At 58.5% G+C, this 57,671-nt stretch carries 50 protein-coding genes, 1 tRNA gene and 1 other RNA gene (1 of these 52 running past the window's edge); 23 read left to right on the forward strand and 29 right to left on the reverse strand.

The window, feature by feature from the left end; translation table 11 throughout:
* Positions 1 to 472: 472 nt before the first annotated feature.
* Both EKD05_RS13400 and EKD05_RS25765 read left to right on the forward strand, forming a co-directional pair.
* Complete coding sequence (locus EKD05_RS13400) at positions 473 to 796, forward strand: hypothetical protein (protein ID WP_129673527.1); 324 nt, start codon at positions 473 to 475, stop codon at positions 794 to 796.
* A 60-nt stretch (positions 797 to 856) separates the two neighbouring features.
* Positions 857 to 1,012: a hypothetical protein gene (locus EKD05_RS25765; RefSeq protein ID WP_165360730.1), complete on the forward strand. Its 156-nt coding sequence runs from the start codon at positions 857 to 859 to the stop codon at positions 1,010 to 1,012.
* 214 nt (positions 1,013 to 1,226) lie between these two features.
* Here EKD05_RS25765 and murJ read toward each other — a convergent pair whose 3' ends face one another.
* Positions 1,227 to 2,864: a murein biosynthesis integral membrane protein MurJ gene (gene murJ / locus EKD05_RS13405; RefSeq protein ID WP_129673529.1), complete on the reverse strand. Its 1,638-nt coding sequence runs from the start codon at positions 2,862 to 2,864 to the stop codon at positions 1,227 to 1,229.
* 87 nt (positions 2,865 to 2,951) lie between these two features.
* Here murJ and rpsT point away from each other — a divergent pair, with 87 nt between their 5' ends.
* Positions 2,952 to 3,212, forward strand: a complete 261-nt coding sequence (gene rpsT / locus EKD05_RS13410) for a 30S ribosomal protein S20 (RefSeq protein WP_129673531.1) — start codon at positions 2,952 to 2,954, stop codon at positions 3,210 to 3,212.
* 997 nt (positions 3,213 to 4,209) lie between these two features.
* Here rpsT and holA read toward each other — a convergent pair.
* The 4 genes from holA to EKD05_RS13435 all read right to left on the reverse strand — a co-directional run bounded on the left by holA (position 4,210) and on the right by EKD05_RS13435 (position 8,153).
* Positions 4,210 to 5,172: a DNA polymerase III subunit delta gene (holA, locus tag EKD05_RS13420; protein WP_129673533.1), complete on the reverse strand. Its 963-nt coding sequence runs from the start codon at positions 5,170 to 5,172 to the stop codon at positions 4,210 to 4,212.
* 20 nt (positions 5,173 to 5,192) lie between these two features.
* A non-coding RNA gene (gene ssrS / locus EKD05_RS13425) (6S RNA) lies at positions 5,193 to 5,363 on the reverse strand.
* Positions 5,364 to 5,499: 136 nt separating this feature from the next.
* Positions 5,500 to 6,645, reverse strand: a complete 1,146-nt coding sequence (locus tag EKD05_RS13430) for a hypothetical protein (RefSeq protein WP_129673535.1) — start codon at positions 6,643 to 6,645, stop codon at positions 5,500 to 5,502.
* A gap of 17 nt (positions 6,646 to 6,662) precedes the next feature.
* Entirely contained in the window at positions 6,663 to 8,153 is a 1,491-nt protein-coding gene (locus EKD05_RS13435) for a PPC domain-containing protein (RefSeq protein WP_129673537.1), read from the reverse strand.
* Between the two features lie 136 nt (positions 8,154 to 8,289).
* Here EKD05_RS13435 and EKD05_RS13440 point away from each other — a divergent pair, with 136 nt between their 5' ends.
* The 3 genes from EKD05_RS13440 (at position 8,290) to EKD05_RS13450 (ending at position 12,921) form a co-directional block, all read left to right on the forward strand.
* Positions 8,290 to 9,369, forward strand: a complete 1,080-nt coding sequence (locus EKD05_RS13440) for an NAD(P)-binding domain-containing protein (protein ID WP_129673539.1) — start codon at positions 8,290 to 8,292, stop codon at positions 9,367 to 9,369.
* Positions 9,370 to 9,659: 290 nt separating this feature from the next.
* Positions 9,660 to 11,435 carry a CocE/NonD family hydrolase gene (locus tag EKD05_RS13445; RefSeq protein ID WP_129673541.1) on the forward strand — a complete coding sequence of 592 codons (1,776 nt, stop codon included), beginning with the start codon at positions 9,660 to 9,662 and terminating at the stop codon, positions 11,433 to 11,435.
* 316 nt (positions 11,436 to 11,751) lie between these two features.
* On the forward strand, positions 11,752 to 12,921 hold the full coding sequence (locus EKD05_RS13450; protein ID WP_129673543.1) for an acyl-CoA dehydrogenase family protein: 1,170 nt from the start codon (positions 11,752 to 11,754) through the stop codon (positions 12,919 to 12,921).
* A 127-nt stretch (positions 12,922 to 13,048) separates the two neighbouring features.
* Here the strand turns inward: EKD05_RS13450 and EKD05_RS13455 are convergent, their stop codons facing one another.
* From EKD05_RS13455 to EKD05_RS13470, 4 genes are read right to left on the reverse strand one after another with little or no spacing between them, the layout of a single operon-like run.
* Positions 13,049 to 14,302: a cytochrome c3 family protein gene (locus EKD05_RS13455; protein WP_129673545.1), complete on the reverse strand. Its 1,254-nt coding sequence runs from the start codon at positions 14,300 to 14,302 to the stop codon at positions 13,049 to 13,051.
* 8 nt (positions 14,303 to 14,310) lie between these two features.
* Entirely contained in the window at positions 14,311 to 15,171 is an 861-nt protein-coding gene (locus tag EKD05_RS13460) for a hypothetical protein (RefSeq protein WP_129673547.1), read from the reverse strand.
* Complete coding sequence (locus EKD05_RS13465; RefSeq protein WP_165360731.1) at positions 15,155 to 16,477, reverse strand: NAD(P)/FAD-dependent oxidoreductase; 1,323 nt, start codon at positions 16,475 to 16,477, stop codon at positions 15,155 to 15,157. Before EKD05_RS13465 ends, EKD05_RS13460 begins: the two co-directional genes overlap by 17 nt.
* A 17-nt stretch (positions 16,478 to 16,494) precedes the next feature.
* Entirely contained in the window at positions 16,495 to 16,755 is a 261-nt protein-coding gene (locus EKD05_RS13470; RefSeq protein ID WP_129673551.1) for a 4Fe-4S dicluster domain-containing protein, read from the reverse strand.
* A gap of 299 nt (positions 16,756 to 17,054) precedes the next feature.
* On the opposite strand from EKD05_RS13470, the gene EKD05_RS13475 reads away from it, so the two are divergent.
* From EKD05_RS13475 to EKD05_RS13495, 5 genes are all read left to right on the forward strand, one after another.
* Positions 17,055 to 17,519, forward strand: a complete 465-nt coding sequence (locus EKD05_RS13475; protein WP_129673553.1) for a hypothetical protein — start codon at positions 17,055 to 17,057, stop codon at positions 17,517 to 17,519.
* A gap of 135 nt (positions 17,520 to 17,654) precedes the next feature.
* Entirely contained in the window at positions 17,655 to 20,405 is a 2,751-nt protein-coding gene (locus tag EKD05_RS13480) for a hypothetical protein (RefSeq protein ID WP_129673555.1), read from the forward strand.
* Between the two features lie 489 nt (positions 20,406 to 20,894).
* Positions 20,895 to 22,004 (forward strand): ferrochelatase, encoded by a 1,110-nt coding sequence (gene hemH / locus EKD05_RS13485; protein WP_205703942.1) that lies wholly within the window; start codon positions 20,895 to 20,897, stop codon positions 22,002 to 22,004.
* 173 nt (positions 22,005 to 22,177) lie between these two features.
* On the forward strand, positions 22,178 to 24,685 hold the full coding sequence (locus EKD05_RS13490; protein ID WP_129673557.1) for an endonuclease MutS2: 2,508 nt from the start codon (positions 22,178 to 22,180) through the stop codon (positions 24,683 to 24,685).
* Between the two features lie 165 nt (positions 24,686 to 24,850).
* A complete protein-coding gene (locus EKD05_RS13495) occupies positions 24,851 to 27,013 on the forward strand; it encodes a cyclic nucleotide-binding domain-containing protein (RefSeq protein WP_129673559.1) in 2,163 nt (720 codons plus the stop codon).
* Positions 27,014 to 27,067: 54 nt separating this feature from the next.
* Here EKD05_RS13495 and EKD05_RS13500 read toward each other — a convergent pair whose 3' ends face one another.
* A complete protein-coding gene (locus EKD05_RS13500; RefSeq protein ID WP_129673561.1) occupies positions 27,068 to 27,565 on the reverse strand; it encodes a hypothetical protein in 498 nt (165 codons plus the stop codon).
* Positions 27,566 to 28,139: 574 nt separating this feature from the next.
* Here EKD05_RS13500 and EKD05_RS13505 point away from each other — a divergent pair.
* Entirely contained in the window at positions 28,140 to 29,804 is a 1,665-nt protein-coding gene (locus tag EKD05_RS13505; protein ID WP_129673563.1) for an NAD(P)/FAD-dependent oxidoreductase, read from the forward strand.
* Between the two features lie 127 nt (positions 29,805 to 29,931).
* Here the strand turns inward: EKD05_RS13505 and EKD05_RS13510 are convergent, their stop codons facing one another.
* Positions 29,932 to 30,492, reverse strand: coding sequence for a hypothetical protein (locus tag EKD05_RS13510; protein WP_129673565.1), 561 nt, complete (start codon positions 30,490 to 30,492; stop codon positions 29,932 to 29,934).
* 187 nt (positions 30,493 to 30,679) lie between these two features.
* On the opposite strand from EKD05_RS13510, the gene cysK reads away from it, so the two are divergent.
* Entirely contained in the window at positions 30,680 to 31,609 is a 930-nt protein-coding gene (gene cysK, locus EKD05_RS13515) for a cysteine synthase A (protein WP_129673567.1), read from the forward strand.
* 193 nt (positions 31,610 to 31,802) lie between these two features.
* On the opposite strand, the gene EKD05_RS13520 is transcribed toward cysK, so the two are convergent.
* The 3 genes from EKD05_RS13520 to EKD05_RS13530 all read right to left on the reverse strand — a co-directional run bounded on the left by EKD05_RS13520 (position 31,803) and on the right by EKD05_RS13530 (position 37,245).
* Positions 31,803 to 32,705, reverse strand: a complete 903-nt coding sequence (locus EKD05_RS13520) for an MBL fold metallo-hydrolase (RefSeq protein ID WP_129673569.1) — start codon at positions 32,703 to 32,705, stop codon at positions 31,803 to 31,805.
* Between the two features lie 39 nt (positions 32,706 to 32,744).
* The gene (gene dnaE / locus EKD05_RS13525) at positions 32,745 to 36,551 is read right to left on the reverse strand and encodes a DNA polymerase III subunit alpha (protein WP_129673571.1); all 3,807 of its coding nucleotides are present in this window, start codon (positions 36,549 to 36,551) and stop codon (positions 32,745 to 32,747) included.
* A 268-nt stretch (positions 36,552 to 36,819) separates the two neighbouring features.
* A complete protein-coding gene (locus EKD05_RS13530) occupies positions 36,820 to 37,245 on the reverse strand; it encodes a single-stranded DNA-binding protein (RefSeq protein WP_129673573.1) in 426 nt (141 codons plus the stop codon).
* A gap of 532 nt (positions 37,246 to 37,777) precedes the next feature.
* Here EKD05_RS13530 and EKD05_RS13535 point away from each other — a divergent pair.
* The 6 genes from EKD05_RS13535 (at position 37,778) to rpmE (ending at position 40,384) form a co-directional block, all read left to right on the forward strand.
* Complete coding sequence (locus EKD05_RS13535; protein ID WP_129673575.1) at positions 37,778 to 38,437, forward strand: hybrid sensor histidine kinase/response regulator; 660 nt, start codon at positions 37,778 to 37,780, stop codon at positions 38,435 to 38,437.
* A complete protein-coding gene (locus tag EKD05_RS25770) occupies positions 38,419 to 38,574 on the forward strand; it encodes a hypothetical protein (RefSeq protein ID WP_165360732.1) in 156 nt (51 codons plus the stop codon). Before EKD05_RS13535 ends, EKD05_RS25770 begins: the two co-directional genes overlap by 19 nt.
* Positions 38,575 to 38,585: 11 nt before the next feature.
* On the forward strand, positions 38,586 to 39,164 hold the full coding sequence (locus EKD05_RS13540; protein ID WP_129673577.1) for a hypothetical protein: 579 nt from the start codon (positions 38,586 to 38,588) through the stop codon (positions 39,162 to 39,164).
* A gap of 201 nt (positions 39,165 to 39,365) precedes the next feature.
* Positions 39,366 to 39,680: a 50S ribosomal protein L21 gene (gene rplU, locus EKD05_RS13545; protein ID WP_129673671.1), complete on the forward strand. Its 315-nt coding sequence runs from the start codon at positions 39,366 to 39,368 to the stop codon at positions 39,678 to 39,680.
* 14 nt (positions 39,681 to 39,694) lie between these two features.
* Positions 39,695 to 39,970: a 50S ribosomal protein L27 gene (rpmA, locus tag EKD05_RS13550; RefSeq protein ID WP_129673579.1), complete on the forward strand. Its 276-nt coding sequence runs from the start codon at positions 39,695 to 39,697 to the stop codon at positions 39,968 to 39,970.
* A gap of 114 nt (positions 39,971 to 40,084) precedes the next feature.
* Positions 40,085 to 40,384: a 50S ribosomal protein L31 gene (rpmE, locus tag EKD05_RS13555; protein ID WP_129673581.1), complete on the forward strand. Its 300-nt coding sequence runs from the start codon at positions 40,085 to 40,087 to the stop codon at positions 40,382 to 40,384.
* Between the two features lie 72 nt (positions 40,385 to 40,456).
* On the opposite strand, the gene EKD05_RS13560 is transcribed toward rpmE, so the two are convergent.
* From EKD05_RS13560 to EKD05_RS13580, 5 genes are all read right to left on the reverse strand, one after another.
* Positions 40,457 to 41,470, reverse strand: a complete 1,014-nt coding sequence (locus tag EKD05_RS13560) for a YafY family protein (RefSeq protein WP_240695770.1) — start codon at positions 41,468 to 41,470, stop codon at positions 40,457 to 40,459.
* A gap of 3 nt (positions 41,471 to 41,473) precedes the next feature.
* Positions 41,474 to 41,686 carry a hypothetical protein gene (locus EKD05_RS13565; protein WP_129673583.1) on the reverse strand — a complete coding sequence of 71 codons (213 nt, stop codon included), beginning with the start codon at positions 41,684 to 41,686 and terminating at the stop codon, positions 41,474 to 41,476.
* Between the two features lie 113 nt (positions 41,687 to 41,799).
* Entirely contained in the window at positions 41,800 to 43,851 is a 2,052-nt protein-coding gene (locus tag EKD05_RS13570; RefSeq protein WP_129673586.1) for an NHL repeat-containing protein, read from the reverse strand.
* A gap of 23 nt (positions 43,852 to 43,874) precedes the next feature.
* Entirely contained in the window at positions 43,875 to 45,044 is a 1,170-nt protein-coding gene (locus tag EKD05_RS13575; protein ID WP_205703943.1) for a mechanosensitive ion channel family protein, read from the reverse strand.
* Complete coding sequence (locus tag EKD05_RS13580; RefSeq protein ID WP_129673588.1) at positions 45,032 to 45,805, reverse strand: alpha/beta fold hydrolase; 774 nt, start codon at positions 45,803 to 45,805, stop codon at positions 45,032 to 45,034. The genes EKD05_RS13575 and EKD05_RS13580 overlap by 13 nt, the downstream gene beginning before the upstream one ends.
* A 54-nt stretch (positions 45,806 to 45,859) precedes the next feature.
* On the opposite strand from EKD05_RS13580, the gene EKD05_RS13585 reads away from it, so the two are divergent.
* Both EKD05_RS13585 and EKD05_RS13590 read left to right on the forward strand, forming a co-directional pair.
* Positions 45,860 to 46,516, forward strand: coding sequence for a Crp/Fnr family transcriptional regulator (locus EKD05_RS13585; RefSeq protein ID WP_240695771.1), 657 nt, complete (start codon positions 45,860 to 45,862; stop codon positions 46,514 to 46,516).
* A 122-nt stretch (positions 46,517 to 46,638) separates the two neighbouring features.
* Positions 46,639 to 46,875 carry a ferredoxin gene (locus EKD05_RS13590; RefSeq protein ID WP_097654693.1) on the forward strand — a complete coding sequence of 79 codons (237 nt, stop codon included), beginning with the start codon at positions 46,639 to 46,641 and terminating at the stop codon, positions 46,873 to 46,875.
* Positions 46,876 to 46,985: 110 nt separating this feature from the next.
* Here the strand turns inward: EKD05_RS13590 and EKD05_RS13595 are convergent, their stop codons facing one another.
* From EKD05_RS13595 to EKD05_RS13605, 3 genes are all read right to left on the reverse strand, one after another.
* A complete protein-coding gene (locus EKD05_RS13595; RefSeq protein WP_129673590.1) occupies positions 46,986 to 47,576 on the reverse strand; it encodes an NTP transferase domain-containing protein in 591 nt (196 codons plus the stop codon).
* The gene (gene phoU, locus EKD05_RS13600; RefSeq protein WP_129673592.1) at positions 47,573 to 48,229 is read right to left on the reverse strand and encodes a phosphate signaling complex protein PhoU; all 657 of its coding nucleotides are present in this window, start codon (positions 48,227 to 48,229) and stop codon (positions 47,573 to 47,575) included. Before phoU ends, EKD05_RS13595 begins: the two co-directional genes overlap by 4 nt.
* A gap of 177 nt (positions 48,230 to 48,406) precedes the next feature.
* Positions 48,407 to 49,426, reverse strand: coding sequence for a UbiA family prenyltransferase (locus tag EKD05_RS13605; protein WP_129673594.1), 1,020 nt, complete (start codon positions 49,424 to 49,426; stop codon positions 48,407 to 48,409).
* A gap of 117 nt (positions 49,427 to 49,543) precedes the next feature.
* Here EKD05_RS13605 and EKD05_RS13610 point away from each other — a divergent pair, with 117 nt between their 5' ends.
* Positions 49,544 to 50,077, forward strand: coding sequence for a single-stranded DNA-binding protein (locus EKD05_RS13610; RefSeq protein WP_129673596.1), 534 nt, complete (start codon positions 49,544 to 49,546; stop codon positions 50,075 to 50,077).
* A gap of 221 nt (positions 50,078 to 50,298) precedes the next feature.
* Here EKD05_RS13610 and EKD05_RS13615 read toward each other — a convergent pair whose 3' ends face one another.
* The 4 genes from EKD05_RS13615 to EKD05_RS13630 form a co-directional block, all read right to left on the reverse strand.
* Positions 50,299 to 51,219 carry a branched-chain amino acid transaminase gene (locus EKD05_RS13615; protein WP_129673598.1) on the reverse strand — a complete coding sequence of 307 codons (921 nt, stop codon included), beginning with the start codon at positions 51,217 to 51,219 and terminating at the stop codon, positions 50,299 to 50,301.
* A 20-nt stretch (positions 51,220 to 51,239) separates the two neighbouring features.
* On the reverse strand, positions 51,240 to 52,442 hold the full coding sequence (locus EKD05_RS13620) for a class I SAM-dependent methyltransferase (RefSeq protein ID WP_129673600.1): 1,203 nt from the start codon (positions 52,440 to 52,442) through the stop codon (positions 51,240 to 51,242).
* A gap of 2 nt (positions 52,443 to 52,444) precedes the next feature.
* Positions 52,445 to 53,548: an ABC transporter ATP-binding protein gene (locus EKD05_RS13625; protein ID WP_129673602.1), complete on the reverse strand. Its 1,104-nt coding sequence runs from the start codon at positions 53,546 to 53,548 to the stop codon at positions 52,445 to 52,447.
* Positions 53,549 to 53,614: 66 nt separating this feature from the next.
* Positions 53,615 to 54,631 (reverse strand): ABC transporter ATP-binding protein, encoded by a 1,017-nt coding sequence (locus EKD05_RS13630; protein ID WP_129673604.1) that lies wholly within the window; start codon positions 54,629 to 54,631, stop codon positions 53,615 to 53,617.
* A 232-nt stretch (positions 54,632 to 54,863) separates the two neighbouring features.
* Here EKD05_RS13630 and EKD05_RS13635 point away from each other — a divergent pair.
* A tRNA-Arg gene (locus tag EKD05_RS13635) sits at positions 54,864 to 54,940 on the forward strand.
* Positions 54,941 to 55,034: 94 nt separating this feature from the next.
* Here the strand turns inward: EKD05_RS13635 and EKD05_RS13640 are convergent.
* The 3 genes from EKD05_RS13640 to EKD05_RS13650 form a co-directional block, all read right to left on the reverse strand.
* Positions 55,035 to 55,514 (reverse strand): lasso peptide biosynthesis B2 protein, encoded by a 480-nt coding sequence (locus EKD05_RS13640; protein ID WP_165360733.1) that lies wholly within the window; start codon positions 55,512 to 55,514, stop codon positions 55,035 to 55,037.
* 449 nt (positions 55,515 to 55,963) lie between these two features.
* Complete coding sequence (locus tag EKD05_RS13645; RefSeq protein WP_129673608.1) at positions 55,964 to 56,941, reverse strand: electron transfer flavoprotein subunit alpha/FixB family protein; 978 nt, start codon at positions 56,939 to 56,941, stop codon at positions 55,964 to 55,966.
* A gap of 13 nt (positions 56,942 to 56,954) precedes the next feature.
* Positions 56,955 to 57,671: the 3' portion of an electron transfer flavoprotein subunit beta/FixA family protein gene (locus tag EKD05_RS13650; RefSeq protein WP_129673610.1), read on the reverse strand. The gene runs 60 nt beyond the window's last position; only the last 717 of its 777 coding nucleotides appear in the window; its start codon lies beyond the right edge, outside the window; it ends in the stop codon at positions 56,955 to 56,957.

The following is a 57,671-nucleotide window of genomic DNA, read 5'->3' on the forward strand; positions in this document are numbered from 1 at the left end:
GCGGCACTGATCGCGAAGCTATCCGCGTCGCGCTGGAAGCCGCAAACATCGAAGCGCGGCCCGTCTGGAAACCAATGCCTCGAAGACCTCGCACGCGTCGTCGCGGTAGTGCGGCGAACATTTTAACGCAGAGGCGCAAAGGCGCAGAGATACAAGAGGAGACTCTGCGCTTCCGCGCCTCCGCGCCTCTGCGTTAAAACCTCCGGAACGCCGTGGTGCCATGGCCTCGCCTGGGTGCTGCGGCGTTTCTGGTATGGGGCGAACATTTTAACGCAGAGGCGCAAAGGCGCAGAGATACAAGAGGAAACGCTGCGCCTCCGCGCCTCCGCGCCTCTGCGTTAAAACCTCCGGAACGCCTGTCATTTTGACGCAACGGCGCCAAGGTTCAAAACGCATCCCTGGTATGGTTCACAAAGATATGATATCCTGGAAGGCATAGATGGTACGAAGCCGTGACCCAAGGAGGGCGTCTATGACCTCCGCCCAACAGACGTTACGCAAGATCCAATCGTTGGAACAACTCTATCGTCGTGGATACCACAGTGACATGATTGATACCACGATTGAGCAACTCATCGCTCGAGAACAGACGCAAGCCAAACAAGCCTTAGCGCGGTTGGCAGTGACTCTTCATGAATTTGAGGAGCGGTATCAGTTCTCTTCTGAGGATTTCTATCGCCAGTTTCAAGCAGGGGAACTGGGTGATGAAGCCGATTTCTTTGAATGGAGTGCGTTCTACCAGATGTGGTTAGCGACCCAGGAGCAGATCAACCTCCTGAACGCAGCGGGTGGCTAGGTGGACACACAAGACTACCTGGCTGACTTGAAAGCCAAGCTTGCGAGCAGTGCCCTCGTTATGACCATTGATATCATACAGGAATATGCCACCCCCACCCAGGGCTTCTTCCGAGCAAGACTGAGGCTCTGCAACCATGACTTTCTCGAAGTTGCCGAATTCTTCCAGAGCAGGCAAGCACGGATCCAAACGACGGAATACCGCTATCAGTTTTGATTGAGCCATCAGGCGCAATGGTCGTTTCTACACGATAAGCTTGCTTCGGCGGCCTCTTGTTCATTGACTTGTGTGGTTGAAGGTATTATACAAGAGCATCGTGCGATCTGGCGAGATCCTTCTCTCCCGAAGCGGCGCGCATTTTGACGCAAAGGGGCAAAGGCGCAAAGGTACAAAAAGAACCTCAGCGCCTCCCCGCCTCCCCGCCTCTGCGTTAAAACCTCCGCGCCTCCCCGCCTCCGCGAACCCTCACCCTCAGCGCCTCTGCCGGCGCGGCGCGCCCGATGAGGCTCAGCCCAAGGTACGCTGCCCCCGCCAGCGCCAGCGCTCCGATCAACCAGGCGCTCAACGCGATCATATCCTCGGTCCAGACGTACGGGTGCGTCGCGGTCAGCGCTGGAATCGCGCCCTGTGAAAGAAGCGTCAGCAGCAGCAAGCCCCCCCCGATGACCCCCGAGGCGATCACCGCCACGCCGACACTTCGCCAGAGCGCTGGCTGCGCCCAGATGCCTGGGATGGCGTTGCCAAGCACCAGCAGCAGCAGCAACGCTTCGATATTGTTGGCAATGCTGAAGGCAAAGGCGAGACTGGTGACGTCGTTGCCCGCACGGAGAAAGAAGATGCCAAGACTCATGTTCAACCCAACCTGGCCTATCCCGATCAGCACAGGTGTCCAGGTGCGCTGCATCGCATAGAAGGCGCGGATCAGGATCTCCGAGGCGGCAAAGGCCGGCAAGGCGAGCGCGTAGCCCATCAGGGCGTTGGTGGTGTGTTGCAGTGAGGCGGTATCAAAGGCCCCCCGTTGAAAGAGCACGCGGCTGATCGGGACCCCCAGGGTGAGCAGGATGGCCGTCGCGGGTAGGGTGAGCCAGAGAATGGTGCCCAGCGTGCGCCGAATGTCGTTGCTAAAGTCGTCGTAGCGCTCTTCGGCAACGAGCCGCGCAAGCCGCGGAAAGGCGACCTGGCTCAGGCTCAGCGAGAAGATGCCGTACGGCAGCAGCATAAGCTGGTAGGCATAGCCAAGTCCGGCGACTTTGGCGGTGCCGTCGCTGAGCCGCGCCGCGAGCACGAGCGTGACGACCAGGCTGATATGCGCAGCGGCCTGCCCCAACACCCGTGGCCCCATCTGCCGGGCAATGCGCTTGACCTGTTCGATCCCGCGCCCCAGGTGCAGTCGCAGGCGCATCTCGAGCGCATTCAGCCCTGGGATCTGGACGAGCAAGTAGAGCAGCGCACCAATCACGACGCCCCACGCCATCCCCCAGATGCCGAGGCCGAGCGCTTGCCCAAGCAGTGCGCCCCCGATGATGCCAAGGTTGTAGATTGAAGGCGCCATAGCGGGCAGCGTAAAACGATCCCGTGCATTCAGCGCCGCCATCGCCAACCCACCGAGCCCGAGCAAGAGCGGCGAAAGCAGAAAGAGCCGTGTCAACTGCGTGCTCAATTCCAGTGTGGCCTGATCAAAGTCTTGCCCACCATAAAGCGTGGTAATTAGCCACGGCGCAGCCAGGAAAATAACGATGCTGGCGATACTCAAGACCAGCAGTGACCACGTCACTACCGCACTCGCCACCTGCCAGGCTCGCTCTTTGCCGTCACGCTCCCACGTCTCAATAAAAACCGGAATAAAACTGCTCCCCAAGGCCCCGCCAATAATCACCAGATACAGCAGATCCACCACCGAAAAAGCCGTCCGATAGGCCGCCGCCTCCGCCGAGGTGCCAAAAAGATAGGTTGCCACCATATCGCGCAGCAACCCCGTCACCCGACTCAGCACAAAGCCGGCCATCACAATCAGACTATTGCCCAAAGCCCCGCCGCGTACGCGGCGCAACAGCATCCCAAGTTGCACGGACGGAACCCTTCTGCTATACTTAACCGTTAGCGGGAAGAAGACAAAAACGAAGCGTAACCTGGATTATACCGGAGGTACCCATCCTTGGCGAACACACAGTCGGCAAAGAAGCGCATTCGAAGCAATGCACGCAAACACGAGCGCAATACAGTCTATCGCTCGCGCGTCAAAACAATGGTGAAAAAGGCCGAAATGTCGATCTTCAGCGGCACACCCGACGAAGAGGCCGTACGTGACGCAATTAGCACGCTCGATAAAGCAGCCGTTAAAGGCATTATTCACAAAAACAATGCTGCCCGCCGCAAATCACGTCTGATGAAGAAACTCAACGCCGTCGGCGCCTAACCGCAATTTGACGCAAAGGCGCAAAGGCGCAAAGGGTCTCAATACCCCCGCGAGACGGGTGAGACCTGTGAGGTCTCACCCGTCTCGCGGGGCTTAGGAGACCTCACCGGTCTCACCCGTCTCGCCGGGCTAAGCAGACCTGTGAGGTCTCACCCGTCTCGCCGGGCTAAGCAGACCTGTGAGGTCTCACAGGTCTCGCGGGGCTTAGGAGACCTCACCGGTCTCACATGTCCCACAGGCTGCGCAGACCTGTGAGGTCTCACATGTCTCGCCGGGCTCAGGAGACCTCACAGGTCTCACAGGTCTCACAGGCTCAGGAGACCTCACAGGTCTCACATGTCCCACAGGCTCAGCAGACCTCACAGGTCTCACATGTCCCACAGGCTCAGCAGACCTGTGAGGTCTCACATGTCTCGCCGGGCTCAGGAGACCTCACAGGTCTCACAGGTCTCACAGGCTCAGGAGACCTCACAGGTCTCACATGTCCCACAGGCTCAGCAGACCTCACAGGTCTCACATGTCCCACAGGCTCAGCAGACCTGTGAGGTCTCACATGTCCCACAGGCTCAGCAGACCTCACAGGTCTCACATGTCCCACAGGCTGCGCAGACCTGTGAGGTCTCACATGTCTCGCGGGGCTTAGGAGACCTCACAGGTCTCACATGTCCCACAGGCTCAGGAGACCTCACAGGTCTCACATGTCCCACAGGCTCAGCAGACCTCACAGGTCTCACATGTCCCACAGGCTGCGCAGACCTGTGAGGTCTCACATGTCTCGCGGGGCTTAGGAGACCTCACAGGTCTCACATGTCCCACAGGCTCCGCAGACCTGTGAGGTCTCACATGTCTCACAGGCTGCGCAGACCTGTGAGGTCTCACATGTCTCGCGGGGCTCCGCAGCCCTCACCGGTCTCACCCGTCCCACAGGCTCAGCAGCCCTCACCGGTCTCGCAGCGTTAACCCTATACCCTATACCCTATACCCTATACCCTATACCCTATCCCCTAGCTCCCCCCACGCACGTTTCCGCCACAAAAAGCTCAAGCGCGGTCTCAGGCTGAATGCGCCCAGTTTTGGTAGCAAGGTCGAGTTCGAGCAGGCGGGCATGCAATTCGCTCAGTTCACCATGCCCAAAGGCCCGCGCCTGTTCAATTGCCTTGCGCACAACAAAGGGCTTTTGCCCTAATTCGGCGGCAATCGCCTCAGGCCGCATCCGCTGGGCGACAAGTTCCTGAACCCCCAGGAGAATGCGGATCTGACGGGCGAGCATAAAGAGAATGTAGGTCGGGGCCTGACCATCTTCCAGCAGGGCGTGGGCCCCGCGCAGCGCCGCGCCGATGCGCCGCATACTAAGATCATCGAGGAACGCAAAGAGATTCTGCTCTTGACTGTCTTGCACGAGCAGATCAACCGTTGCCACGGTGATCGTCCCCTTGCGCCCGACATAGGTCGCCAGCTTCTCCAGTTCCGTCTGGAGCATCCGCGGATCACCGCCTGCGAGCTCGATCATGTGCTGGGCCACCGGCGGATCGAGGCGCACCCCAAAGCGACGGGCGCGTTCGGTCATCCAACGCACCAGTTCGCCGCCCTGAGGGGGCTGAAACTCGTGCAACTCCCCGCTCTTCTTCAACTGCGTAAAGAGCACACTCCGGCGGTCAACATCTTCGCCCTCAACAAAGACCAGTAGACAAGCCGGGGGCACCTGATCGAGGTACGCCCGTAACTCATCGCGCTCTTTGCCCGCCTTCGTATGCTTCAGCGCATCGCTGACAATGACCAGGCGCTGATCGGCGAGGAAGGGCATCGCCTCACACGCCGCCGCCAGTGTCTCAAGCTTCAGCCGCCGCCCATCGAGCCGACTAATATTCAACTCTGCCACGTCCGCCGGCACACGCGCACACAACTCGGCAACCGCCTCACTGCGCGCCAGTTCATCAGGGCCGTAGAAGAGATAGAGCATACGAGTCCCGCCCAGAAAAAAATCTACCTCGGCATGCCGTGAATGGGTCAGTTTCGAACCTGCAAGCGCAGGTGGGTGCCCGCCTGTGAGTATCTGCGGCCCGCCGCATAACTCAACTCGTTAGAGCAAAGCTCCCATCGAAACCGTGTTGGCTCAAAACAGATACCCACCCACGTGCAGCCGAGGATACCCTGATCCTACCATGACCCCGAAGGTTACGCAAGTAGGGCCGAAGCACCCTCAGACCTGGCAGGTGGGCGGCAGGCAACCCTTCCGCTATCCCCAGGAGCCTGGTGCCACCCACCTGCCAGGTCTCCCCGGATCGCTTCATCCCTTTGTCTCCAACCCCCGCACGATGCCCACAATCAATCGTGTTGTGCGTTCCACGAGCCGTGGCATCGCGGCAGGATCACTGTTCTGCGCCAGCGCCCCCGGCGCAGGTCGTGCCAGAATAGTCATGGTTCGATAGCCGTGACGCCGCAGAATGCTTGCCAGTCGTCCCCGTTGCGCCAGGATCTGTGGTTCAGCATCAATCTGGGGATCGGCCGTGTCGGCTTCGAGCGCCAGTTCCAGCAAGAGCGGATCGGCCACACCCCCTGCCCGTTCGCGGCTCGCAATGACCACCTGGTTGCCCACCAGCGGCTCGAGCGCAATGCAGAGCGTCCGGGTACGGTCAAAGGGGAACCGCCTGAGCAGATTGGTGACACCACGCTGGTCGCTGGCAACGGCACCAACCGCGATTGCCCACACCTCGACATTGGTCAACGTGCCAAGGCGTTGCACAGCGGCCAACATCGTCGCCAGGGTTGCCAGGCCGCCATCGGGGTTGGCAGGCGTTGGCGGGCGCAAGGCGGCCACCAGCAACAGCAGATAGCCCAGCACACCAGGCAGGCTGATCAGCCATGGAAGACCGGGGAGCAAGAGACTCATCCCGGAAGCCAGGATCGTCACGGTGGCAATGGCGACTCGTGCAAGCGCGGCGATCGGCCCTGTCCCGCAGAGCGCCGCAAGCCCACGGTGCGCCAGCGCCATATCGAGGGGGGCCAGCAGCAAGATATGCCAGCGTGGCACGGCCGGTTCAAGCCCCATGGCACCGGCAATCGCCCGGGTACCCACAATATTCTGGCTCGCATAGCGCCGCCCTGGCGAGGGCAACGGCATGCCCAGACTATCGAGCAGAAACCACCCAAAGATCACCAGCGCCAGCAACAGCGATGGCGACGGCAGCAGCGGCGTCAGCAATGCCGCGACCAGCCCCAGCAGGGCCGGCCAGCGATACCAGTGCCCTCGGTGCGGAACGACGCGTATTTCGTAGGTGCCAACGCCCATCCCTGCATGGCGGAGCCGCCCATTGACAAACGCCGCCACCGTTGCCTCACCCTGCGACGTCGCCAACCGAGAACCAGTCTGGTCAGCCAATTGGCTGACCAGCACTTCGAGTTCTCGCGTATCGTCACGAATAGGTGTATACATAACCTGGGCAACTGGGCTTATGGCACAGGTGTAGCTGTATTGGTTGGGGTCGCCGTTGGCTGATCAAGCACAAACTCACGATCAGGCGTGCCGGTGGGCACAGGCGTAAGCGGGTTAATCGGCAACCCGGTGATCGCCGTCCGGCCACAATCGGTTTGCCCAGGCAAGCAGAGCAACAGGACAAGATCGTAGCGAATAAACTGGTTGCCAATATCGCCAACATTCTTGATCTGCATAAAATAGAACCCATCAACCTGAGGGATAAACTCGATCTGTGAGTCGAGCGAATTGCCGCCTGGGATATCGTCATTGATGTCAATCACCGAAACCCCATCGCGATCAGTGAGTACCATCACCGTATCCGCGCCCGCCTGCGTATCCTCGTTCACCCTCGTACGCCCAACATAGCGCCGGGTATCGGTATACATAATGTAACGCTTACCCGTCTTGCCAAAGAAACTTACCCAGTCAGCGTCGCCATCAGGACAGAGCGCACGGTTTTCTTGGAGTTCATTCGATGTGATGAGCTTGGACTGCTCAGGCAGACCATCGGGCTCAAAGAGATCGAGACAGACATTGCTAACCAGGGTTGGCGTTGGCCCGTAGCTCCCGCTGAGCAGCGCAATCACATACAGGAAATCCACTGCACCTCGTCCGGCAACATCACGTACCCGAATATAGTACCGCCCATCAGCAGGAATACGGATCGTAATACGGGGGCGCGTATCGCCCGGATTAGGACTCCCGGGGGTGCGGTTGAAGAAATCATCATTAAAGGCGATACTATTAAGATTAGCGTCAAAGATTTCGAGGCTCAGATCCAACCCAGGTGACTGACTCGCAATATCAATCGTATAGACCTTGCCCTCGACCCCACCAAACACAAGCCAGTCAACATCGCCAGCGGGGCAGATTGCCCGTTCTTGCGAGGTGTCAACATCAATCACTTTGGCCGTGGCTGGGCTGTTATCATCCTCAAAGCCATCACGACAGACTGGGCCACGGGTTGGGGTCACGGTTGCTGGGCGGGATGTTGGCGTCGTTGTTGGCGTTGGGGTAAACGTTGCCCCAGTGACGGTAAGCTGCAAAAAGATACTCTGCGTCACATTCGTCTGGCCCGCAGCGGTACCGGTAATAATGCCGGCAATCGTATAGACCCCTGGCGCAACCGTGCTGGCGACTGCGGCACCAATCGTGATCTGCTGGGACGATCCGACGGCAATGAACGTTGAACCAGAAGGGGCGATCTGAATGCCAGTGGGAATATTGCTAAAAGCTAGGGTAAACGTACGATCCACCGCACCGGGAATATTATTATTCGTGACGGTAATCAGAATCTGACTTGTCCCACCAGGCGCAACGCTTATGGTAGGGGTGGGAGGATCAATCGTAATAGCGGTCTGAGCGCTGAGCGGAGGTGAGGTGAAAGGGGCAGTTACCGCGAGAAAGAGTGCAACGATAATGAACGTGGCAACCGCGGCATTGCGCCAGTGTATACGGTGGTTCATGAATACACGCGGCTCCTAACATGAGGTTGAATCTTGAGTATTATACTAATGTGGGTTACTCCATGTCAAGATAAGAGCCGACAACCATTCGCGACGCCTGGGGCGCATCCCTAGGCCATGAAAGGAACAATATCCCATGCCTATGCCGCAACCGTACGACATCGCCATTATTGGTGCCGGGCCGATTGGCCTTGAACTGGCCGTGTGTCTCAAGCTCAGGGGGGTACGCTATGTGCAGTTCGATGCGGGTCAGATTGGTCATACGATGACCTGGTGGCCGCGCCAGACGACCTTTTTTAGTACAAGCGAGCGTATTGCGATTGCGGGGGTGCCGATCCCCAATAATCATCAGCAACGCACGACCGGCGAAGAGTATCTGGCGTATCTGCGGGCGGTCGTCGAGCAGTTCGACCTGCATATCAATAGCTACGAGCCGGTGACGAGCGTGACGGGCGCGCTCGGGGCGTTTACGCTGCACACCAGCCATCGCACCGGGCCTCGCACCTATCAGGCGGCGCGGGTAGTCCTGGCGATTGGTGATATGCACTGGCCCCTTCGCCTCGATCTTCCCGGTGAGGATCTGCCCCATGTGAGTCACTATTTTCGTGATCCGCACGACTATTTTCGGCGCCGGTTGTTGATTGTTGGCGGCAAAAATTCCGCCGTCGAAGCCGCTCTCCGCTGCTGGCGGGCCGGTGCCCAGGTGACGATGAGCTATCGCCGTGCGACCTTCGATGAGCGCCGGGTGAAGCATTGGCTCATGCCCGATCTGCTGGCCCAGATCGAAGCCGGGACGATCCGCTTTTTGCCCGAGACGATGCCGGTGGCAATTACGCCTGATTATGTTGAATTCGCTCATACCGTCGACGGCGAACCGGTGCCTGGGACGACGCTGCGCCATGCGACTGATTTTGTCTTGTTGGCAACCGGCTTTCGCGGCGACCAGAGCCTGCTCGAAGAGGTGGGCGTGTTGCTCGAAGGTTCCAATCGCGTTCCCCGCTTTGATCCCGAAACAATGGAGACCAATGTCCCCGGTGTCTATGTCGCAGGGACGGTGGCGGCCGGCGTTCAGCAGCGCTACTCGCTCTTTATCGAAAATTGTCACGACCACGCCGGCAAGATCACGCGGGCGGTGACTGGCCTCTGGCCGACAACGCTTGGCGATATTCCCGCCCGCACCTATGGGCTCGCCTTTGAGCAATTTGAGGCAAATTGACACTCTGCGTTATTTATGGCTTGACAGGTCTCATAGGTATTTGTTATACTTTTTATAACGCACCGTGTAATATTTGTCATATGCTTTGTGGCGAAGCCAGGATGCTTTCTCCCAGAGCATGTTCAGGTTCAAGAGGGCAGGGTTCTCGTTTTCCCTACCCTATCTTTCCCATTTTCATTCGACAAGGTTTTAGGCTCCTTTACCGTTCGGAGGCATGGAGCGCATCAGGATGCGCTGAGCTATTTCCTATTTGTTATTTCCTAAATCCTTGTCTTATAGAGGAAGATCTCATGCGGCGTTTGCTGGCGGCCATCGGCATAACTGGGCTCGGATTGGTTGGCGCGGGGTTCTATGCCAAGCGTCGCCAGATCATTGCTCGTGCGTTTGGCTTGCGCCCACCCGAATATGCGGTGGCTGCCGAGTATGATCTGCCTGTGCCAATGCCCGATGGCACGGTGCTCTATGCGGATCGCTTTTTTCCGCGTGCCAGTGGGCAGTTTCCGACGATTTTGATCCGTACGCCGTATGGTCGCCCCTCCGAGACCCGGTTGCTCGGGCCGGGTGGGTTGATGGGGGCGGCACTCTTTGCTGAGCGTGGGTACAATGTGGTGGTGCAGGGCGTCCGCGGGCGGTTCCGTTCGGGCGGGTTCTTTGAACCTTTTGTTCACGAGCACGAGGATGGCCGCACGACGTTGGACTGGATCGCTGCCCAGCCCTGGTTCGAGGGCAATCTGGGGATGTGGGGGCCAAGTTATCTTGGCTATACCCAGTGGGCCGTGGCCGCCGATGCGCCGCCGTTTCTCAAGGCGATCATGCCGGTGATTACAACCAGCCGCTTCTCGCATTCGTTCTATCCTGGTGGCCCGTTTGCCTATGAGTCGTCGCTGCGCTGGGCAACCTATCTTGAGGCGACCAACCGCCGCTCGCTTGACCTGGTTGCCCTCGTGCGGGTGTTGCGCCCGCAGCGCGAGGCGACCCTGGCGGCAACCCTGGCTTCGGCACCGCTCGCTGAAGCCGATCGCCGGGCGACCGGGGCTGTGCAGCCCTTCTTTCAGCAGTGGCTTGCCGAGCCAGACCCTGAGGGTGCCTATTGGTCGCGGGTGGATTTTGATCGCTCGCTTGCGCGGGTAACGCCAGCCGTGCATCTGGTCGCTGCGTGGTACGACATTTTCCTGCGTGACCAACTTGCCGATTATACCGACTTGCTGGCTGCTGATGCGCGGCCCTATCTCACGGTGCTCGCCGGGCACCATACCTCCAAGAGCATCCTTGGCGCGGCTGTGCGCGAGGGGTTAGCGTGGTTTGATGCGCTGTTGCAAGGGCGTGACGTGCCGCGCCGACGGGCCGTACGGCTGGCGCTGCTCGGGGCGCACGAAACGCACGAGATGGATTTTTGGCCTCCGCCGGCGCAATTGCAGCGGCTCTATCTGCACGCGGGGGGCTGGTTGCGTGAGACCAGGGCGCAAGAGGCTCCCGCTTCATCGTTCGCGTATGACCCGCACGATCCAACGCCTTCGGTTGGCGGGCCGGTCTTGAGCCCGAATGGTGGGGCGCGTAACCAGGCGCTGGTTGAGGCGCGGGATGATGTGTTGCTCTTTACCAGTGTCCCGCTCGAAGCGCCGCTTGATGTGCTTGGCTATGTGCGCCTCGAGGTTTTTGTACGTTCCAATCTGGCCTATTTCGATCTCGTCGGGCGGCTCTGTGCGGTTGACCCTGATGGGCGGAGCATCAATGTCTGCGAGGGTACTATCCGCGTTGAGCCGGGTGTCGGTGAGCGCCAACCTGACGGCAGCCTCCGGCTCGAACTTGATCTCTGGGCCACAGCACGGCGCTTTCAGGCCGGGCAACGCCTGCGGTTGCATCTCTGTAGTGGGGCTCACCCCCGCTGGAATGTCAATAGTGGGGACGGACGGGCCTTGAGCGACGCTGTACCGGCGGGTCTGCGTGCTCGCCAAACGATCTTTCACGACGCCCAGCATCCCTCAGTTCTGCTTCTTCCCGTTGTCAGTGAAGCAACCAGGCAGGCCATGGCAGGCGAGCAACTCCAGGAGGTTGCAACAACATGATGCAGTACATCCGGGCCACCGGGCCAGTAGGGTTAGGGCTACCGCCCTAAAGAGGTGTTTTGTGGGGGCCTGCGGTCTCCGGAAACTCGCGTCGTATGCTGGTAAAAACGGCCAGCATACGCAATGGCTCGTAGGGCGACAGCTCCAGGAATGGGTGGTTGTCTGGCAACAAGCCAGCTAGGCTAACTTGTTGCCAGACAAGTAGCAAGAGACGGCAAGGCAGGGCTCGGCCCTGCACACAACAACCAGGCGCAGCCAGAGAGGCTGCATCACTACAGCAGCGGTATCACTACCGCATCAAGAGGAGGCCTCGACAATGGAGTACGAGCACAGTGATGAGATCAAGATGCTGCGTCAGACGGTGCGCGAGTTCGTGGATAAGGAGATCCGTCCTATCGCCCGTGAGGTTGATGAAGAGGAGCGGGTGCCGCTAGAGACGTTTAAGAAAGCCGGTGAGTTGGGCTTGTTGGGTGTGCCGTTCCCCGAAGTGTATGGCGGGCTCGACATGGGCATCACGGGCTATTGTGTGTTGATGGAGGAGTTGAACCGTGCCTGTGCGAGCCATGCGACGATCTTTGGGGCGCATGCCCAGCTTGCCGCGATGAGTGTTTACCTCGGGGGCAATGAGGCCCAGAAGGACAAGTACCTCCGCCCGATGAATGAGGGCCGTCTCGTGGGGGCCTGGGCCTTGACCGAGCCGAACGCGGGCAGTGATGCGGCTAATCTTAGTACAACCGCCGAATTGCGTGGCGATGAGTGGGTCATCAATGGTCAGAAGATGTGGATCACCAATGGCAGCTTCGCCGATGTGATCATTGTGCATGCTGTGACCGACAAGACCAAAGGTGCCCGTGGTGGGATCACCGCGTTCATCGTCGAGAAAGACTTCCCCGGTTTCCAAGTGGGCAAAGTTGAGGACAAGATGGGCCTGAAGGCGTCGCATACCGCAAGCCTCTTCTTTGAGGATATGCGTGTGCCAGCCGAAAATGTGCTTGGTGGCGTCGGCCATGGGTTCCAGGTTGCCATGCGGACCCTCGATATCGGGCGCTGCGGGCTTGGTGGCAGCAGTGTTGGGGCAGCGAAAGAGGCGTTTGAGCTCAGTCGCAATTATGCTATCGAGCGCCATCAGTTTGGTCGACCCATCGCTGATTTGCAGGCGATCCAGTTTAAGCTTGCCGAAATGGCGGTCAAGATCTATACGATGGAGCAGATCGTCTACGATTGTGCACGCAAGGTTGATGATGGCAAGAATGCGACGCTCGAAAGCAGCATCGTCAAGCTCTACTGTACCGAGATGGCGAGCCAGGTGATTGACGAAGCCATCCAGATCTACGGCGGCATGGGCTTCTCACGTGAAGTGCCGCTCGAGCGGATGTACCGCGATGCCCGGGTGACCCGTATCTTTGAGGGCACCAACGAGATCCAGAAGAGCGTCATCGCGAGCGAGTTGCTCAAGCAGGTCGGCTACCGCGTCAATCGACGCTAGAGCTTTGCTCTGCCGATCCTCTGTCCCGAAGAAGCGTTTTCGCGTGGTTAGTGGCGGCAAAGCCGCCACTAACCACGCGAAATATAGGGATACGTAGCTGTGCCGTGAACAAAGATGACATAGCTGCCTAATCACCCTCTTGCCCCGTAGGATGGCAGCTAGCGCAGTCATCAATATTGCCTGAAATTCCCTCCTCACTATGTTTGGCAAGTGTGGCGGCTTGCGGATGTGCATGGCAGTTGTAGCAGGTATACACGGTATACTGTTGCGGGTTCGTGTGGCATGTCGCACACGCGATTGTGCCCTCACCGCCATGGTTCAGCGGGAAGGTATGATCAAAGATGGCCCCTTCCCAACGGCTCGTCGTGTGACAACTGTTGCAATTCGTGCCAAACTGTCCCAGGTGAACCTGTGGCTCGGCGTGACATGATGCGCAATCCGTGGGTGTACCCTGGAAGATATGGTTGCTGTGACAACTTGTGCAAGGTGTCGTGATGTGGGCACCGGTAAGCGGGAAGGCGGTGCGACTGTGATCGAAGGTCGCTTGCTCCCAACCAGCCGGGGTATGACAACTCGCGCAGTCACTGCCGTAGGTGCCATTATGGATGTCATCGGTCTGGTGGCAACCGACACAAGTCGTCGCAAGGCCAACAAAACCCGCAGCATCACGTACCTCACCATGGCAACTCGTACACGTAGCCTCGCCGTGTTTGCCAGCGAGAGGAACCGTCAGGGTATTGTGGTCAAAGCCGCTGAAGCGATCAATGCCGTCATGACAGTTTTGGCAGTCTGCCCCAAAATCAGCAACGTGCGAGACGACAAAATCAGCCTGGTAGTCCATATGGCAGTCGATGCAAATCGCCTGATCGAAACGATAGGCATTGATTGGGCGCGGGGTGATCTTCAGCGCAGTGTGGCAATCGGCACAGGCAAAAACAGACCCAGTGCTGGTGTACTGGTGAGCAGTCAACGCGAAACCCAGTGCAGCGTGCGGGAATGCCGTGAGCTCCATTTCAGTGAGCGTAGCAGTCGGTCCGCCATGTTCGGTGTGACAACTCAAACAAGCTCCCCCGTCGGGCAAAGCACCGTGCAGAGTGTCAGAGCTGGTGAGTTGAGCCTGGATGTCGGTGTGGCAGTCGAGGCAAAGACCGGCCATGCCACGGGTATCGAGCGGGTTGGTATGACAAGCACCACAATTCCCCCCGAGTGCAGCGTGTGAGCTCACGCCGCCAAGCGGTACACCCATCCGCGCCTGGGCATTCAGGGGGCCAGGGCTGAACATATTGCCACCACCGAGAATCCAGGCAATCAGGACGGCCACCATAGCCGTAAGCCCGGCAGCTATGCCAAAGGGTGTAAGACAGCCAAGACGATGCATCATCAGTCTCCTCAACGCAACAAGGTTGCGTAGTAGAGCGCGGCACCAATATGCACACATGCCAGCGCGAACAGGGCCACTCCGAGGGGGATATGGATGGTGTGCCAGAGAGCCATCAGGCGGCGTGCAATGGCGAGGGATTCGATCTGACGCAAGAGCCGTTGGCGCTCGGCCAATGTATGGCGGATCTCGACGACCGTTGCTTGATCGATGATCCCAAGCGTGGCAAGGAGGCGTTGCTGCTCGGCCCGGTCGCGCCAGGCAAGGAGCGGACGAGCGAGCAGTGCCGTGAGTGGACTACCAAGAACGGGTGGTGGTGTCGTAAGCAGATCGGTGGATGGCAGGTTACGTAAGGCCGAGCCAGGACGGGCTAGAGTCTCTAGGCGTGTCGCGCTTGCGGTCAGGCGAGCCTCGAGATCGGCGAGCGATAGTTCGGCACCGTCCACGGTGCGGGGAATGGCTGTGTAGACATAGCGTCCCACGAAGCCACTCAGAACAACCACGACTGTGAGTAAGGTGACGACTCCAGCCAGTCCATTGAACCGCCAGGCCGTATGCAACACCACCATATACGAACCCACGATGCCCATAACAATATGCCACTGAAGCCAGGTACTCAGCCGCCCATAGGTTCGCCCGCGCATCCGTTTGCGTAGCGAGTAGAGGGTTTCGGTAGCCAGCATGAGGAGAAAGCCGATCACACCCAGGCTGTGACCAAAGAAGGCGCCAGGGGCGGTGTCAAGGCGCTGCATGGCCCAGACATAGCAAGCTGTGACCGCTCCGACCCCAATCACGGCTATCTCTAGTTCATAGGTCGTGTGGCGCGGCGGTCGTCGCCCCCGAGGTAGTGGCAGTTCACCGCTTGTCTGCATGGCTCTGCTCCCATTCAGCATAGAACGACATGATGAGGTGCGCAATGGCGCTCTTATCAGCGAGCAGGGCTTGACGAATAGGCGTAAGATCGGCGTTGGCGGCAATCAGCCGCTGTAGTGGCCGCGAGAGCGTTTGATCCCCCATCACAAGCGCCCCTTTGAGCGTCTGCTCACCAAGCATCAGGCGTAGGCGATTGACCGGATGTGGATCCACAACGACCCACGCTGAGCCAGCCATCCGCCAGGTTTCGCTATCACCACGGGCAATCGCGACGAGATCTGCATCCTCTCCACTACCCACAGACCCGATGATCGTTGTGGGGATACCAGCGAGCAAGGTGACATTCTGCGCTACGGTACGGCGGTAGGGCGTGGGGATGCCTGCCATCGTGGCCGCAGCAGCTTCCCCATGGGCCCGGGCCGTTGCCCAGAGCGTGTCGAGCGTCGCTTTGCCCGTCACTTCATTGTAGACCTGGGCGACGTCACCAGCCGCCAGAACATCCTCCGCGCTCGTCTTGAGGTAGGCGTCAGTCAGAATGCCCCGGTCGAGCTTGAGGCGACCGCTTTGGGCAAGATCGAGCCGTGGATGTGTGCCAATCGCGACGGCTAATAACGCACACGGGATGCGCTCGCCAGCCATGGTCTCGACCGCAATAAGGCGACCGCGTTTGCCGATCGCTTCACGTATCTGACTATGATGGTGAAGGATGATCCCTGTAGCACGAAGGTGATCCTCGACAAGTTGTGACTCATCGGGGTCGAGCACATTGGCCCAGTAACGCGCCCCGCGCAGCATGTAGTGAACCCGGCACCCCCGCGCATTGAGGCCCTCGGCAATTTCCAGGGCGGTGATGCCACCGCCGACAACAACGGCTTGCAGACCTTGACGCGCACGGCGCACAATGCTACGGGTATCGGCAAGGCTATCAAGGGTGACGATGCCGTCGAGCTCGCTCCCAGGGAAGTCAGGTAAGGCTGCACGCGCACCGGTGGCGAGAAGCAGTTTGTCATAAGCGAGGGTTTGCCCATCAGCAAGGATCAGGCGATGCGCATAGGGATCAAGCTGATTAGCCCGAGCCTGCACCCAGGTCAAGCCGAGCGCACGCAACTCGGCGGGCGAGCGAGGAAAGAGTTGCGTCTCAGGGATAAGCCCACTGAGATAATAGGCGAGACCCGGACGCGAATAGAAACCCGCAGGATCGTCAGTAACGACCGTAACACTGGCCGACGGCTCACGGGTGCGTAACGATTCGGCAGCGGCAATGCCAGCTACGCCCGCTCCGACAATAACATAGCGCAAACCCATTAGATTCCTCTTCTTTGTTACGCACGCGAATGATCCGTCGGTGCAAAACGGAGCACACCTCGTGGGCAGCGGGCGATGCATTGCCCGCAGGTAAGGCAGCGTGGATCTTCAATCGCTGCGTTGCACCAGACGTAGGCTCGTACGTCAAGACCGATCGGGCAGTTGTAAGAGCAGACACCACACTGGACACAGCGCACCGAGTCGGCAACGACCTGTCCTGTGGCAAGCACCTCGGCCCTGATGAGATCCAGGGTGAGGGATCGTGCTACGAATGCCATCAAAACCTCTCTCTCGCATGGGCGACATTGTTTGTGGTCGCCTGCACGATAGTTATGAATTCTCCCTTGAGCGTAGCACCAGTTACTTGGAATTTGCTTGGAATTTTGATGATCCTGGTAGCAGAGTCATAATCTATGGTGAAGCAACCTTATCGATCTGTCCTGACGATCCTTCACCTGCCTCGCCACCTTTTTCCTGTGAGCAATCTTGGAATATGACGTGATGCTTTCCAATGTGCATCCAAGGAAAGAGTTGTAGAGTAGGCTCACATATCATTTTAGTAAGGAGCTTCATTCTTATGAACCAACGTGCTTTGTTTGCTATCGCTGCAGCAGTGACTGCCTTCGTGCTCATCCTGCTTGCGGTGTTCGGCCCTGGTTTCTCTGGTTCTAGCACGACATCCACTCCCACTGATGTGGCCCCCCTCCAGGCGACTACGGCCATTGGCACACAGCCCATGACAACCCCAGCGACTCTCCAGCCTTCAAATCCAGCAGGCTCTTATCCGGTCTCGGCTGATCAGGCAGGGAGCCTTGCGGTTGCTAGTAGTAGTGGTGCTACGCTCACAGGCACGCCTACGCTTGTAACGTATCAGGGTGCCGTTGCCTACGAAGTGCCATTAAGTACAGGCCTTGTCTATGTGGATGCAACCAGCGGCCAGATCCTCGCGACCCCCGGCACTAGCACTACCACGACCTCAAACGGAAATTCAACGACGAATGACAATAGCGGAGATGACGATGACGAGGAAGATGATGATTAGTGTCACCTTCTTCATCATCGTGTCTTGATCAAAAAAAGCCAGCAATGCTGGCTCTTTTTGATCAAGACACGATGGGTTGTCGGGTTGTGGTTTGCATAGAAAACACCCTTCACCGCATCGTATATAATGCACCGTATGCTGTATCGTCCTTCGCTGGTGCTGGTGCGCGTGGCCCAGGTTGCGCTGGGGTTGCTCGCGCTTGCCTATCTGCTCTATGCTGCTGTGCATGTGCGGCAACTTCTGGCGTTTCCTTTTCCTCTTGACTATGGCGAAGGCCCTCTGGTCTCGCAAGTCGAGCGCCTGCGTGCCGGGGTGCCGATCTGGCGTCTCTATGCTGATCCAGAGAACGCCCCTTTTCTGATTGTCAATTATCCTCCGCTCTACCTGGTGCTTACGGCGATGCTGACGCCACTGACAGGGTCGGTGTTGATGGCTGGTCGCTTGCTTTCCCTGGTGGCGACGCTTGCCGCAATGGGGGCCATTGCCTGGCTTTCTCACCCTGGGGCCGCGGCTTCACCCGTGGTACGCCGTACCTCGTGGTTGCTTGTGCTCCTCTTTCTTACCATCCCAATTGTCCGCGAATGGTCGGCCCTGATGCGGGTTGACCTGCTTGGCTTGGCGCTTGGGCTCTGGGGCTTGGTGGTGCTGGCGCATCCGCCGTTGCCCTCGCTGCGCCGCGTGGCCGTCGCTGGCCTCTTGTTGACCGCGAGTCTCTTTGTCAAGCCGTCACTGCTTGCGGCCCCGCTTGCCGCATCGGCCTGGCTTGCCTGGCAGGTCTTGCCAGGCCTGAGCGCTGCGCGCCAGACGCTACCGGGGCGCAGGCGGCACCGTCGCTATGCCGACCGCTTGCCGCTCTACCGCCTGGTAGTGCTTGGGTTGACCCTCGGACTGGCAGGCGGGCTCGCCTTGCTCGGCATGCAATGGGCGAGCCAGGGCTGGTTTTGGTTGCATGTCGTTGCCGCCAATGCGAATCGCTGGGATGCCGACTTGGCCTTGCAGTTCTGGGGGCAGCAAATCCGCCTGCGCTGGCCGCTGGCCGTTGCGGCCTTGCTGGTTGCGTTCGCCGGGCTGTCGTTGCTGCGCCGTGACCCTGTCGTTGCTACCGCGTTGGAGTCGGGTGCTTTGCCACCTAGATCCAATCCTTTGCAAACAAGAACTGACGAACGGCATAGCCTCCATTCCCAACCTCCCCCCACTGGGGGGAGGAGCCAGACACCCTCCCCCAGCGGGGGAGAGCCGGGGAGGGGGCGAAAGGCTTCTTTGCAAAGGATTGCACCTGGATCTTCCTCGCGAATCCTTCCCCTCTCCGCTATCGAGATGGAGCCTGGGGGTGAAGTCAGTTGGCCGCGCTCGTCGTTCCAACTCGCGCTCTTGTATACGCTCACCGGTTTTCTTACCGCGCTTGGCGTGGGCAAGGTTGGCGCGTATAGCAACTATTTCCTCGAACTCTACGCTGGTCTGATCTGGCTCATCGCGCTCGCGCCGAGTCTGATCCGCTCCTGGTTGCCATGGCGTGGCGCGATCTTCTATGGCTTGCTTGTGCTGGCGCTGGCCTACTATCCGCCGCTGTGGCACGCTGACCAGTTGCGCCCGGCCAGTTTGGTCGAGCCATTGAAACCGCGGTTCGTCTTTGGGCGTTATGGGCTGCTGACCGATGCCAGGCGGCAGGCGGAAGTGTTAGCGGCCCAGGCCAGGGTTGGTGCGCTGCTCACGACGACGGTGCAAGCGGCGGGGCCGGTGGTGCTGACCGACATGCCTGGGGTTGCCTCAGCCGCCGGGGTGACCTCGCGGCTCCAGGCGTTCGAAATGCGTCAGTTGCTTGATCAGGGGCTGGCTGATGAAACGGCGTTGCTGCACGAACTTGCCAATGGCACGCTGCCCCTGGTGATCCTCGATTACCTGGGCAACTGGCTAAGCCCCGGTGTGGTCGAACTGGTGCAGCGCCGTTATGCGCACGACGGTTCGCTGGGCACCTTCGATCTCTATCGTCCGGTCGCAACCGGGCCTGCCTCCCCGCTTGACGGCGAGTTTGTCTTGGGCGACACGGCTTTGCGCCTGACGAACTATCACGTCGTGCCGTCAGTTGGGCCAACCTACGAGTCCGGCGAACTGGTGACGCTGACGCTGGCATGGCAGCGTCTGCCTGCGATGCCTGCTCCCAACGATAACCTGAGTGTTGTGGTTGACCTGGTGCCCCTCGACGGCGGCGTTGTGGCGACAAGTACCCGCCGACTGCTCTACGGCGTCTATCCGCCGTCGCGCTGGCCGACCGACGCTACGGTGCAACATATGCACCCCTTTGCTATACCAACGAATCTGCCGCCAGGCTCGTACCAGATCAAGGTCAGCCTTGTTGAGCCTGAAGGCGCAGTAGCAGATGTGATATTGCCGACGATCCTCACGGTTGCGCCGCAAGGCGGGCAATATGTCGCCGCAACGGACTACATGGTACCAGGGGTTATGTTGGCCGCGTGGACAAACCTGGGTGGCCTCGAGCGTCTCGGGTGGCCGTTGACGCCGCTGGTTCCCTTTGACTGGGGGCGCCTGCAATGTTTCGAGCGCCTCTGCCTCGAACTCCGGGGCAACGCCGTTACCTCGCGCCCCTCTGGGACAACGCTCTACCTCGCCGAAACCCGCCGGAGCACCACGTGCCTCGATGGTGCCCCGAGGCCTGATGGCCTCTGCCCAGCTATGGCCGAAGCCGCAGCGCGCATCGCCCTACCTGGCACGCCCGTGAGTGGTGAAATTCGGCACGACGATCGCATCGTTCAATGGACCACCCATGCCCGTTTTGAACGCCGCTTCGACGACGACGCTGTCATGCTCGGGCGACTTGGGGCCGAAACCTTGCGCCTACCTCCAGGGCAGCGCTATCGCTGGCCGTAAGGCCCCGCGTCGCCCCGTGATGCCGTGCCCGTGCCGTACCCGCGCCGTGCCCCATGGACGGCAGGGTACGGGCAAGCCGTACCCCTACAGCCGCGTCGCCCCGCCGCCCACCGCGTAGGGTCACGGCTTGCCCGTGCCCTGCGCCGTGCCCGTGCCGTACCCGCGCCGTGCCCGCGCCGTGCCCGCGCCGTGCCCGCGCCGCGTAGGGGCACGGCGCCGCCGTGCCCTGCCGCCGTGCCCGCGCCGTGCCCGCGCCGTGCCCGCGCCGTGCCCGCGCCGCGTAGGGGCACGGCTTGCCCGTGCCCGCGCCGTGCCCTGCGCCGTGCCCGCGCCGTGCCCGCGCCGTGCCCGCGCCGTGCCCGCCGTGTAGGGGCACGGCTTGCCCGTGCCCTCCCCCCGCCCATATATGGTATACTACGCATAGTTTTGATGAGATTTGTATAGATTCTGAAGAAGAGCGCGTGCGCTCAAGATAAAGGTAGTTCGCTCATGTCCGTGCAGACTGGCATTGTGATGCTTAACCTCGGGGGACCAGCGACCCTCGATGAAGTCGGCCCTTTTCTCGTCCGCCTTTTTGCTGACCGCGAAATTATTCAGTTGCCCCTGCAAACCTGGCTCGGCCCCTTCATTGCCCGCCGACGCACCGCTGCCGTGCAAGAGAATTATCGCCTGATTGGCGGTGGTTCACCGATTTTGCGCTGGACTACTATCCAGGGTGAAGGTATGGTACGCTGGCTCGACCGGCTCTCGCCAGCGACGGCCCCTCATCGCTTTTATGTCGCCTTTCGTTATGCGCCTCCTTTTAGCGAAGATGCCCTGCGTCAGATGCAGGCTGATGGGGTGCAGCGCGCGGTCGCCTTTACCCAGTATCCCCAGTTTTCCTGTGCCACCACTGGCTCAAGCCTCAATGAACTCTGGCGGGCAGCGCGGCGGCTCGGCCTCAGCAACGCTTTCGCTTGGAGCGTAATTGACCGCTGGCCGACCCATCCTGGTTTTATCGAGGCAATGACCCGTAGCGTGCAGCTTGGCCTGGAACAGTTTCCCGCCGCTGAACGAGACAATGTGCTCTTGCTCTTTAGCGCCCACTCGCTGCCCCTCACGATCATTGAGCGTGGCGACCCGTATCCCCAGGAGATCGGTGCGAGTGTGCAGGCGGTGATGGAGCAACTCGGGCTTGCGTACGAATATCTGCTTGCCTACCAATCGGCGGTTGGGCCAGTGCGCTGGCTTGGGCCACAGACCGAGCAGGTGATCAAGCAATTGGGTGCGCAAGGGCGACGCAACGTTCTTGTCGTCCCGATTGCTTTCACGAGTGACCATATTGAAACGCTCGCCGAGATTGACCATGAATACGGCGAACTAGCTCACAGTGTTGGCATCACCAATTTCAAACGTGCTCCTGCCCTCAACGGCGACGAAAACTTTCAGCATGCTCTCGCTGAGCTTGTCGCTGACCATCTCGCAAGTGGGCTCAACCACTCGCGCCAGTATGCGCTGCGCTGCCCCGGATGTACCAGCGACCAGTGTCGCACCCTGCTCAATCCGGTTGCCTCTCAGGAATCTATGGCGCTCGACCACAACAGTCAGTTGCGAATGTAGGGCAACCGCCCTCCATCGCGTCCTGATGCGCTCGGCTCTTTCCTATTTTCTAGCTCCTAAATCCTTGTCTTAGGGCGACAGCCCTAACAACCCATACGCATAGGGCCGCAGGCCCCAAAAAATCCTTCCTATGGATGAGGTACCCACAGCCTGGCTGTGGTACCATACATCCTATGAACATAGCACCACAAACCCTCGAAACCCTCGAGTTTTTCAAAATTCGCGAGCAACTCGCTCGCTATACGGCCTTTTCTGCGTCACGCGAGCTTGCGCTCGCCCTCTTGCCTTCGACGCAGGTGGCCGAGGTTCGTCAGGCCCTCGCGTTGACTAGCGAGGCCCGTCAGTTGCTTGATGAGGTTCCTGATCTCTCAATTGGCGGCGTTCGCGATATTCGTCGCGCCGTCCGCCATGCCGAGCGCGGCGGGTTGCTCGATGGCCCGAGTTTGCTTGAAATTGCGGGTACGACAATGGCTGCTCGCCAAATGCGTACGCGTCTGCTCAAGCTCAACCCCGAGCTCTTTCCCCTTGTGATCGAGCGGGCCGCGTTGCTGCCGATCCTCCCGCCGCTTGAAGATGAGATTCTGCACGCGATTGGTGATGACGGCAATGTGCTTGATAGCGCAAGCGCTGAACTGGGCCGTCTGCGCCGCGAGATCCGGATTGCCTTTGCCCGCCTCCAGGAAAAGCTTCAGCATATGATCGGGTCGGCTACCATTGGTACTGCCCTGCAAGAGCCAATTATTACAGTGCGCAACGGGCGGTATGTGGTGCCCGTCAAGGCCAGTCATCGCAAAGATGTGCGCGGCCTCGTGCATGATCAGTCGAGTAGCGGTGCAACGCTCTATATCGAGCCAATGGCCGTCGTCGAGTTGAATAATCGCTGGCGTGAGTTGCAATCTGCCGAAGAAGAGGAGGTGCAGCGCATCCTCGCCTTGCTTGCCGAGCGGGTGGGCCTGGCCGCCCCGCAGCTTGTGGCCGCCGTCGAAGCGATCGCCGAGCTTGATCTCGCCTTTGCCAAGGCCAAATATGCGACGAGCCTGCGCTGCGTTGCCCCCGAGATAGTCAACTGGTCGCCCGATGCGCCGATCACGCCGGTGGCTGATCCTCAGCCCCTTGACCCCGACCGCCAGCGGGCACCGTTGCTGCTCACCGAGGCGCGTCATCCGCTGCTTGATCAAAGCACTGTCGTCCCAGTGACGCTCTGGCTCGGCGCTTCGTTTCGTTTGCTGCTGATCACCGGGCCTAATACCGGCGGAAAAACGGTTGCCCTCAAAACGACCGGCTTGCTGGCGCTGATGGCCCAGGCCGGTCTGCATATTCCCGCTGCTGCCCCGTCGCGCCTGCCGGTTTTCCACCATATCTTCGCCGACATTGGCGACGAACAGAGTATCGAGCAGAGTCTTTCGACCTTTTCGTCGCATATGCGCACGATCATTCGTGTGCTTGGTGCGCTCGAAGCAGTGCCGTTGCCCGAAGAACTCTGGGATGCCGATCACTGGAAATTGCTGAGTGAAGAACGCCCCCCCGCGCTGGTGCTCTTTGATGAACTCGGGGCCGGTACCGATCCGGTAGAGGGGGCCGCCCTCGCGCGCGCCATTGTCGAGCGCCTGCTCGAACTCGGTGTGCTCGGCGTCGCGACGACCCACTATGCCGAACTCAAGGCGTTTGCCTACAATACCGATGGCGTGCAAAATGCTTCGGTCGAATTTGACCTCGAAACGCTCGCCCCCACCTATCGGCTGAGCATTGGCTTGCCAGGCCGTTCTAATGCGCTCGCGATTGCCCGTCGTCTTGGCCTCGATGCAGTGCTGGTTGACCGGGCGCATAGCACGCTTGACCGGAGTGATGCAGCGGTCGAAGATCTGCTCGCCGGCATTCACAAAGAACGTGAAGCAACGTCGCTCGCGCTCCAGCGTGCCGAAGAACTCCGCGTTGATGCCGCGAAGTACCGTGATCGCCTTGGACGCGAATGGCAGGAATTTCAGCAGCAGCGTGAACAAGAGGCTGAAGCCGCCCATCGTGAACTTGAAGAAGAATTGCGCGAAGCACGCGGCCAACTCAAACGGTTACGTGACGACTTCCGCAGTGTCTCGCTCTCGCGCCAGTGGCTTGAAGAGGCCGATCAGCGCTTGAAGGATACTGCCGAGCAGGTCAAAGCTGCCGCAAAGCAAGCCAAGCCTGCCACCGTGGCTCCGCGTACGCAGGAACCGCGCCCATTGCAACCTGGCGATACCGTCATGGTGCGTTCCGTCGGGCTCAAAGGCGAAATCGTCGCGCTTGATCACGAAGACGCCACGGCGACCGTTCAGGTTGGTGGGTTTCGCATGACGGTTGATCTCCGCGAATTGACCCGCGAAAAAGGTCAGCCTGAAACGGCGCATTCCCGTCGCGACTATCGCCCCGAACGTACCGTTTCCCTCCCGCCCCCCCCAGATGTCTCTATGACCTTCGATATGCGTGGCTGGCGCGCTCACGAAGTGAGCGACCGGCTTGATCGCTACCTCAACGATGCCTACCTCGCCGGCCTCTCCCAGGTGCGCCTCGTGCATGGCAAAGGGACAGGTGCCCTGCGCCAGATCGTGCGTGATGTCCTCCAGACCCATCCCCTGGTCGTCAATTTCACTGGCGGCGGGCGCGATGGTGGGGATGGGGTGACGGTTGCCACCCTCGTTGACCGCTAAAATCCTTGCTTGGCTAAGCAACGTATTGGTTGGGTGAAAGGTGCCGACTTTGCTGGCATCTTTCACCTAACCAATATGTTGCAAATATCTGCAAACAAAAAGCATTTGATCGTTTAATATATACTCTGAGGGATTTTGGCCGGGTTCTGTTGAAGGAAATACCCCATGGCTGGCGCAAGCACACGTCCTGACCCTCCTGACCACATTCGTCACCTGCCAAACAGTGTCGCAGTGGTGGCTACCAGTGGTGGTGATGTGCTGGTGCATTGTCCCCCCGAGACGCTGAAATATTTGTTGCATGATGGTTTGATCCCTCCCTCAATTATTGTGCTGCCGATGGATCTGACGGCAGGGCAAGAACTCGGCTCGAGTGGTTTTGTGCGCCGGGGGATCAACTATGCGAGTGTCGAGTTTTTGATCTACTCGAACTTCTTTGGGCAGCAGCGCAAAACGCGTCTGGTGACCGTCACTGAGCACCAGGCCCTGCGTTTGCGCACGATCCTCAACGAAACAATCCGTGGGCCTGCCGATCCTGAAGATTATGGCGAGTTTGCTTGGGTGCAGCAGGAGTGTGCTGCCGTCGGCTATTATCCACCGCTTGGGCGTGTGTTGATGCTAGAGGATCTGGTTGAGATTGTGAGCCTGGAGGCCGGGGGCGGCGATTTTGGGGTGACGCAACTGGCCCTTGAAGATGACCATTTTGTCTTTCGCGAAGAAGGCTGCGTCATCGCTCGTCTCACGACCCAGATTACGACGCTTGCCGTGCCCCTTCATCTTGCCCCACCGCGCCCGCTCCAGCGCCAGGAGATTACGCTGCAATTCATTGGCGGCAGCGATGGCTTTGATCCCTCTGGCATTACCACCTGTTTTCTCGCTTACCTTGGTTCAACGGTGCAGACCCAGGCAACGCTCTTTGATGCGGCGGCCTATGTTGTGCTGCGTCTTGGCAATCTGGGCGTCTCGCCAAGCCATATCTCTGAGGTGGTGCTGTCGCATCTGCACGAAGATCATCTCGCCGGGTTGCCTGAATTGATCTTGATGGGCAGCCATCGGGTGCGCTTGGTGACTTCGACCTTGATCTATCGTAGTCTGCTGCGCATCCTCGAAGCAATGCTCGATGTCCCGGCTCATCAGGTGGCGGCGCTCTTTGATTTCTACTGTCTTGATCCCGGAACTCCGCTTGAACTGGAAGGACGCCGCTTTGAGGCGATCTATGCGATCCATTCGATCCCCACGATTGCGGTGCGGGTGCAGGGTATCTGCTATTCGGGCGATATGCGCTATGATGAGACCTGGTTTAGTCAGCTCGAAGCCCAGGGGGTGTTGCTGCCCTGGCGTCGTGAGCAACTGATGCGCTTTGCCGAAGGTGCCAGCATCCTGGTGCAGGATGTTGGGGGCGGATCGATCCATACGACGATGTCGGCCCAACTCCTTCAGACCCTCACCGCCAAGAGTCAACGCCTGGTGCTCGCTCATACCAACAAGCATCAGTTGCCCGAGGATAGTGATGGCCTCGGCGATCGCATTGAGTTTGCCGGCAGTGGTATGGTTGTTGGCATGGGTGCCCATGTGCCTGGCGATGCCTTTACCGAGATGGTCGAGACGATTGCTGCCTGCCCAATCTTCGCCCGTTTGCCCATTGGCGAGCGGCTCATCCTCGCCAGCCAGGTCGAAGTGCTTAACTGGGCCGACGGCGATGTGATTCTGCACCAGGGCGATCCCTCTGATGGGGTGACCTATATTGTGCATTCTGGCCTGGTCGCGATCGATATGGATGGGGCGCAGATGCGCCTGCTGGGGCGTGGTAGCAGTATCGGTGAGCGTGGTGCCCTGCTTGGCGAGGCCCGTACGACCACGATGCACGCCCATGGCGAACTCCAGCTTTTGAAACTTACCCCCACGGTCTTTTTGCCGATTGCCAGAACCTTGCAGCTTGTCGAGGCATGTACCCGTGCCGACTGGATGGCCGAGTTGCCAATGCTACGGAGTTTGCCTTGGGCCAGTTTGCTTGATCTTGCGCTCGATTTTCAACCATATCATCTGTTGCCGGGTGATACCCTCTTTTCGGCAGGCGAACCTGGGTACGAAGGCTATCTGCTGGTATCTGGTACTATGCGCCTGATCGATCCTGCAGGCAATGAAATCGCCCTCAAAGCCGTCCCGGGTACCTTCGTGGGCGGCTATGCCGCCCTTTTGGGCGAGCCGCGGCGTACCAGTGCGCTGGCGGTGACACCAGTTGTGGTGTGGAGCCTGCCGGCCTCGACGCTCGAACGGCTCAATTTGCTCTACCCTCATCTGCTCTTGCACCTGCGTACGATCGTTGAGTAAGCGCTTGAGACCTCACAGGCTTGCCCGACCTGTGAGGTCTGACGGGTGTTCAACTCAGGGCGCATCTTCAGCCCAGAGCATGCCGACGCGCCCGCCTCCTAGGGCCATGATGCCATTATCGAAGGGGGCTTCGCTCAATGAACGCCAGCCTGTTATCGCTTCGCCCTGCAAATCGTAGATTGCTACATCGCCACTGATGGCCCCGTTGGTAAAGTAACGACTTCCCTGGGGAAAGAGCGCCAGAAACTCGCTCGCCAACACGTCGGCTTTTTCGCTGGGCATTACCTCGGTCGGATACGCCAGTTCACCAACGATCAGATGGGTCACGAGTTTGGCGGCAATCCGCCGAGGCACCTCGATCCACGCTGCGCCAAGGCCACGTAAGCCCGCTGCCTCAGCGAGTGCATCGAGCGCTGCACTCGCCGGGGCAGGCGTGGCTTCAGCGAGACGGGCCACGAGTAAACTCAGCGGATAGCTCGCGGCCCGTGCCTGGTCGAGCGCATCGGCTAGTTTCATCAACGCTGGATCTTCATCAGGGAGTAATATTGACATCAATTTTGCCTTTAAGATAAGGTTTCAGAAGAGCTAGATCGGCTTTACGCTCGACGCGGAGTGCCAACTGCAGTCGGCTTCCGGCTCAGCCGACTGCAGTCGGCACTCCGCTGAGCATCAACGGTACAGTACCCTGAAACCTTGTCTAAATATAACTTCGTAACATGACATGATGAGGGTGCTCAACGGGCAATAGCCTGGCAATAGAAAAGAAGCCCCTGCATCGCAGGGGCTCCTTAAGGTCTTGGAGGGGTATCACCAGACTGGTTTGAACCTAACGGGCCTCACCAGCAGTGATACCCAGACGCTTATGATCACTCATGGGCATCACCTCCTTTACGCCTGAACGGCATTTCTTGTGAAACTTCCAACAGGAGTACTATACCTGAGAGATGTGCCTGTGTCAAGAGTAAAAAGAGGGAATTTTTTCCTGCCGTGGTCAACGAGCCAGTTTTGCTGGCTCGTTGACCACGGCAAGGGTGGGGACATGCGACCATTGTCCTTGTCGCGGCGCGGCTGAATCTGGCGTATACTAAGAGGATGCGAGCGCATTTTGCACAGAAAGTGAATATCCATGGCTCAGCAGAGTGATTATGATGTTATTGTCGTTGGCGGTGGTCACAATGGGTTGACCGCTGCTAGCTATCTGGCAAAGGCTGGCAAAAGGGTGCTGGTCGTTGAACGGCGTGAGATTGTTGGGGGTGCCGTCTGTACCGAAGAAGTTATTCCAGGCTACAAGATTGATGTTGGTTCGTCAGCCCATATTATGATCCACCTCACCCCGATTGTGAAGGATCTGGAACTTGAGCGCTATGGGCTCGAATATATTCAGATGGATCCTTTTGCGTTCTTTCCCCTGCCCGATGGAAGTGGTTCGATTAGCTTTTATCGCGATACCGAAAAAACAATCCAGAGCATTGCCTCAGTCTCGCCGCACGATGCCGAGGCCTACCGTCGCTTTCTCGCCTATTGGAAACCGCTCAATGAAGCAGTTTTTGATGTGTTTCTCAATCCTCCGTCGGCGGCCCGCCTCTTTTCGACGGTTGGTTCGGCGGCCTCACAGTTGCCGTCGGCTGACCGTAATTCGTTTGAGGTTACGCGACGACTCTTTACGAGCTACGCTCAGTTGATCAACGAGACCTTTGAGAGCGAGCCGATGCGGGCGGCGATGACTTGGCTTGCCGCCCAGAGTGGCCCACCACCTGATGAGATTGGGGCAGGGGATTTCTTTGGCTGGCACGCGATGATGCATACCTGTGGGGCGGCCCATCCGCGCGGTGGAAGCGGTGAGTTGACCCAGGCGATGGCCCGATCCTTCAAGAGCGCCGGCGGCGATCTGGTGCTTGGTGCCCCCGTGCGCCGGATTATTGTCAAGAACGGGCAGGTGCAAGGGATCGAAACAATTGATGGACAGCGTTATTCGGCTCCCATCGTTGTCTCCAATGCCCATGTTTTGACTACCATGCTCGATCTGGTTGGCCCTGAATATCTTTCGTCAACCCTCGTGCATCGCCTGCGCAATATCCGCATTGGCAATGGCTTTGGGATGACCGTTCGCTGTGCCGCCGAAGAGTTGCCCGATTATCTCGCTGCCCCGAGCGGCGGTCAACCCCACGAGAGCCACCACGGGCTGCAATTGCTCTGCCCTTCGATGAATTATGTCCGTCGCGCCTATGAGGATTATTTGCGTGGTCAGCCTGCCCATGATCCGGCCGTCATTGCGATGACCTTTTCGGCGATCGATCCCGATGTTGCCCCTCCTGGCAAACACACGGTCTTCCTGTGGGCGCAGTATTTTCCCTATGCCCTCAGCGATGGCCGCCATTGGGACGATGTGCGCGAAGAGGCCGCCGACTCGATCCTCGAGGTGCTCTACCGGTATGCCCCCAATATGCGCGGCAAGATCATTGATCGCTTCATTCAGAGCCCGCTTGATCTTGAGCGGCGCATCGGTTTGCTCAAGGGCAATGTGATGCACGTCGAGATGAGTTTTGATCAGATGTTCTTCTTTCGTCCGCTCCCTGAGCTGGCCGAATACCGCACGCCGATCAAGGGGCTCTATCTGACCGGGGCCAGTACGCATCCGGGCGGGGGCGTCTTTGGGGCGAGTGGCTCGAATACGGCTCGTGTTGTTTTGCGCGACGCTCGCCAGCGCACCTGGGTGCCGCTCGCCGCCGGTGCCGGCGCCGGTGCGCTTGCCGCCGGGTTCTGGGCGGCCAGCCGTATGCGCCGCCCGTAGCAGACTGCTGCGGGGGCGGTGCGGCTTGAGGCCCCAAGAATCTCGCGTCTGCATGCGCAAACGGCCAGCGAAGCTGGCCGTTTGCGTAAGCATAAGTACACTGCCTGGGGCGTAGCCCCAGAATAGGCTACTCTTCGTGCGCTTCGTAGTAGGCCGCCAGGCCAGCCAACGCCATTTGCGCCAGGAAGGGCGTGACTTCGTTGCCAAGTGCGGTGCGGAAGGCACTGTAGTCAATGGCGACGGCTTCGCGCCACTGCTGCGCGCCAACGTAGTCTGGGAGGTACCGCCGCAACTGCGCCGCTAGATGCCGTCGTGTGTTGGGCAAGGCTATGGCGAGTACCGCTGTCCGCAGGTAAGCCGAAAAGGCCTCGCTCTCCGCTTCCTCAACGATTGGTGGTTCACCACACTGCCGCAGCATTGCCTCGACGAGTTCATCGGCGAAGTGCAGTGGCGCAAAGGTATCGCTTCGAAAGAGTTCTAAACAAAAGCTGTTGGCTACCTCAGGGTCGGCATAGAAGGCATTGGCGACCGCACGCTGCCCTTTGAGCGCCTGCGAAGCCGCGAGAATGCGCCTTTGCTCGCCTTCATCTGGCTCTAATGCGAGCCAACTGCCTGCACATCGCGTGAGCCGGGTGGCTTCTGTACCCCCGCCCGCTCGCGTTGAGACCCGAACCGATCTTCCTCGCATGCGTTGTCTCCCCTTCGTCTCCCTATGTCTGGCGCTGTCCTCGGCTCTTTCCTCTTTCCTTCTCTAAGGCTGTAGTATACTCGATCTCGTAATCTTTACTATTTCTATTAAGAACTTGACTTTACGCCCCGTCAGGTCTACAATATGCAGGAAAGTAAAGTTTGTAGCTTGTAAGGAGTAGGAGATCATGGCGCGCATTTTTGGGAACATTACTGAACTAGTGGGCAATACTCCGCTTGTGCGCATCAATCAGGTCAATGATAGCCATGCAACGCTTGTGGCCAAGTTGGAATTTTTCAATCCCGCCAGTTCGGTCAAAGATCGCATCGGGCTTGCGATGATTGAGGCCGCCGAGCGCGCTGGCTTGATTACGCCTGGCGAGACGGTGCTGGTTGAGCCGACCAGTGGCAATACGGGGATCGGGTTGGCCTTTGTCGCTGCCGCGAGGGGCTATCGCTTGATTTTGACGATGCCCGAGACGATGAGCGTCGAGCGTCGGAAGTTGCTGCGTGGCTATGGGGCTGAACTTGTGCTTACCCCGGGGCCTGATGGCATGCGGGGGGCGATTGCTCGTGCCGAGCAGATCCTCGCCGATCTTCCCAATGGCTATATGCCTCAGCAGTTCAAGAATCCGGCCAACCCCGAGGTGCATCGCCTCACGACCGCCGAAGAGATCTGGCGCGATACCGATGGGGCGATTGATGTGCTGGTCGGTGGGGTGGGTACCGGTGGCACGCTCACTGGCGTGGGTGAGGCGCTCAAGGCCCGCAAGCCTTCGCTGCGTGTGGTTGCCGTTGAACCCGAGTCCAGTCCGGTGCTCGCCGGTGGTAAGCCTGGCCCGCATAAGATCCAGGGTATCGGGGCCGGTTTTGTCCCCGACGTGCTCAATATCGCGATTCTTGATGAGATCCAGCCTGTCAGCAACGATGATGCCTTCGCCATGGCCCGCCGCCTGGCGCGCGAAGAGGGTCTGATGGTTGGCATCTCAAGTGGTGCCGCTGGTGTTGCCGCACTTCGTGTCGCCCATCGCCCCGAATATGCAGGCAAATTGATCGTCTTCATTGTGCCCAGCAACGGCGAACGCTACCTCAGTACCCCCCTCTATGCCGAAGAGTAAGCATTGGCTGCTGGCCTGACTATGCAAAGGGGGCGCGCAGTTTGACTGCGCGCCCCCTTCGTGTTGCGTTTAGCCCCACTACTTTTCAACTAAGCTCACGCGAAGGCGCGAAGGGTTCGCTCACGTAGGCTAAAAACGTTGCGCCTTTGCGCCTTTGCGTCAAAACAAGCGCCTTATTTGCAAGGTAGTGCGCTTAGCTCTGCGCACTACGCTGTTTTTTGAGATAACGCAGCATCCCTGCGGTACTCATCTCGCTCCAACTGCGTGCCATGGTGATCGCCGGGCTGTCATCGGGGCAACGAATCCACTCGGCGGCCAGCGCGATCGTGTCAGGTTCACCTGCATCGAGCGCCTTCTCTGTCAGGTCAACCAGTTCTTCCAGTTTCGCGTGGGCGCGCTCTAGCTGGAAGTCAACATCATCGTGCGGCCCATGGTGGGTCACATAGATCCGCGGTAGGTTCATCTTCCGCAGCATCGCGATCGTGTTCCGCTGCGCCATCAAATCATAGGTTGGCACTGGCGTCACCGGGAAGGCGAGCCCCCAATGATCCATAATCAGACCGGCTGCATCGCCAATAAAGAGCCCCCCGCTCTTGAGATCACGGTAGGAAAGATGATCCGGCGAATGCCCCGGGGTCGCGATCGCGGCAAGCACCACATCACGCCCGAGGTCAAGCCGCAACGCTTCAGCTGGAAGCAAGCGTTCCGCCGGGATCGGTTTAATGTCGCCGTGCAACGGCCAGGCCGCTTCACCAACTGCTCGCCGCACGCTCGGAACCAGCTTGGAGGGGTCAACAAGATGCGGCACAGAGGTGCTGTGAATATAGACCGTCGCTCGGGGGAGTGCCGCCGCCAAATACCCGGCCCCACCGGCATGATCCATGTGAATATGCGTACAGAGAATGTGTTCGACCTCTTCGGCTCGCACCCCAAGCTTTTCCAGCCCCGCCAGCGTATGCGGTACCGTCAATGAGGTTCCTGTTTCGATCAAGGCGATCGTTTCACCACGCACAACATAGGTTACACCGACCCCAGGTACACCTAGCAGATTGTGGTCAATCGCGGTAATATGCGAATCAACATTGATGATTTCCACGCCATACTCCTTTTTGATTGATGCGTTTGCAGTGTAACACTATTCTGCGATCACGCGTTCAGTCCCGAGCACTTCCTTTAAGTTGTCAATGAGGCCAGCGGAGATCTGAATCGTGTGCTGTGATTGGAGGATGACCGTGCCGACGCCATTGGGCAGATAGAGCGTCACGCGATCAGGGCCGACGCTCTCGCGCAGCACACTGTAGATATCCTGCATACACCGGACATCGGCTTCGTCATTGCCAGTCCGCAGCAGATAGAGCCGCAAGGTGCGTCCCTGTGGTGCAGCCGGTGTTTCGTGGTACGTTCCGCCATTGCTGGCACTGCCATTCCCTTTGCCATTGCCACGACTCTCGCCGCCGTTCACCTTCACCTGTTGCTTGGCCCGAATCGTCGTGATGGGGGTGGTCGCCGGGGGACTCGGGGGCGGTGTTGGGGGCACTGGCGTTAGGGTGGCGTCGTTTGTTGTTCGTGTTGGCTCACGCACTGACCCTGTTGCCGTTGCGCCTAGCCGGGCCTCGGGTTCGACAAGCTCACCAAACCCCTCAAGATCCATTTCGCTCGCGATCGGTGCAGGCGCCGGTTGGGCCGCTGCAATGACAGGCTCGACACTCTCGACGACAAGTTGGGTCACATCGCGGCGGTTATCAACCTTGGCGGTCAGTTTGACGGCCCCATCATCACACAGCAGATCGCCCGCTTTCGCCAGGGTGCGCGGGAAGGCGACCAGTTCGATGGTGCCGGTCAGATCTTCCAGATTCGCCACGAGCATCGTATCGCCTTTGCGCGTCGTGATCCGGCGCACGCCATTCAAGACGCCGACAAACGTCATCGTCGAGCCGATGCTTTCTTCACTGATATCGCTCAGACTGCTGACCTCGGTCAGATCGACCCCCTCGAGCGCACGCGCAACGGGATCTTCCGACACATTCAGCCCGAGCAACTCCTTTTCCCAGAGCAACTCCTCTTTCATTTCCGCTGGGGTTGACGTTATGATCGGCATCGGCACGCGGGACACGTTCAGGTTCTGGGAGTTGCCGGTTGTCTCGCCAAACATATCAAAGAGGCTGCTCTGGCCCACGTCGCGGGCCTTTTGGGCTTCGGCCCCTGCGCTGATCGCTTGGTCGAGAATCGCAAGTTTCTGCCGTCGCGAACCGGGCATGCTATCGAACGCACCACCCTTGATCAGACTCTCCAGGACACGCTTGTTGATCGCGTGGCGATCAACGCGCCCACAGAGATCCTCCAGTGAGACAAAGGGGCCGTTGGCTTCACGTTCGGCAATGATCACCTCGACTGGCCCATCGCCAACATTCTTGATGGCTGCGAGCCCGAACCTGATTCCGCGGTCAAATTGCACGCCTACGGGCAACGTCCCGTTGAGTGCCTCGATCTCGAACCCCTTCTGCGACGCATTGACATCGGGTTGCAGCACCGCAACGCCCAGTCGCCGTGACTCAAGTGCTCCCTTCGCGACATCCTCAATCGTCCCACCCGCGCCGGTCAAGACGGCCGCCATATATTCGACTGGATAGTTCACCTTCAGCCAACTCGTCTGATAGCTGAGCAAGCCATAGAGCGTGGCGTGAGGTCGGTTAAACGAGTAGCCCGCAAAAGGCAGGATTAGTTCCCATAACTCGTCGGCAACCTGCTGACTGATTCCCTTTTTGAGACAACCAGCCTTGAAGATAGCGCCATTCTCGGCCATTAGCGCCTTGTTCTTCTTGCTGATCGCCTTGATGACCACATACGCTTGCCCAAGCGTATAATCGGCAACACTCTGAAGCAGTTGCATAATCTGCTCTTGATAGACAATCACGCCATAGGTGTCTTCAAGGATCGGCTTGAGAATCGGATGCAGATACTTGATCTGGCTTGGATTATTCTTATTCGCAATATAGAGCGGAATCTGCTCGAGTGGCCCGGGCCGATAGAGCGCTACCATTGCATAGAGATCCTCGACCCTGGTTGGCTTGAGTTGCATCAGATAGCGGGTCATGCCCGCAGACTCAAGCTGAAACACATTGCGTGTTTCGCCCCGCCCCAGACTTGCAAAGACATTGGGATCATCAAGGGGGATCTGATCCAGCCAGAGGCTCTGCCCGGTTGAGCGCTCGATATACTTCAACGCCTCGGCAACGATAGAGAGATTGGTCAGCCCGAGGATATCCATCTTGAGCAGACCCATTTTAGCGAGGGTTGAACCTTCAAAAGCGGCCATGACGGCCTGCTCATCCTTGGTCGTCCGCTGGAGGGGCACAAGATCCTCGAGCGGCGAGCGACTCACCACGAGCCCACAGGCATGTGTCCCGACCGAGCGCATCCGTCCTTCGACCTTTTTGGCCCAATCAATCAGATCCTTCAGATGGGGCTGGGTCTCGTAGATCTGGCGCAACTCAGGCACGCGCTCGAGCGCCTGGGTAATGGTTGTGCCGACAGGTAGCGTCGGGATAAGCCGGGCAACCCGATCGACTTCACTCAATTCGATGCCCAGCACCCGCCCCATATCACGCAACGCCGCCTTGGCCCCGAGCGTACCATACGTGATAATCTGGGCTACATTTTCACGCCCATATTTAGTGGCGATATAATCAAGAATTTCGCCACGACGACTATCAGCAAAATCGGTATCAATATCGGGCATTTCAAGCCGTTCACGTGAAAGGAACCGCTCAAAAAGGAGTTTATTGGCAACCGGGTCAACATCCGTGATCTCAAGGGCATAGAGTACCAGCGAAGCCCCAGCCGAGCCGCGGGGGAGACAGGGGATACCACGTGAACGCGCATACTTCACGTAATCCCAGACGATCAGCATATAATCGGGGAACCCGGTGGCATTAATCACATCAAGCTCATCTTTGAGCCGAGCCATATAGTGATCAGGCGGAGCGCCGTGAAAGCGCTTCATCAACCCCTCTTCGCAGATGAGTTTCAGATACGACGACGCATCGTGGCCTTCGGGCAGATCAAACTGGGGCAACTGCACGCGGCCAAAGTCGAGCTTGAGATTGCACATCTCGGCAATGCGCCGGGTATTCTCGAGCGGGCCGGTACCATAGCGCTTGAAGCGCTCCCACATGGCTTCACCCGACATAATGTGATAGCTCTCGTCCATGGCAAAGTCTTTGGCACAGAACTCCTGATAGGTCAGGTTCATCCCCATTGACATCACCATATGTTGCGTCTTCACATCCTCAGGGCGCACAAAATGGGTGTCACTGGTTGCGACTAGGGGAATGCCAAGTTCGTTGCCAATCCGCACCAGTTCTTCATTGATGCCCTCGAGTTCGGGAGTATTATCGTGCAGCTGAAGTTCAAGAAAATAGTTGTCGGGGCCAAGCAAATCGCGGTAATAGGCGGCCATCGCGACGGCCTGGTCGCGTTGCTGCGCTATGAGTGCCTGAATGACTTCACCAGCAATGCACGATGAAGTGACAATCAGACCTTCGTGGTGCTGCTCAAGTAATGCGCGGTCGATGCGCGGGCGCGCAAAGATCCCTTTGCCCATGCCGTCAAGATGCGAGCGTGTCGTCAAATGCACCAGGTTGCGATAGCCAACCTCGTTTTTCGCGAGCAGCAACAGATGGTAATAGTTCTTTCCGCCCTTGACCATCTGACTCGTCCGCGAACCGGGGGCCATATAGGCCTCGACGCCGATAATCGGCTTGATGCCGGCCTTTTTCGCCGCATCATAGAACTCCATCGCCCCATACATCACCCCGTGGTCAGTTAGGGCAATGCTATCCATCCCTAGCTCAACGGCACGTGCAGCGATGGCCTTGGTTGAGGCGTATCCGTCAAGCAGGCTATATTCCGAGTGAACGTGGAGGTGTACAAAGTCTTTCATGGAAAAGTCTTTACACTTGTAAAACCAGCAAACCCCACTGCTTATGCAAAAAACGAATGTTTTCCACAGCCTTGCTGTCAATTTAGCGCACCATAACGCGCTTTTTAGACATAACGTAGAGGGGGGCGGGTCAGACGATTGCTGGTCTCTATTATAACACAGGGCTCTGGCTCTGTGGCTAGTGTAAAGGGTACAAAGCGGTCAGTCGCCTCGTATGAACGGTTCTTACGCGGCGACTGATCGGATCGTGCAGGCGCATCAAGACGCCCTAGAACGGTATTTCTTCGTCTTGCACTGGGGCTTCCACATCTTCGACTTCGGCAACCGCTTCGCTTGGCAGTCCCGGACGAGCATCAAGAAAGAGCACATTTTCAGCGCGAACAAGGGTTCGTGAGCGTGTCTGCCCACTTGCTTTGTCTGTCCACGCGTCGGTACGCAACGCCCCGTTGACCCGCACCCGACTACCCTTGTGCAGATAACTATTGCACAATTCGGCCAATTTGCCCCAGGCCTCAACACTTGTCCAATCTGTCTCAAATTCACGCCGCCCCTCGGTATCAAGGTTGGCAAACCGTTTCGTCGCGACCCTCAAACGACAGACCGCCGCACCATTGGCCAGAAAACGTAACTCAGGATCGGCTCCTAGCCAGCCAAGCAACTCTACGCAATTGACGGTTCCCTTCACCGGTTCCATACCTGCCCTCTTTCTTCCTTATGCGCCCGCCTCTCCTCCACAGGGTATGCGCTGCGCTCTGCTCATACGCTCGCCATCTATACCGTCGCGCCCCCCCCAAAAGATACGGCTCTCTCGGCAAGTTCACCTCTTGCCAAACCCATTAGGCGTGCAGTACATCTCCGGGGTCGCCGTCGCCGTAAACGGCTCGGCTACTGCGTGCGAAGCCGACCTGCGCCGGCTGAGGCTGAGTCAGGCCGCGCAGGCGGCCTTCGCTCTCGCTCGCCAAGGGCTTCGCCCCGACGGCGCTCCGGTCAGGTGATCTTTACATCAGCCCTGCAAGGTATTGTCTCTAGGGTAGGTATACTAATAAAGACTGGTATACTCTTATTGTCTTTGCGCAATGCATCCGCTCGATCCCGCGCAGGTGAGTTTCGCATCCCAGCGCCGAGCGCTTATGGTTTTTCAGAATTAAATCAGGTAGTGCCGACTTCAGTCGGCTTCCGGCTCAACCGACTGATTAGTCTGTAGTTTAGATACAAAAGCAGGGCACATGGGCGACTCTCTTCAAGCAGCTTCTGCCGACAAACAGGCAACGATCCTCGAGTTGAGCCAGCTTGTCTGCTCTTCACTTGATCTGGCAGAGGGCTTTGAACGCATTCTGACTGCGGTGCGTGATCTGAGCCTCGCCATGACCCGACCAGTCTGGCGTGAGGCACCTCAGCGTCGCGGCATTCTGATCACGGTCATAACTGATCTCCAGCCTGTGCCTCCCTTCGCCGGTGATGCTCCCGCTCTTCGTGAAATGATCACGAATCTGCTCTTAAATGCTGTCGATGCGATGCCTGCGGGTGGTCAACTGACCTTGCATATTGCGCTTGTGTCCGCGTCGGCAAGCCCCCTGCGACAAGCATCAGCGCTCATCCAACTCCAGCGATACCGGGGTTGGTATGAGCCAGGAAGTGCAGGCGCGCAATCCCCTCGCGCATACGCCAGGCACCTTCTTGTTGTCGAAGATGAGCCGCTGGTGCGACGGGTACTGGTGCGCCAGATCCAGCGCCTCGGCTATGATGTCACGGAAGCCGCCGCTGGTGCGACCGCCCTTGCCTTGCTGACGGCACATCATTTTGATCTGCTCTGTACTGACTTGGGGATGCCTGGCCTCTCGGGATGGGAACTGATTGACGTGTGCGTATGCAGTACCATGATCTGAAGATCGTGCTGATCTCGGAGTGGGGCGATCAACTTGATCCCGCCGAAGCACGGACCCATAGCGTTGATGCGATCCTTGCCAAACCTTTCGACCTTACTAGTTTGCAGCGTATTTTGTATAGTTTACTTGACCAATGAAAGAACAACCTTTGCCCTCATCAACTCGATCGGTTTCACCGTGGCCGATCCGCCAGCGTCAGATCCGTCGCCAGATCGTCTATCTTTGGTGGACATTGATGTTGATCGTGAGTCTTATGCTCGCGAGTGGCATGCTGGCGGTGACCCTTCAGGCCTCACGTGATGATACGAGACGCACTGATCTTGCCTTGGTGGTGACACCTGTCGTGCCCTCACAGGCGATGATTGATCATACCCTTGATCTCTATCGCCGCGGTCTTGTCGCCCAGATGTTGCTCGTCGGCGAGGGCAGTGATGGCCTGCGTGCGCGCCTCGTTGAACAGGGCCTTAGTGAAGAACGCATTGTGTTGCTATCGACCGCTCACCACGTGCCTACCGACCTACAACTCGCCGGACAGAGTGCCCGTACCCAGGGAAGCCAGACTGTGCTTGTCGTTGCTGAACCTGTAGACATGTTGACCGCACTCAAAATTATGCGCGACCAGGATCTCCGTGCCTATAGTTCACCTGTCCGCGAGTCGACCCTCGATCTCGGGACGTTATTCCGCGGTACGATGCGCTATTGGAACTATGTGCTTGCCTTGTCTTGAGGCTGAAAAACGTGTGATTAACACGAGACGTTGTGCCCACGTTTGACAGCCCCCTCACGCTCTGCTATAATGCACCGGGTTAAGGGCGGTGTTCCCGCTCTATTTTCATGTTGTCGAGAAACGAGTTGTTGGCCGCAGCACCAGCAGACCTGCAGCGGGTTCCTGCTACTCGTCATGCAGCTGCCGAAGGAGAATGTTGCCGTGTATGCGATTATCCGTGATCGCGGAATGCAATACCGCGTTGAGCAGGGTCAGGTTCTTACCATTGACCTCGTAGCACATGCCGAGGCTGGGGCTGAGCTTGAGCTTGGCGAAGTGCTTCTGGTCAGTGATGGTGAAAAGGTTACGGTTGGTTCGCCCCTCGTCAGTGGGGCTATGGTACGGGCCGAGGTGCTTGACCATGTCAAGGGCGACAAGATTGTTGTCTTCCGTTACCGCAACAAGAAGCGCTATCGCCGTCGCACCGGCCATCGCCAGCGCTATACACAGATCAAAATTAACGAGATTACGATCTAGAAGAGGAACAAGTCATGGCACATAAAAAGGGTGTAGGCAGTTCGCGCAATGGCCGCGATAGCAAGCCCAAAATGCGTGGCGTCAAGATGTATGGCGGGCAGCGCGTCGTTCCTGGCAATATTATTGTTCGCCAGTGCGGCACCAAGATTAAGCCTGGCAAGAATGTTGGCCTCGGGCGTGACTATACGATCTATGCGATGATCGAGGGTGTTGTCAAGTTTCAGCCCTATTCGCGCACCCAGAAGATGGTGAGTGTCATCCCCTTTGAGGTTGCCGCGAGCGCTGATTAACGAGCGTATAGTTAGCCTGATCTGTTGCGTAAAGCTTGTCAAAACGCGAAGAAATAGCCCGGAAGGCCTGATGAGAGCGCTACGTTCTCGCCTTCCGTAACGAGGAGCGTAGTTGTGAAGCAGGGCATTCACCCCAAGTACAATACCGATGGCGTGGTTTGCACGACCTGTGGCACCCGGTGGCAAATTGGCACAACACGCCAGAATCTGCGTGTTGAGATTTGCTCAAATTGTCACCCGTTTTATACCGGTGAGCAGCGCATTGTTGATACTGCCGGCCAAGTTGATCGTTTTATGAAGCGCCTCAGTGCTTCGCAGGATCGCCAGGCCGCTATCGAAAAGCAGCGCACAGCCAAAAATCAGCCCCAACCCAAGAAGAGTTTGCTCAAAGAACTCTATGGCGACGATGCGTAATTCGCGTCGCTTGCGTGCCGCAACAAGAAGCGCACTGGCTTGACCAGTGCGCTTCTTGTTATGGTACGCGACTCAGGCCTCTTGTCCGCCGTCGTATAAGGCTACCATGCGCCTGGCGTGTGCTTGTATCTCTGCACGCAGGGCCGGTGGGGCGAGAACTTCGGCGTCGGCACCCCACCCAAGAATCCACGGCAAGACTTCGCGGATGCCGCCAATGGTCATCGCGAGTTCGCATCCACCGTTGGCTAGTTCGGTCAGACGCTGCGAGTGATGCCAGAGGCTCTCACGGATCTGAGGGGCCACGTGGGCACTGAAGCGTACCTGCACCTCGACCTCAGTCTCGTCCATCACGCCCCAGGCACGGGCAAGAAAGGCGTACGGGTCAAAGTCAGTCGGCACCGTATAGCTTTCATCAAGCAGTTCGGCGGTCTCGATGCGCTCGATTTTGAAGGTGCGAATCGCCGCTCGTAGGCGATCATGCCCAATCACATAGGCCGCTGGCGCACTACGTGAAACCTCAATGAAGTAGGGCGCTACGTCACGTTCGGTAAGTTCACGGTTGGGAGCACGGTAACGGAGCCGCACCATGCGCTGTTCGGCCCAGGCTAGGGTCAGGACTTCGAGGATGCGAACATAGGCGGTGCGTACGGGCCGTTCACGAACAAGATCGGCAACCCGTGCAATGTGCTCAGCAACGGTGCCTGCTGGCATCCCTGCGGCAAGCTTGTCGAGGGCCGAGACCGTGTGCGGATTGTGTTCGTCGCTATGATGCGCCAGCAGGCGGGCGGCAAAGTAGAGCGCAACCGTTTCGTTGAGGTTGAGCCGGATCGTCGAGAGGTAGGTGGCACGGTTGATGCCAAAGCGTCCGCTATCCTCCCAGATCGGAACACCCATCGAGTCAAGGGCTTCGAGATCGCGGTAGATGGTGCGTCGGGTCACCCCACAATCGCGGGCCAGATCACTGACCCGCAACCCCTCGGGTGCATTGTAAAGCCGATGCTCGAGCCGGCGGAGGCGGGCCGCTTTGCTGGCAATGCGATGATCTTCCTCCTCCGGAGACCGATCCTGTGATGCTGCAATTGCCACGGCTTAGATCACAAAAGAGACGGCAACCATCCCGAAAAACAGGACAGAACTCAAGATGGCGATCAGCCGCAAATCGCGCCGGACATACATATAGTCCTGCGTATAATCGGGCGCAGACGCATGGTGGCGTGCAACAGTGGTTGGCCCTGGACGCCGCTGCTGGGGGCTGCGGATCGGCTGCCGACGACGCTGTTGTGAGCGAGAAGTACTGGGCATGAGACGTTCCTTGAACTTGATGACGCTATCGCTACAGACACGGTATTATACCATGTTGCGGCTGGGGCTTTGCCCCAGCCGCAACATGGTATAGGGCTACACTGAAAAGCTGTTTAGCGGACACCAAGTAGCTCGACGGCATCGATTTCGTTCCAGCTGGCCCCGTTTCGCTGGTCAATGGTAAGCCGTACGCCAACGATCCGGGTGAGCGTCTGGGGAAAGGTAATGTCACGGGCCAATGGGCACGTTGCGGACGGGCCTGGTTCGCCGGTGTAGACGGTAAAGGCCTCGCCGCGTTCGTCAATCAGTTCGATCTGGCTGACAAAATCCGGGTTAAAGCTGTGGTAGATCACCACACCAACCGCAAAGACCGGGGTTGCATAGCGTAATTCAAGGGTCTCAAGCGTATCAGGGGTAGCGGCGGCCCAGGCGTTGGGGCTATCCTGGCAGCCGACAACATCGGGCGGCCCGGTAGCGCCTGCCGGTTCGTAATCGGGGGCATAAAAACTCGAGGCCGTCGCCTCGCTGGCCCACTGACGGATCAGGGTTTCTGGATTCAGGGTCGGTATGAGGGCGGCTTCTTCCCCCAAACTTTCAGCCGTTGCACTGGTCTCTTCGTCGGCAGCCGCAAGGGCCTCCTGGTCAAGCTGGAGGCGGAGCGCGGTGATGGCGCTATACTCGCCACTATTGTCGCTGACCCAGACGATCCCGCCAGGTGCGGCGGCAAGGCCATTGGGGAGGTTGAATTCGCCGGGGGCGGGCAGATTGCCACGGGTGACGGGTTGGCCGCCCCGGGCGACGATCCTTCCGCCTGGAGCGAGTTGGAGGATGCCCTCGGTGTAGGTGGCAAGATAGATGAAACCGTCAGCATCTACATCAATGGCCCCGGCGGCAAATTGTTCGGGGAGCGCCGGATCGCCAAAGCGCGCCAGTTCTTGCCCGTTGGCTCCAAGTTTGACGACGCCACCAAAGGTGTCGGCGAGATAAACGTTGCCACTGGCATCAACCGCGAGATCGGTTGGCGAGAGGTCAGGCGTTAATTCAATGCGCCCGAGCGCACGCCCGGTGGGGCTAAAACGCACAATGCTACTGATAATCCGCCCGCTCTCGGGGCCGGGGCGGGCATCCAGGGCATAGACATTGCCGTCGGGGCTAACCGCGATGCGTTGCGGCGAGGCGAACCCAAACTGATCAGGGCCACTGCCGGCACTGCCCCAGCGTTCGACAAACGTGCCCTCGGCAGTGAAACGAGCAATTGCATTGCGTCCAAAATCGGCAACAAAGAGATCGCCCTCGGTTCCATAGGCGACATCATACGCATCAAGGATCGTTTGGGATTCGAAGGTGCCGATCAGGTCGCCATCGGCGGCAAAGATCCAGACCCCACGGCGACTCTCGGCGAGATAGATGGTGCCATCAGGGGCGGTTGCAAGCCCGCGGGCGGCCACAAAACGCCCATCAGGTGGGCCGGCACTTCCGCCGAGCCGTAAAACAAAACCGTCGGGGCCACGATCAACCACCACCGGCTGCTCGGCGCGATCAACAATCGGCACTGGCGTCGGGGTTGGCAACGGGATCAAGCGAATACTCTCAAGCATCGCTTGATAGAGGGCTGCCTCAGCAGGCCACGCCTCGGCTGAGGCCTGACCAAGCACCCGCAGGGCTGTTTGTGCCCCCAGCACCGCAGAAAGTTGACCGGCGGCACCCGGCGCACGCAACTCGGCGGTGACACCGGCCCCGCCATCAAGGGTGAGTGCCCGCGTTGGACTGATGACATAGCCGGCCTCTTGGGCGGCCATGCTACTCCAAGCAAACAGCGCCTCGGCATCCTCGGCGATCGCGGCACCAAAGCGTCCGGTCAGTTCATCAAGGGGGATGGCGTCAATGCTCAACACCAACGCAGGCCCGGGACTAGCAAGATCGAGGGTCGCCTCGTCAGGAGCGAGTTGCAGCACCTGATCAGTCTGACGCGTGACCCAACCAGCCGGGTAGCTGAGGCGAAACCCCTGAACCTCGGCTGTGAGCGTATGCGCCAACACAATGGGTGTTGGCGACGGCACTGCCGTAGGCGGGGGCGGCTCAACCGATGGTGCCTCAGGCGCAGGGGGCATAAGAGTACAGGCACTCAAAACGAACGCACACACGAAGATGAAAACGTGACGCATCACAACTCCTCCTGGCCACGGCGCTACGGCGAGCGCACAGGTTCTGGGGCTGCCTTGAGAGGATCATGGTTGGCCTGATTGACATAGAGCATCTGGGTTGGATAGGCAAACTGAATATTTTCAGCGGCAAAGCGCTCAAAAAGAGCTAGATTGATCGCCTGTTGCGTATCCATATAGACCAGGAACTCGGGGGAGAGGACAAAATAGACCACTTCGAAGGTCAGGGCAAAGTTATCGAACTTCTGAAAATGGGCGCGATCAAAGCGGGTGTGGGCCTGGGCTTCAATGGACTCGCGAATAATTGTGGGAATCTTGCGCAAGAGTTCGGGGGGCGTCTCGTAGATAATCCCGAGCGAAAAGACGATCCGCCGTTCTTGCATGCGCGAGAAGTTTTGAATGCGACTATTGAGCAGATCGGCATTAGAAAAGACCAGATGTTCACCCGAGATGCTCTGGAGGCGGGTCGTTTTGATCCCGATGCGCTCGACGGTACCCGCCATCGTCCCCACGACAATAAACTCTCCCGGCACAAAGGGCTTATCGAGTGTAATCGAGAGCGATGCAAAGAGATCACCGAGAATATTTTGCACGGCCAGGGCAATCGCAATGCCGCCGATCCCCACACTTGCAAGCAGCGGCGTAATATTGATCCCGGGCAGATTCTCGAGAATGAGTAGCAGAATGATCGAATAGAGCACCAGGCGGGTAATCGCCGTCAGCAACTGGGCGGTCGCCACGCGCCCACGATCAAGTTCGAGGTTACGCTGGGTATACTGGTCACCCCATCCCGTAATCAGGGCATTGCCCCAAATGCCGAGCTGGATCAGGAAAGAGATGCCTGCAGCCGTTCTGATCAAGTCTATCAGCCCATCAGGCAGGATCAGAATGGTTAAACCAAAATAGAAGGCAACAACAAACTTGACCCAGCCCTTGGTCTTTTTGGTGATAATGGCGATTGCATCATCAACAAAAGTATGAGTTGTCTCGGGATGACGGGCAAAGCGCCACCGCAAGCCAAGTTGCAGCAGCGTGATCGCCAGAAAGATGACGGCCATGATGATCAGGGCAATCAGCCAGCGTGTTGGTGAATTCGTCGTAAAGATCGCGGTCAGATCGCCAAAGATCGTCATCCACTCATTGACTGGCTGGAGCAATTCAGTAAGTTCGGTTTCCAATTCCTCTAGTTCAGGCATAACTCCTCTTCAAGAAACGTCCGAATCAGGTCACGCAGTTGTGCTGGCTGGTCAAACTGGATGCCGTGACCGCTTGCCGCAATGATGGTGGCGCGACAGTGCGCAATGCGCTCGGCGAGCCGAAAGAAATCGGTTTCCAGATTATTGACTTCACCGTCGCCATTGAGCAACAACACTGGACAGGCAATGCGGTCAGCCTGGTCGTAGCAGATATTGCCGCCGGCTGCATAGATCGCCTGCGCCGCCGCCGCCCAACCCTCGATCAACGGGGCGATCTGGTCTTCGCCATGGTTGGCAATGATCTCGTCGCGCCAACTGGCATAGTTGGCGTCCCAGGCACTGACAGGGAGCCACTGCTGGGCCGCGGCGGCCATCGGGGCCGAGATGACCCCGGCGACACCCCAGGCAACCACGCCACAGACGAGATCGGGCCTGGTTGCCGCTACTAGCAACGCACTCTCGGCCCCATCACTAAAGCCAAGCACGACGACTGGCCCCGGATTGAGGTGCTCGAGCAGCCGAATCATATCGTCGGCATCACGCTGGTAAAAATCAGGCGGAAAGTCGCGGAACGGGGGGCGGCTGGCCCCATAGCCCCGCAGATCGGGGGCAATGACCCGCCAGTTTGTCTTCAGATCATCAATCAAGTCACCCAGGTGACTACGTGCCGTCCCTGTAAACCCGTGCAACAAGAGCAAGGGATGGCCTGCACCTTCATCATAATAGGCAAGATTCAGATCATCGAGCACAACGTGGTGCATATAATTTCCCCTATAATAGTAACAAGCACTCTCTTATTATAGCCGAAGCGCAGTATGACCATGACGCTTGATGAGTTGCGATCCATTCCGCTCCTTGCTTTGCTCGATGACCGAACGCTTGCCGATACGGCCCGTCGCATGCATCGTTCAAGTTTTCGCCCCGGACAGCAGATCCTCCAGGAAGGTGAGCAGCCGCCTGGTCTCTTCTTTGTGCAGCGTGGGCGCGTGCGGCTCTCGTGCATGGCGGCTGATGGGCGTGAGCAGGTACTGGCGATGGTTGGCCCTGGAGAACATTTTAACGCCGTGCCGCTCTTTGATGGCAACCCCAACCCGAGCTCGGCCCGGGCGATGAGTCCGGTGATCTGCCTCATTTTGTCACGTGAAGACCTGATTGCCCTGATCCGTCAGCATCCCGATTTTGCGCTGGCCGCGCTCAACGCGATGGCCGTCCAGTTGCGTGAGCTTGTTATGCTTGTCGAGGATCTCGCGTTTCGTTCGGTACGGGCGCGGATGGCGCGGCAACTGCTGGCCGAGGCGGGTAGCGGTGCGGCGGAATTGACCCATCAAGAACTGGCCGAACGCGCCGGTACCGTCCGTGAAATCGCCGGACGCGCACTCCGCCGTCTGGCCGAAGAGGGCATGGTACGGCTCGAACGCGGGCGCGTCATCGTGCTTGACCCCGAGGGCCTGGCACGCGTGATCGAAGAATAAAGTTTGTGCTACGAAAGGTTTGTGGAGTTATGAGACTTTAGTGGTAGACGAGGGCATCGGCATTATAGTAATCTGTTTACGAACAACTCTTTCTTCAGTTTGAGCTAATGAGGAGCAAGCCTGTGCCGTACATTATTGTCGAACCCTGCATTGGGACCAAAGACGCGTCGTGCGTAGCCGTTTGTCCAGTTGATTGCATTTACGAGGGCGAAGATCAGTACTACATCAACCCTGACGAGTGCATTGACTGTGGCGCCTGCGAGCCAGAATGCCCAGTTGAGGCTATTTTTGCTGACGACTCGGTGCCAGAGCAGTGGAAGAGCTATATCGAGAAGAACCGTACCTTCTTTGGTGCCTAATTTGGCGGCGAAGCCGTCAAGAAGCAACCCGTAAGAAGCATGGTGCTTCGCGTGCAAAAGCCCAGCTTAGCTGGGCTTTTGCACGCGAAGCACCATTGGCTTTCAGGGCATTAGCCCTCGGAAAAGGCTTGATAGCCCTCGGGAGTATCAAGATCAATGCAGACCGCAGGATCAGCTACGTCAAGCCAGTGGACACGTGTGGTCGGATTGCGCAACAGGACGCGTGCGCCCGTATCACCTTCAAGGGTTGCGACAGATGGAAAGAGTGCGGCGGCAAGCAAGACAGGATTGCCGCGCTGACCCTGATAACGTGGCACAATGGCATCAGCTTCGGGGTGGGGGGCAAACGTGGTGATCAACTGATTGATGAGCCCTGGCGTGATGAAGGGTTGATCAACGAGCAGGATCACCGCTGCGGATGCCTCGGTGGGCAAGCTTGCCAGCCCACATGTGAGCGAAGCCGCCTGTCCAGTCGCAAAGGCGGCACACTCCACAACATGCACGCGGCTGCGCAGATCGCCGAGGGCCTGCCGTACAGCCATGGCCTCGGCCCCCAGCACCACCGTTAACCCGGCGAGGTGACTGGCGAGGGCAACCGTGGCGACGTGGCGTACCAGCGGTTGCCCTCGCCAGATCAACAATGGCTTGGGTGCCCCCATCCGGCGTGACTGACCGGCGGCCAGCAGAACCCCATAGATCACGGGTTCAGTTCAACAACCTGGGCATTCAACCAATAAACCACACGCTCGGCAATATTGGTTGAGCGATCGCCAATGCGTTCAAGTTTATGCGCGATCAACAAGAAATCGGCCGCCCGGGCCGGATTAGGATAATCCACCAGGCTATGGGCCAAGGTATGCTTCACCTGCCGATAGAGCAGATCGACTTCGGCCTCTTCAGTCGCCAGAGCTTGAGCTGCCCCAAGATCGCCGCTGCTCAACACTTCGAGGGCGCGCCCAAAAAGCCCCTGAACCATCCTAGCAAGGTGCATCAGATCGGCTGGTGGCTTAAGTGGCTCGGCTTGCTCGCCCCCAAGCACCATGCGGGCAATGCCTTTGGCATAATCGCCAATTCGCTCGAGTTCACTCCCGATGGCGATAATGCTCAGGATGCTCCGCAGATCGCGTGCGACGGGCTGTTGCAAGGCAACCAGGGCGATGGCATGATCTTCTAGGGCACGTTGGGCCGTATTGATCAGGCGATCATCTTGCTGCACTTCTTGTGCCAGTTCACGATCCTGATTTGTCAGCGCCGTCAACGCACGTTGAATTGCGATATTCGTCTGAGCACCAAGATCTTGCACCTGATGCCGCAACGAAGCAAGTTCGGCATCAAAATGATCACGTACGCGCATCGCACACCTCCTCGTGTCACTGCTCAATTCTCTTCTTTTTTCAGTTTACCCGATAGAACCTCTTCAGTTCAACGAGAGATTCGGTCACAAAAGCGAGAGGTCTGATTACCGGCTGAGGATGTGCGAGCCATAGGCCCGCACATCTTTAGCCGGAGGCCGGTAATGTTGCAACAGGAGTTAGTGCCGCCCAAGGCGTTGCAATGCTTGCCATGTCATCCCATTGGCGAGCAGCGGCACCATATGAACCGTGAGCAAGACCCCCTGGCTTGTCGGCACCATGCCGGGACTCACAAGAGCGATGGGCATCGAGAGCAACAGGATCAGATGGAGCATGCCAAGATCCACAGGTCTGAGTTTGCCACGTAGCCCTTGACCAAACAGTGTACCGGTGAGCAGCACAACGAGACTCACCGCACCAAGGGCCACGCGCTGTGCTGCTGGTGTCAGCGCCATCTGGTTGGTCGAAGCACCCCAGAGGGGTAGAATTAGCAAACATAGTTGCAGGCTCAGGGCATATATTTTCATCAACAAAGGAACTTCCATAGTGCCATGGGCATTTACAGTTGCCCCAAACATAATCGCCGTAGTCTGCGCCCCACGGTCACGGTCATTGGCGAGATCGCGCAGCGCACCGTGGACACCATTGACCAGCATGATCACGAGGCTCTCGTAGATGGCAAGCAGGGCCGTAAGGCGGGTGGGCTTGCCGCATTGGAGCGCCCCAGCCGCAAGCAGGGCCGTCCAGCCGAGGGCCTGGATAAGATCGGTGAGGATCGGCCAGCGCACCCGCTTCCCCCAGTGATTATAGGCTCCTAGCGCCAGCACCGCCAACCCGAGGGCAAGTCGAGCAGGTCGCAGCGGTATGGTTGATGCCATACCCGTGGTTTGCAGTGCGAACGCCGCTGGCACTGCAAGGGCTGCGACTGCCCCGGCCTGGGGTGGTGAAATACGCCCCTGGATTAACGGATAGTCGACACGAAGTGGCTGGGTACGATCAAGCTCGCGATCACACAGATCGTTATGAACATATGCAAAGACATGGAAAGCCGCTCCCATACCCACGAGCTTTGCCATCGCACCAGGTGACAACCGCAGCTCAACACTGACTGCCCCGAGCACCGGCAGCACCATCGTTGCGCCGCTCGCCGAAAAACGCACAAAACGATAGAGATCATCCAGCCAAAGCTTGAAATTCATGGCACCTTCTCTTGACAAACCAGGATAATCGTGGTAAAATCAGCACATAAGTTCAGTTCTGCTCGATCATCGTTACGGCGGGCAAAGCTTAAAGAAGACAGCGAGGAGGAAGCCACCATGGCCAAGGATCTGAACAAAGTACAGTTTACGGGACATCTTGGCGCAGACCCTGAGATGCGTTACACTGCTCAGGGGAGTGCCGTCACCAACTTTCGGGTGGCGAGCAACCGCACCTGGAAAGACCGCGAAGGTGGTGCTCACGAAGACACCGAATGGTTCCGCGTGGTTGCGTGGGACAAACTGGGTGAGATCTGCAACCAGTACCTGACCAAAGGCTCACGGGTCTACATCGAGGGCCGCTTGCAAACGCGCAAGTGGGTTGATCGTGAAAATCAAGACCGCTACATCACCGAGGTGATTGCCCAAGATATGATTATGCTCTCGGCACGTGGTGAACGGGGCATGCCTGCAGGTGACGAGCATTTTGGTGATGCCGAGCAGTTCGAGGAAGCGCCACCGCCACCTGCGGAAGCGCCGCCACGGCGAACTCCGGCGGGTGCGACATCGAATGGCGGCCGGGCAGCGGCTAGTCGCAGCATTGCGCGGAACCAGCCCCAGCCAATCGAAAATGACGAGGATATTCCCTTTTAGGGTTGATCTTTCTTGCGAGCGCCCCCAAAAGCCAGCGTAGCTGGCTTTTGGGGGCGCTCGCAGTGCCTCAGGTTGAGGGCGTGAGACCTGAAAACCCGTGGTTAGGGGCATCACCCGCGAAGTTCACTGCTAGCGTTGTAGGCCCGGTTGAAGGATGCTTCATACTTCGGAGTTGTGTATCACGTTCTGATGAACTCGGCCTACCTGCTATCTCCTATCTCCTAGGCATAGATCGGTGTACACCAGCGGCGATAGGCGCTCAGCCGTGCGCGCACGAGATCGGCATAGAGCCGTACCAGCAAGCCAGCGATCGGGCCGACTTTGCCGTCACCAACGGTACGGTGGTCAATTTCCACGATTGGTTTCAGTTCAGCCCCGGTACCGCAGAAGAAGGCCTCGTCGGCAACGTAGAGTTCGGTGCGGTCAATGGCACGTTCAATGACCGGCACGCCGAGGTGCTCACGGGCCAGTTCGACCACGACCTGGCGGGTGATGCCTTCGAGCACGTCGCTGTAGAGCGGCGGGGTGATCAGTTTGCCGTCGCGCACGATAAAGAGGTTTGCTGCACTCGCCTCGGAAACCTGGCCGTCACTGCCCAAGACGATGGCCTCATCGTACCCATTCAAGAGCGCCTCGGTCTTGGCCAGCGCCGAGTTGATGTAGGCACCACAGGCTTTGGCGCGTGAGGGGATGATATTATCGTCAATGCGTCGCCATGACGAGACACAGGCACGTACCGAGTCGCCAGCCATATATTGGCCAAAGCCAAGGGCAAACATCGTAAAGGCATCAGTCAACCCGTTCATCTGCACCGCAATCGCCGGATCGCTCTTGTAGACGAGCGGGCGGATGTAGACATCTTCGCGAAAGCCCTCGCGCCGCAGCAGTTCCACGGCAAGGTCACACAACTCATCAACACTATAGGCCAACTTCATATAGAGAATGCGGCTTGAACGATGCAGTCGTTCCATATGGGCGCGCAACTGAAAGACATACAACTGCTCTTGCTCGGGTACCCAGTACCCACGAATCCCCTCAAAACATCCCGTGCCGTAGTTGAACGTATTGGTCATCACACTGATCTGAGCCTCTTCAATCGGGACAATGGCACCATTGAAAAACGCGAAGCGATTGGCTGGCATAGTCTACTCCTACAACATCTTCAAATTTGAAGCGGATCGCATATGATCGCCGCCGGACGTTCGGCGACTCGGGTAAGCACAACAACAAGTGCCCGTTGGCCTGGGCCACGTAACTGACGGGCTAATTGGTCGGTGTCGAGCGGTGAGCCCCGTTTTTTGACCGTTACTTCACCAGCGTCGAGCATGCGCAGACGGGCACGCAAGGCTTTGAGTTGAAACGGGAGCCAGGCAAGAATGCGCCAGGCACGGGCCAGCGGGGTTGGCGTATAGACCGGCGCAGTCAGATACGCAATTTGCGGGTCGAGTTGCGCGGCATCAAGTTCAACGGCAAGATCGGTCACCATGCCTGCACGAATGATCGCGGGATCAGGCTCATAGAGCCAGGCCGCAGGTGGAGTAAGGCGGTGACCTGGAGGCGGCGAGGGGTGTTCGGTGCTACGGGTTGCAACCTGATAGCCGCCAGTTGCATCGAGGTGATGGAGTACCGTTGCGCGGCGGCGGGTGGAGACCAGGGGGCCACACCAGAGCGTCGTTTCTTTCAATTCGCCATCAAGTGAGACCAGTTCAACTTCGGCGTCACCGGGCAAGGCTTCACGAGGAACCCCTGGGGCCAATTTGATTGCCAACGCTGGGGTGACGCTTTGCCAGCCGAGCACATGGCTCAGGGGTGGCTCGTAGGCATCGACATCTTTGAGGCGCCGGTCACCGCGGCGGCGTCCGGGGTCACAAAAGAGCGCCTCGGCGTCCGGGGGCGGGCTTGCACGTAGATCCCCCACCCGCGCCGCAACCTGTGCGCCAAAACCGAGCGCCTCAGCATTGGCCTGGCACATGGCAACCCGCACAGGATCGCGGTCAACCGCCGTGACCGATGCCCCGACCGATGCCAGGGCCAAGGCATCGCCCCCGATACCACAGCAAAGATCAGCGACCTGGCGATAGCTACCAAGGCGGGTTGCACGATGGGCCGCAACCGAGGCGGCACTCGCCTGTTCAAGGGCTTCACGGGTAAAATAGAGCTGTTCAGCCTGCGGGAACTTGGCACGCGCACGTTGGCGCAACTGCACCGTCTCGACTACTGCACGAGCCTGCTCGGGCGTACAGAGGCGTCGCAGCCGCTCAAGCTCGGGCAACACGGCCGCCTCACCGGTCAGGCGTGGTGTCAATTCAGCCAGCACGGCCTGACCTGTGCTGGTCAGCAGCCACGAAAACGTCGCGAGATCCACAGCTAATCTGCCGCACCCTTCACCTTCATAATATCGGCGTGAATGCGAGCGGCCAGTTCTTCGGCCTGCTGACGCGCCACAGCCGGCATCAACTCACCAGCCTCACGCGCCCGCCAGCAAGCAGCAAAATGACCATCGCCATAATCAATAAAAGGAGGTTCTTCCTCTTGGCACTTCTGGATCGCAATCGGGCAACGCGTATGGAAGTGGCACCCAGACGGCGGATTGAGGGGACTCGGCACATCGCCTTGCAGAATAATGCGGCGGCGCTGTTGTTCCACCCTTGGGTCAGGAATTGGCACAGCCGAGAGCAGCGCCTGGGAATAGGGATGCAAAGGCATGCTATAGAGTTTCGAGCCTTCGGCGAGTTCCACCATCTTGCCGAGGTACATCACCGCCACGCGATCCGAAATATGCTTGACCACACTCAGATCGTGGGCAATGAAGAGATAGGTCAACCCAAGCTTATCCTGCAACTCTTCGAGCAAGTTCACCACCTGGGCCTGGATCGAGACATCGAGCGCCGAGACGGGCTCATCGCAGACGACAAACTCAGGTTCGACAGCAAGGGCGCGGGCAATACCAATCCGCTGACGCTGACCGCCCGAGAACTCGTGGGGATAGCGGCTCGCGAAGGCCGGATTGAGCCCGACGAGACCAAGCAGTTCCTCGATGCGTTCACGGACAGCGTGCCCCTCACGGAGCTTGTGAACCCGAATTGGCTCACCAATAATATCGCCCACGGTCATACGCGGATTGAGTGAGGCATAGGGATCTTGAAAAATCATCTGCACCTTACGGCGCATCTTGCGCAGGGCATCACCACGGATCGCCGTCAAGTCGGTACCCTGAAAGCGCACCTCGCCCTCGGTAGGGCGATAGAGTTGCAAAATAGCGCGCCCGGTCGTACTTTTGCCACACCCTGACTCACCCACAAGCCCGAGCGTCTCACCGCGCTTGATCGTAAAACTCAGGCCATCAACTGCCTTGACCGTACCAACGCGACGCTGAAAGATGATCCCACGCGTCACGGGGAAATGCATCTTCAGATCCTTCACCTCAATCAGATTTTCGCCACTGGTGCTATCATAGGCAGAAACTGTCATGCGCGGTCTTCCTTCACTCTAGAGCAACTGTCAATGATTGCTTGCCAACCTTCGTTCACAGACCTCTCACGCAGCCTGATCCTCAAGTTTGAGTTCAGGAATTGGTGTTTCCATCGAAATATCAAAGAGACATGCCGCATGATGATCGGGGGCAACCTTGCGCAGCGGGGGTGTCTGAGTCAAGCAGCGTTCCTGGACATAGTCACAGCGAGGGCTAAACGGACAGATCGGGGGCAGGTCGATCAGATTGGGCGGCAACCCACGAATTGGATTGAGCTTGTGGCCGCGTTCTTCGTCGAGCCGAGGAATTGAGCGGAGCAGACCAATCGTATAGGGCATCCGCGGATTCGCAAAAATCTCTTTTGTGTTGCCCTCTTCCACCACCTTGCCCGCATACATCACCGTCACGCGGTCGGTCATCCCGGCAACAACCCCAAGGTCGTGGGTAATCATCAACACAGCGGTCTGGAGTTCTTCCCGCAGGCGATTGATCAACTCAAGAATCTGGGCCTGGATAGTCACATCGAGGGCCGTTGTTGGTTCATCGGCGATCAGCAACTCGGGATTGCACGAGAGGGCCATCGCGATCATCACGCGCTGACGCATTCCACCTGAAAACTGATGGGGATAATTATCAAGGCGCTTAGAGGCACTAGGAATGCCGACCATATGCAACAACTCGGCGGCTCGATTATACGCCTCTTTGCGCGAGAGACTCATATGCAATTCGAGCGACTCGGTGATCTGTCGCCCGATGGTCAGCACCGGATTGAGCGAGGTCATCGGATCTTGAAAGATCATCGCGATCCGATTACCCCGGATATGGCGCATCTCCGCATCGCTCAGCGTCAGCAAATCCTCGCCATCAAAAAGAATCTGGCCCCCGGCAATCTTGCCTGGAGGCGAAGGAATAAGGCGCATAATCGAAAGCGAGGTGACACTCTTGCCACATCCCGACTCGCCCACGATCCCGAGGGTTTCGCCACGATCGACATGAAACGAGACACCATCAACCGCTTTGACCACCCCATCCTGAGTATGGAAATGGGTCTCTAGGTTCCGAACTTCAAGCAATGGGGCCATCGCTATCCTCGCTTGGATATCCAGATGTAGCACATTAAAGAGAGACGGTGGTAAGACCTACCACCGCTTGGCGATCATGCCAGGATCGTGAGAGAGCAGCCTTGCTGGCGCATTCGTTTTGCCTAAATCTCGTGTTGCTGGATCGTACCACGAGCACGGCACACTGTCAAGAATTTACCACAGTTGCACAATCACCAGAGGCGTGGTATACTCTTGCTGGTTGCACAAATACGACCCCGTAGCTCAGTGGATTAGAGCGTTTCCCTGCGGAGGAAAAGGCCGTGCGTTCGAATCGCACCGGGGTCGCCAATTGAAGGTCAAGCGTCCAGTTGCAAACTGGGCGCTTGTTTTTTGTTGGGGCACGGCGCTATCGTGCCCCGATCGTGCGCCTGCGGAGGGCACGTTATGATCCAAAGCAAGCCGTCACGGTGAAGCGCTCGCTGCCGCGACCCCCGGTGACGATCAGTGAACCGCAGCGCAGCCAGGCGTGGGCCTCCATCGTGGTCGATGTGGCGGGATCAGTTTTGTTCAGGGCGACGCCGAGGTAGAGCGTCGTGGGGATGTGGCGGCGGGCGAGCCAGGCCCGGGCGGCCAGCGCCTGCGGAAAGCAATTGCTTGTCCAGGGGGTATAGCGATGCACCCGAGCGATGGCTTGCCCCACCCGGCGTGCCTGCGCGAGCTGTTCAGGCGGTACCTCGGTGGGAGTTTCGACGTGCAACGTGCCGAGCGCACGGGCGAGGCGGCGAAACGGAACAACGCGCAGGGCGAGGCGTGCGAGGCCCAGCAGCCCAAAGATCTCGACCAGCAACCAGCGGTCGGCCCACGAGAGGGCGGCCAACTTGCGTAGTTTTGCCTGATGGCGACCGAATAATCCCTGTGCCAATGATGTCTCCCGAGCAATGTGATGCCCAGGCTGATTATACGGCACTTTGCTGACGGTTAGAACAACCGCCGTGCGATTGCTTCTCAATGCCGAGCGCGGGGCACGGGGTGGGCACGGGGGTGGGCACGGGCATCGTTTGGACACGGTGGGAGGTACGGGCACGGGCAAGCCATGCCCCTATTTTAGGTGTGCGCATTTGTGAACCCTCATTGAGATAGGCTGGAATTAGAACGATCAATCAGCCTAGCCATAGCAATGAGGACAATCATGCCTAGCAAACTCACATCGACCACATGCGCATCGACTCGGATCAATACATGCAAGTACGCATCTGATCCGGGATCTGGTCTAGGAGGTAACGGTAGAACTAAAACGCCGTATGCTTGCTCCTTGTAGTACAACAACAAACAGGCCAGCATTGCTGGCCTGTTTGTGTTTGCACATAGGCACTAACGCCCGAGGCGTTGGCGCAACTCGGCAGTGAGCAGGGGCAAAACCTCATTGACATCACCAACCAGACCAAAATTAGCAACCCGGAAGATTGGCGCTTCGGGGTCTTTGTTAATTGCCACAATATTGCGGCTGGTGCGCATCCCCGCGAGATGCTGGATCGCACCCGAGACGCCAGCGGCCACATAGAGCTTGGGGCTGACTGTCTTGCCCGTCTGCCCGACCTGATGCTCGTACGGCACCCAGCCGGCGTCAACGATGGCACGCGAAGCGCCATACGCGCCACCGAGTGCCTCGGCGAGCGGTGGGATCAGCTTATAGTAATTATCCTTATCGCTGAGGCCACGGCCACCGCTGACGATGATTGCCGCATCGGTCAGGTTGACGGCACCAGTCTTTGGGGCCACATTGTTGACCTGGGTACGCATGGTTGTAGCGGGCAACGGGAGGCTTGTAACCGTACCGCCACTTGCGCTGCCGGCTGCTTCGGCAAAGCTCTGCTTGCGTACCAGAGCAACGACGGGACGTCCGGCAGCAAAGGTGTAGGTATTGATCACATTGCCACCGTGCGACGGACGCACCGCGCTGACCGCCCCGCCCTCAACTTTCAGATCGGTGACATCAACGGCCAACCCGGCATCGAGATCGGCAGCCAGGGCCGCACCAAAATCGCGCATCTGGAAACTGGCGCTCGCCAGCATCAAAGCTGGCTGAGCGGCCTCGACGGTGGCCTTGGCGGCGGCTACGTGACCATCGGTTGTATAGGTCGCCAGCGACGCATCACTCACCGTATAGACTGTTGCCGCACCGAGGGCAACTACCTGGCTTGCCAGGCCTGCCACATCGCCACCGACCACCAGGGCATTGAGTGGCCCGCCGAGGCTTGCCGCTAGTTCCTGGCCCTTGCCCATTAACTCACGCGAGACAGCGGCGACGTCACCGCCGACCTGCTCAATATAGACGAGAACACCCGCCATTGGGAAGCTCCTTCTAGATGATCTGATTTTCGAGCAACTTATCGACCAGTTTGCGAACCTTTGCGGCAGCATCAGGGCCATCAATGATTTCACCCGAAGGGCGTGGCGGCGGTGGCACGCGGCTCGAAATCGTAGCTGCGGCGCTTAACCCACTCACCCCGAGGTCAGCAGCGGTCCAAACTGGAGGCTGGATCTTGGCCACCTTCTTGATCTTCAACAACGACGGATAGCGTGGGTTATTAATATCCTTGATCACACTGACCACAGCCGGCAGGCTTGCTGTCACCGTCTCGACCACCGTCTCGAGGTGGCGTTCAGCCGTCACCTTCTTGCCAGCGGGGTCAACGTCCAGCACCTTGCCCACATAGGTCAACTGCGCCCATCCGAGGGCACGGGCAAGCGCGGGCGCAAAAGCGCCACTCTCATCATCGGTACTATTACGGCCACAGAAGACCAGGTCAACATCACCCAGTTTCTTGATCGCAGCGGCAACAACCTTGGCGGCCGCGAGCGTATCAAGCTGCGCAAACGACGCATCCTTGAGCAGCAGCGAATCGGTTGCCCCCATTGCGAGCGCACGCCGCATCTGCTCAACCCACTCATCACTGCCCATCGAGAGCACCGTCAATTTGCCGCTATGCTTCTCATTCCAGGCCAGACCCTCCTCGATGGCGTACTCGTCGAAGAGATTGATAATCTTCTCGATCCCATCGGCGTTAATGCTGAGGTC

It is taken from the genome of Candidatus Chloroploca sp. Khr17 (genome assembly GCF_004138165.1).
In the GTDB taxonomy this organism is placed as follows: domain Bacteria; phylum Chloroflexota; class Chloroflexia; order Chloroflexales; family Chloroflexaceae; genus Chloroploca.

Coding starts and splice junctions, on each gene's coding strand:
- EKD05_RS13400 (WP_129673527.1), top strand. CDS start 473: ATGACCTCCGCCCAACAGACGTTACGCAAGATCCAATCGTTGGAACAA.
- EKD05_RS25765 (WP_165360730.1), top strand. CDS start 857: ATGACCATTGATATCATACAGGAATATGCCACCCCCACCCAGGGCTTC.
- holA (WP_129673533.1), bottom strand. CDS start 5,172: ATGCTCTATCTCTTCTACGGCCCTGATGAACTGGCGCGCAGTGAGGCG.
- EKD05_RS13430 (WP_129673535.1), bottom strand. CDS start 6,645: ATGTATACACCTATTCGTGACGATACGCGAGAACTCGAAGTGCTGGTC.
- EKD05_RS13435 (WP_129673537.1), bottom strand. CDS start 8,153: ATGAACCACCGTATACACTGGCGCAATGCCGCGGTTGCCACGTTCATT.
- EKD05_RS13440 (WP_129673539.1), top strand. CDS start 8,290: ATGCCTATGCCGCAACCGTACGACATCGCCATTATTGGTGCCGGGCCG.
- EKD05_RS13445 (WP_129673541.1), top strand. CDS start 9,660: ATGCGGCGTTTGCTGGCGGCCATCGGCATAACTGGGCTCGGATTGGTT.
- EKD05_RS13450 (WP_129673543.1), top strand. CDS start 11,752: ATGGAGTACGAGCACAGTGATGAGATCAAGATGCTGCGTCAGACGGTG.
- EKD05_RS13455 (WP_129673545.1), bottom strand. CDS start 14,302: ATGATGCATCGTCTTGGCTGTCTTACACCCTTTGGCATAGCTGCCGGG.
- EKD05_RS13460 (WP_129673547.1), bottom strand. CDS start 15,171: ATGCAGACAAGCGGTGAACTGCCACTACCTCGGGGGCGACGACCGCCG.
- EKD05_RS13465 (WP_165360731.1), bottom strand. CDS start 16,477: ATGGGTTTGCGCTATGTTATTGTCGGAGCGGGCGTAGCTGGCATTGCC.
- EKD05_RS13470 (WP_129673551.1), bottom strand. CDS start 16,755: ATGGCATTCGTAGCACGATCCCTCACCCTGGATCTCATCAGGGCCGAG.
- EKD05_RS13475 (WP_129673553.1), top strand. CDS start 17,055: ATGAACCAACGTGCTTTGTTTGCTATCGCTGCAGCAGTGACTGCCTTC.
- EKD05_RS13480 (WP_129673555.1), top strand. CDS start 17,655: ATGCTGTATCGTCCTTCGCTGGTGCTGGTGCGCGTGGCCCAGGTTGCG.
- hemH (WP_205703942.1), top strand. CDS start 20,895: ATGTCCGTGCAGACTGGCATTGTGATGCTTAACCTCGGGGGACCAGCG.
- EKD05_RS13490 (WP_129673557.1), top strand. CDS start 22,178: ATGAACATAGCACCACAAACCCTCGAAACCCTCGAGTTTTTCAAAATT.
- EKD05_RS13495 (WP_129673559.1), top strand. CDS start 24,851: ATGGCTGGCGCAAGCACACGTCCTGACCCTCCTGACCACATTCGTCAC.
- EKD05_RS13500 (WP_129673561.1), bottom strand. CDS start 27,565: ATGTCAATATTACTCCCTGATGAAGATCCAGCGTTGATGAAACTAGCC.
- EKD05_RS13505 (WP_129673563.1), top strand. CDS start 28,140: ATGGCTCAGCAGAGTGATTATGATGTTATTGTCGTTGGCGGTGGTCAC.
- EKD05_RS13510 (WP_129673565.1), bottom strand. CDS start 30,492: ATGCGAGGAAGATCGGTTCGGGTCTCAACGCGAGCGGGCGGGGGTACA.
- cysK (WP_129673567.1), top strand. CDS start 30,680: ATGGCGCGCATTTTTGGGAACATTACTGAACTAGTGGGCAATACTCCG.
- dnaE (WP_129673571.1), bottom strand. CDS start 36,551: ATGAAAGACTTTGTACACCTCCACGTTCACTCGGAATATAGCCTGCTT.
- EKD05_RS13530 (WP_129673573.1), bottom strand. CDS start 37,245: ATGGAACCGGTGAAGGGAACCGTCAATTGCGTAGAGTTGCTTGGCTGG.
- EKD05_RS13535 (WP_129673575.1), top strand. CDS start 37,778: ATGGGCGACTCTCTTCAAGCAGCTTCTGCCGACAAACAGGCAACGATC.
- EKD05_RS25770 (WP_165360732.1), top strand. CDS start 38,419: ATGCAGTACCATGATCTGAAGATCGTGCTGATCTCGGAGTGGGGCGAT.
- rpmA (WP_129673579.1), top strand. CDS start 39,695: ATGGCACATAAAAAGGGTGTAGGCAGTTCGCGCAATGGCCGCGATAGC.
- EKD05_RS13565 (WP_129673583.1), bottom strand. CDS start 41,686: ATGCCCAGTACTTCTCGCTCACAACAGCGTCGTCGGCAGCCGATCCGC.
- EKD05_RS13570 (WP_129673586.1), bottom strand. CDS start 43,851: ATGCGTCACGTTTTCATCTTCGTGTGTGCGTTCGTTTTGAGTGCCTGT.
- EKD05_RS13575 (WP_205703943.1), bottom strand. CDS start 45,044: ATGCCTGAACTAGAGGAATTGGAAACCGAACTTACTGAATTGCTCCAG.
- EKD05_RS13580 (WP_129673588.1), bottom strand. CDS start 45,805: ATGCACCACGTTGTGCTCGATGATCTGAATCTTGCCTATTATGATGAA.
- EKD05_RS13585 (WP_240695771.1), top strand. CDS start 45,860: ATGACCATGACGCTTGATGAGTTGCGATCCATTCCGCTCCTTGCTTTG.
- phoU (WP_129673592.1), bottom strand. CDS start 48,229: ATGCGCGTACGTGATCATTTTGATGCCGAACTTGCTTCGTTGCGGCAT.
- EKD05_RS13605 (WP_129673594.1), bottom strand. CDS start 49,426: ATGAATTTCAAGCTTTGGCTGGATGATCTCTATCGTTTTGTGCGTTTT.
- EKD05_RS13610 (WP_129673596.1), top strand. CDS start 49,544: ATGGCCAAGGATCTGAACAAAGTACAGTTTACGGGACATCTTGGCGCA.
- EKD05_RS13615 (WP_129673598.1), bottom strand. CDS start 51,219: ATGCCAGCCAATCGCTTCGCGTTTTTCAATGGTGCCATTGTCCCGATT.
- EKD05_RS13625 (WP_129673602.1), bottom strand. CDS start 53,548: ATGACAGTTTCTGCCTATGATAGCACCAGTGGCGAAAATCTGATTGAG.
- EKD05_RS13630 (WP_129673604.1), bottom strand. CDS start 54,631: ATGGCCCCATTGCTTGAAGTTCGGAACCTAGAGACCCATTTCCATACT.
- EKD05_RS13645 (WP_129673608.1), bottom strand. CDS start 56,941: ATGGCGGGTGTTCTCGTCTATATTGAGCAGGTCGGCGGTGACGTCGCC.